This is a genomic window from Winkia sp. C0117E2, assembly GCF_056590455.1.
Genome location: NZ_JBWPWD010000001.1, coordinates 1 through 57,671 on the forward strand (window position 1 = coordinate 1; position 57,671 = coordinate 57,671).

Sequence of the window (57,671 nt, forward strand, 5' to 3'; positions counted from 1 at the left end):
TTGTCGCCGACTTCCTTGAGCCAGCGAGAGACAGTGCCCTCGGTGATGGATTCGCCCAGAGCCGGCATCTTCACATCGGTAGCCTCTTCGGCCGATGCGGTCCCAGGGACCTCCTTGGAGGAAGAACCATCGGACTGAGGGTAAGCCCACTGTACGATCGTCTCGTCTCCGTCCTTCTTCGAGGAGGAAGGAATGTCATCGGTGCTGCCGGACTGGGCAGCGTCCTGCGAGGAAGAGATGCGGGCGATGACTGTGTCTACGTCTACGGTCTCGTCTTCAGGGACAACGATCTCTACTAGGTAGCCGGATACCGGAGCAGGAACCTCGGAGTCGACCTTGTCGGTAGATACTTCGACCAGCGGTTCGTCGGCCTCAATCTTGTCGCCGACTTCCTTGAGCCAGCGAGAGACAGTGCCCTCGGTGATGGATTCGCCCAGAGCCGGCATCTTCACATCAGTCGACTCACCATCGGCATGCGAGCCTTCAGATTTCTCTTCAGACTTCGGAGCATCGGCTTGCTGGCCAGATGCATCAGGAGCAGAGGAGTCCTCTTCCTGCTCAGACGAATCACCAATGATTGCGATCTCGGTTCCCACATCGACAGTCTCGTCTTCAGGAACCAAGATTTTGAGGATGGTGCCTGCAGCCGGAGAGGGAACCTCGGAATCTACCTTGTCAGTAGATACTTCAACGATAGGCTCGTCCACCTCTACAGTGTCGCCGACTTCCTTGAGCCAGCGAGAGACAGTGCCCTCGGTGATGGATTCGCCCAGAGCGGGCATCTTCACTGATTCAGACATTTCGTTTCCTTCTTCGCTTAGTTGTGGCTGTGCAATGGCTTACCGGCAAGCGCCATTGCGGCCTCGCCAACAGCCTCGTTCTGGGTGGGGTGAGCATGGATGAGATTTGCTACATCGTCTGGGTATGCCTCCCAGTTGATGATTAGTTCGCCCTCGCCAACCTGCTCGCCAATACGGGCACCAAGGGCATGGTATCCAACAATTGGACCGTCTTCGACGCTGACCAACTTAATAAATCCTGCGGTAGCCAGCATCTGAGACTTACCGTTGCCAGCAAGGTTGAATTCAACGGCCTTTACCTTGTCTTCACCAAACTCTTCCTTTGCCTGCTTCTCGGTTAAGCCGACAGAGGCAATTTCAGGCTCACAGAAGGTGACGCGCGGGATACCTTTCTCGTCTACCGGGACAGGATCCAGGCCGGCAATATGTTCGGCCAAGAAAATACCTTGGGCGAACCCGCGGTGGGCAAGCTGCAAGCCAGGGACAATGTCCCCGGCAGCATAGATATTGCCAACCCCGGTATGCAGGTTCTGGTCTACGGTGACAAAGCCGCGCTCCAGCTTAATTCCCTGCTCCTCGTATCCGAGATCAGCAGTACGAGGTCCGCGACCAATAGCAACAAGCAATAGGTCGGCGTCGAAAGACTTGCCGTCCTGAGTCTTTACATGAACTCCCGAATCATCCTGGGTTACCGAATCAAACATGGTGTTGGTCTCGAACTTGATACCACGTTTGCGGAACTGCTTTTCGAGTCCCTTAGAAATAGCTTCGTCCTCGTTAGCGACGAGGTGGGGAAGCCCCTCAATAATGGTAACCTCGGCGCCGAAGGAAGCCCAAGCTGAGGCAAATTCGACTCCGATGACGCCACCACCCAAGACGACTGCCTTAGAAGGAACCCAATCCAATTGCAAAGCTTGTTCTGAAGTAATTACCCGTCCCTCAATTTCGAGCCCGGGAATTGTCTTCGAATAGGAACCGGAAGCCAAGATAATGTTCTTGCCGGTGATCTTCTTGCCATCTACCTCGACAGTATCCTTTGCAACCAGCTTGCCCCAGCCCTGGATCAATTCGATCTTGCGAGACTTGATCAAGCCCTGCAATCCCTTGTAAAGACGGCCGATGGTCGCATCCTTGTACTTGTGCAATGCGGCCATGTCGATGCCCTCAAAGTTCGACTTCACTCCGAACTTTGAAGACTCGCGTATATTGTCTGCAGTTTCTGCGGCGTGCAAGATTGCCTTGGTGGGGATGCAACCCCTGTGTAGACACGTGCCACCAACCTTGTCGCCTTCGACAAGTGCAACCTTCATGCCGAGCTGGGCACCGCGAAGCGCTGCTGCGTACCCTCCGCTACCTGCTCCTAGAATCACAATGTCGTACTGGGGTTCGCTCACGCTAATCTCCTTTGGCGTTGTTGAAGAGAGGCCAACGGTGGCCATTCGGGTCTATTGTCCCACTTTTATTCAAAACTCGCTGGAAAGAATAGAGCTTTTTCGCTGTTATCCGCTAGCGCAGGGTATCCTAAGGAGACTGAAACGAAAGGAAAAATAGTGAATACGGCAGGTGTGAACCGACTCGACCCAAGGACAAGATCTCTTGGGTGGGCACGCATATTAATCTTCTGTGTTGCCGCAATCACTATTTGGATCGGAGCTGTTGAAGTAGCCGAATTCGTCAAGGTTGCGCAAGCCCCCGTGCGCGTTACTGCCCTGCTGGCGAGTGTTGGATACGCTGCTGGCGCACTCGGCCTCATACACAATGGCAGAAAAATGCGCATGATTGCTTGGGTAGCTTATGTCGGGGAATTGATAGCACTACTTTGTGTGCTGGCGTTAGCACGACCTGGAGCTACTACGGTCGCTCTCGCATGGGAAAAGGCAGGGGAGTATTTCTACTACCTTCCTGCCTTATTACCCTTGATTGGAATTATCTGGTTGGCCTGGTCAGATCCTCGCCGCCTAGTGGGGCGTTAGACACCACCAGGGAAACCTAGCTGCCTCCACGCTTCGTAGAGTGCTATGGAGGCTGAGTTCGCAAGGTTCAACGACCTAATATTTTCCACCATGTGGATGCGCACTCGCTCTGTTACGCGCGGATGATCCATTGCCCATTCTGGAAGTCCGGTGGGCTCTGGGCCGAACATAAGCCCATCATCTGATTCATAGTGGACATCGGTGTACATATTGCTGGTATGCCCAGTGAAGGCGTACACATTACCGGGAACCGCGTCAAGCGCACTATCTAGATTTGGGTGCACTTTCACGTGGGCCAAATCGTGATAATCAAGGCCGGCTCGTTTCAGTTTGGTGTCGTCCATGTCGAAGCACAGGGGCTCGACCAGGTGCAGCATCGAGCCTGTGCAAGCCGATAGCCTGATTGCAGCCCCTGTGTTCCCGGGGATTCTAGGTTCAAAAAAAATTACGTGAAGCACCCTAAGATTCTAGACCTACTTGGTTTCGTGGGTTGCCATCAGCACCGCGCGAGCTAGCGTGTGCGAGTTGGCGGTGAATACAGCTGTGGTGGGCGTCGTGTCTTCATCTAATTCCAGTGAAGGCGTGTCCAGAGCGGTGATTGCGAAATAGTAACGGTGCGGTCCATCTCCGGCGGGTGGGTAAGCACCGTAATAAGAATGTTCTCCGGCATCGTTGCGTAGGTGCATCGCTGGCCCCTCCAGACGAAGATCGGATTCGCCGATACCTGCCTCGAGTGTTGTAACAGAAGCCGGGATGTCAGTTATTACCCAATGCCAGTAGCCAGAGGGAGTGGGGGCGTCTGGATCAAAACAGGTAAGAAGAAAAGACTCTGTTTCTTCTGGGAATCCTTCCCACGTTAACTGTGGAGATACGTTGCCTCCGGGAGCGCTATGCTCCGCTGGCATTGGTTCGCCCTCACGTAAATTTTTGGAAGTCAAAGTGAAGCTGGGAGTCTTGGGCATCAAGTCATAGGGGGCGGGAGCCTGAGGGCGAGTTAAATCCATTTTCTTCTCCTAAATAGTTGGCCTTCCCTCTCATGGTATGAAAGCGCTCGGGTATACGCCACAGAGCCTAAAAAGCGGTCATAGTTGCCAGGGGTAGGACTTACAATATTCGAACAAGCGTTCGAGAGGGGGAGTCGTGCCATCGCAGATAGAAAGACTGGCCAAGGCTAGAGCGGTATTGCAAGCGGTAGCTCCGACAGTTCAAGAAAGAGGATGGCAACCGCGCCTAGGTCAAGGAAGACAAAAGCTTCTGAGTAACTTAGCGAAGGCAATGGGAGAACATGCCTGGGCTGGAGTCATGGGGATTCCAGACATGGGGTGGTTAGCTGCCGAACAGGCAGGAATAGATCTGAGTCGAATTCTGGTAGTACCTTCTGGGACTGGCCTGGATGCCAAGATACTTGCAACCCTGATCGATGGTGTGGACGTAGTGGCGTTAGGAAAAATTTCATTAAGCGTTGGCCAACAGCGCTCATTGTGGGGGCGTATGCGGGCTCGTAACACCGTACTTTTGACTGATGAAAACTGGCCCAGAATGCGACAGGTCGGATGAGCCTGCGTAGATGTGTGGGGTGGCTGCCCGGCTGGCAGTTCTCCTCTTTTGCGGATTTGGAATCTACTGCTCCGGCAGCTGTAGTGAGCGCGAACAAAATAGTTACTGTTACTCCAGCAGCGGCTAGATATGGGGTGCAAAGCGGGCAAAAAATCAGATGGGCCCGGTCTCTTTGTCCGAAGCTGATAGAAGTTTCTCCTTCAAAACTACTGACACAAACATTTGAACCTGTCTTGATTGCTGCCGAAAGTGTAATGGCTGGTGTTACGCCTTGGCGGCCAGGATTATTTTTTGCTCCCGCCAGGGGGGCCGCTAAGTGGCATGGCGGAGAACAAGAACTATGCGTGGGGCTGACCGAAGCGATCGCCGAAGCTGGGGGGTGGGAATGCCGAGTAGGGATAGCAACGGGAACCCTGAGTGCAATACTGGCAGCCCGAGAACAGGTGATAGTGCCAGAAGGGGAAGAACGTGATTACTTGGCGCCCCGTCCTCTAAAAGAAGCGGTGTGGGCACGAGGGGCCGAAATAGCGAAAACCGCACAACTACTATCTAAATTCGGGATTGAAACGTTAGGGCAGTTAGCGCAGCTGCGTAGACGCGAAGTCGGAGCCCGATTTGGGATGGATGGCCTAGCTCTGCATGATTTAGCTAGCGGCAAAGACATACGAATAGAGCCTGCAGCAAGAGGGGAACAAGGGGTAAGCGTGAGCGTTCCCTGTGAAGAGCCTGCAAGTAGCTACTCTCAAGCCGCCTTTACAGTAAGGATATGCATACTGCGATTTATGCGAGCCTTGGAGCAGAAAGGCCTTACCTGTGCGCGAGTAAAGATATCCGCTGCCGCCGCTCGTGGAAAGGAGCTACAAAGAACCTGGATGCTTGACCCCGGATGGGGTGAAAAAGATTTAACAGATCGCGTCAAATGGCAGCTGGAGGCGTGGACCAGCACTGATAGCGAAACATCGGGGCCTGTACAGGGCATCACTCTAGAAGCTGTGGACTTGTTCACACTAACTGCACGACAGTCTGCGCTGTGGAGTGCTGGCGGTAAAAATACTGACTCTGCCATGGCAGCAGCGCACAGAATACAGGCCCTTTTGGGGCCGCGGGGTGCAACAATCCCGGTTCTGCAGGGAGGCTACGACCCGCGCAGCCGTGTAGCTCTAATTCCGGTCGGAGAAGAAAGGTCTCCTAAATATGCTTTGGATCGCCCCTGGCCCGGTCAGTTACAAGGGCATGCCCCTGCTTGGATTTTAGAGAAGCCTAAATTGCTTACTCTGGTGGATGAAACAGGAAGAGCGGTAGAAATAACCTCAAGGTTGGCGCTTAGCGCTAATCCCGTTGTTGCACGGTGGGAGCGAAATAGCGTGGCAATTCAAAGGGTAGAAGGGCCCTATCCCGTACTGGATAGGTGGTGGGGGCCAGCTTCGGAGCGTTCTCCACGAACTTATCTGCGTTTGCGTTCGGCAGGAATAGACATGCTGGCAGTGTGGATAGACAAAAAATGGTGGGTGGACGGTTTTTGGGAACAAAGTAAAATTGGGAGGAAGACTTAGGAGCGGGATGAGCGGAAACTTTGGGAAAGTTGCAAACGTCTCTTTTGAGCAGCTACTCGCACTTGTAGGACCGCGTATGTGGCAAAAAGCTACGGAGTTAGCGGGCAGGGTGTCACGAATAGAATGGGGCAACGGCACAGTATCGGGCAAAGTTTTCGAGAGCGGGAAGACGTATGGAGTGACTGTCTCCATACCCAAAATTAACCTTCCTAATCAGCATCTTCACTGGGACTGTGAATGTGAAGACGGAATATGGTGTGCGCACGGGGTAGCGCTGCTACTGTCCAGTCTAAGTTCAGCCAATTGGCAAGAAGAACTGGAAGCACTATCCGGCACGAGCCCGATAGGCGAAGAAGGGGACAGCCTTGCCGTCTGTTTTGACTTGAAAAATCGGCAGAAAGGACTATCACTTCGACCTCTTCGAAAGTCAGAAGAAGGATGGTCTGATCGGGCTCTGAACTGGAGACAGATTGCTTCGACGAGCCGAGCTGCCATTCCGACGGGAATGAACGAAACGCATCTTGCTGCATTGCATGAGCTGTGTCTAAAAGCGCATATGGCCCGCCCTCAAACAGGACTTAACCTCATCTCACTCGGGACAGGCGCAATCCCAGCGTTACGTGAGTTGCTGGGGAGAGGGGTGCAAATATTTGTAGGTGCGCAGGATCTACGCCCCGTGAAGTTTGTGCAGGGGGGCCATTGCGGAATCGACGTGCGCGCCCAAGAGAAGCTAACGCTGCAAGTAGGTCTCCAATTAGAGGATGAATTTTACCCAGCTCCAGAGGTGTGGCTAGGACCGGCATGCGCCCTATTACCACGAAGAGGCTTATTGGTATCTCTTTCCGGAATGACTATTGGACCGTTGCGGTGGCTAGATACGGCAAAACCCGTAACCATTCCCAAGGCACAAGTAGGGGAGTTTAGGTCTCATTGGCTACCGCAACTAAAGCTCGCCTACGAGGTTTTTTCTTCCGACCAATCCATGGCCTTGAACATCGCTGCCGAGGTATCTATTGGGCTGGCAATAGATCTTAGCGAGGACGAAGCAACGCTTTCGTGGAAGCTACGCAAAGAGTGGCCCGAGGAAACTCAAGAGGATGAGCTCTTGCACGTTCCGAGCGATCTCACCCAAACGTGGGAGCAAATAAAACAGATTGTTCCCGATATAGATAAAAAGACGCTCACCGTTCCCGAACTTGCGGCGTGGAAGCGACAGGTTATTCCGACTCTGGAAGATATTGGCATTTCAATATCGTTCAACGAGGCAGCTCAAGAGGCGCATCTAGATAACGAAAAGATACATGTGACCTTTGCGGGCACTTCAAATAAAGATTGGCTGGATCTGAAAGTTCGTGTACTCATAGGAGATGCTGAGATTCCGCTGGGGACACTTTTTGCTGCCTTGGATTCTGCTATGCCCGCGCTTCGTCTTCCAGATGGACGTTGGGTAGACCTTTCCGGTCCCGAGCTGCAGAAGTTGCGAGATTTGATCGAAGAAGCCAAGTTATTGCGTCCTGGGGAAGAAGGACTGCTGATTCCAAAAACTGATGTGCAATGGATAAAGAGGGCGCGTCAGCTTGGCGATTTCACAATGGGACAGGTTCCCTGCATTTCCGACGACATAAGGCCAGTGGAAGAAGTGCCAGGGCTGCGGGTGAAACTGCGGAATTATCAGAGTTACGGAGTAAGTTGGCTGGCCCATAGAATGCAGAATGCCATGGGCGGAATTTTGGCAGACGACATGGGGCTTGGAAAGACAGTTCAGCTCCTTTCCGCAATTAAGTTGTCTAGAACGGAAGGAACAGTGCTTGTAGTTGCCCCCACCTCTGTGGTAGCTACTTGGGTTCACGAGGCTGAACGATTCTTGCCTGATCTAAACGTGGCTTCGGTGCAGACAACTGCTCGGAGAAGAAATGAATCTTTATCGGATATGGCGCAGAGGGCAGACATTCTAGTTACGACCTATACCCTGGTTCGTCTAGAAGCGGAGCGATACGCCAAACTTGGGTGGGCTGGCTTGATTTTGGATGAAGCTCAGGCTGTAAAGAACTCTGATACTGCCACTTTTAAAGCCCTGCAGAACTTGAACGTGGGCTGGTGTTTTGCCGTTACTGGTACGCCAATTGAAAATTCCCTGTCTGACCTGCATTCTCTGACCTCCTTGGCGCTTCCTGGCCTGTTGCCATCTGCGCGGCAATTTCGTTCAAAAGTAGTATTGCCGGTTGAAAAAGATGGGGAAGAATTACCTTTGCAGGCCGTTCGAGCGCGGGTGGAGCCTCATTTCTTGCGTCGGACTAAGGAAGAAGTAGCAACTGATCTGCCTCCAAAGAGTGAACAAGTCCTAGAAGTAGAACTCGTAGATCAGCATCGGCATCTTTACGACAAACTCCTTACCCGCGAGCGGTCTAAGGCGCTTGGGTTGATAGATGATCCATCTGCAAGAGTGTCGCTGCTTTCCTCCCTCACAAAGATTCGATTGATGGCAATTGACGCTTCTTTGGTGCAGGAACAGGCGAATGTGCCATCCGCCAAGACAGAGGCGCTCATTCAGCAGCTGAGCCAGATTATTCCGTCGGGCCACAAAGCTCTGGTTTTCTCGCAATTTACCAAGTATCTAAAGAGGGTTAGGGCGCAAATTGAGGCGGCTGGCATGAAGACCTCCTACTTGGACGGAGCTACTACCAATAGGCCGAGAGCAATAGCGCAATTTTCTGAAGGGGACGCGCAAGTATTTTGTATTTCCTTGCGCGCAGGCGGAACAGGATTGACCCTCACTGAGGCTGACTATGTCTACATAATGGATCCTTGGTGGAATCCAGCGGTGGAAGAACAGGCTATCGACCGAGCGCATAGATTAGGGCAAACCAAACCGGTAAACGTCTACAGGCTGGTAGCTACTGACACTGTGGAGCAGAAGGTGATGGAGCTGAAAGAGCGAAAGCAGCAATTGCTTGGACAGGTTTTCGGAGCTAGCGGGCAGAACTTGGACACTGCAGATATTGCGCAAATTCTAGGAATCGCCAACTAGCCATTCGAACAGGTGTTCGATACTCTTGAGGGGTGTATTTTCCGTACTATGAGCTTCATGCTCACTCGGCATACTCGTTTTTAGATGGTGCTAGTTCGCCAGCAGCCCTAGTCGAAGAGGCTGCCACGCTTGGACTAGAAGGAATAGCGATCACTGATACGGATGGGCTGTATGCGGCTGTGCAGGCGAATATGGCAAGTAGGCGTGTTGGGATAAATGCTCTGTATGGTGCAGAACTAACTGTTGAAGGCGCTTGTATTCCGGTGATCGCTCGTGGGCCTAAGGGGTACAGTGCACTCAGTGAACTTATTTCTAAGGCTAATTTGGCGTTAGGTGAGCGTAAGAAAGCTCAATATACGTTGGGGCAGCTCAGTGATCAATTAGCTGATGAAGCGGTAATACTTACAGGCACCAAAAACGGATTACTAGGGAAGGGGGAGGACGTAGATCGCGCTACTTTGCGACGTCTAAAAGATCTTTTCCCCAAAGATAATATTGCTGTGGAGTGCACTCTTTATGGAGTATCCGGAGAAGCAGAGTGGGCAGATTATCTTGCGCAACTGGCAAAACAGGAGTCCTTGCGGTTGGTGGCTACTACTGCCGCCCGGTGTGCACGCATGAGAGATCGCCCTCTAGCTGACGTGTTAGCTGTTACCCGTATGAATAAAACTCTAGATGAGGCGCAGGGGTTCCTGCCGGCAGCCAGGGCTTGCTTGCGTTCTGCTAACGAGATGGGTCAGCTTCACCGGATGCATATTGAGGCAGTAGAGAATACTGCGTATTTCGGCGAGAGGTGCGCGTTTGATCTTAGGTTGGTAGCTCCTGATCTACCTCGGCCTCCGGTTCCTGAAGGGCATACTCCAGCTAGTTGGTTACGCCATTTAACGTATTTGGGAGCGCAAGAACGCTACGGTTCAAAGAGGGAAAATCCGCAGGCTTATGCGCAGTTGGATCACGAACTAGCGGTAATTGAGAAACTCGATTTTCCTGGATATTTCTTGATTGTTTGGGATATTGTCCAGTTCTGTAAACGCAAAAATATTTTGTGTCAAGGACGCGGGTCCGCAGCAAATTCCGCAGTTTGTTACGTCTTGGGTATTACTGCCGTGGACGCCGTTGCCAACAAGATGATGTTCGAGCGATTCCTCTCTCCGCTTCGTTCTGGGCCTCCCGATATAGACGTGGACATTGAAGCTGTACGGCGTGAGGAAGTTATCCAGTATGTGTATGCCACCTATGGTCGCCATCATGCTGGGCAAGTCGCTGCAATTCAAACATATCGTCCCCGTTCGGCGGTGCGTGACGCCGCCAGAGCGCTCGGCCATCCGGTGGGCAGGGCAAGCGCTTGGACAAAATATGCATTTGGGGGGAAACGGAAGAAGGTTACTCGCGCAGAAGGAATTCCTCAGGATGTGGCGCAGATGGCTGATCAGTTATTACAACTGCCTAGACATCTGGGGCTTCATTCTGGAGGGATGGTTCTTACTCGCCAGCCCTTAACCTCGGTATGTCCTGTGCAGTGGGCTGCAATGAAAGATCGGTCTGTGTTGCAGTGGGATAAGGATGATTGTGCGGATGCTGGCTTGGTTAAATTTGATCTACTTGGGCTCGGCATGCTTACTGCTTTGCGGCTAGCTTTTGACGCAATTCAAGAGGACGAGCAAAGGGAGAAACCGCTTGCGCTCCACAATATGCCTGCCGAAGATCCGCGCGTTTATGAGCTCCTGCAGCGTGCTGACACCGTGGGCGTGTTTCAAGTTGAGTCTAGAGCGCAGATGAACACCTTGCCCCGACTGAAGCCGCGCAATTTTTACGACATAGTCGTGGAGGTGGCCCTCATTCGGCCCGGACCTATTCAGGGACAGGCCGTCAATCCCTACATAAATAGGCGGAATGGTAGAGAAGAGGTGACTTACCTTCATCCTCTTTTGAAACCAGCCTTGGAAAAGACGTTGGGGGTGCCGCTATTTCAGGAGCAGTTGATGCAGATCGCGGTAGATGCTGCAGGTCTTAGTCCCGCTCGTGCTGACGAGCTGCGAAAGGCTATGGGGGCAAAAAGATCTGTAGAAAAAATGGAACTTCTGGAACCAGAACTTCTTTCGGGGATGGAACAGCGGGGCATTAGCGAGGACGTAGCTAAAAAAATTTTTTCTCAGTTACGCGGATTTGCCGAGTTTGGTTTTCCCGAATCGCATGCTTTTTCCTTTGCCTATATTGTGTATGCTTCCGCTTGGCTCAAGGTGCACTATCCAGAATACTTTTACGCTGGAATCTTGGGTGCCCAGCCAATGGGCTTTTATTCTCCGGAGTCGCTGATCTCTGATGCAAGAAGACATGGGGTAGCTGTGGGCGGGCCAGACTGCAACGTGTCTCAAACCGGTCCTACAGTGCAAAAAGGTTCTATAGGTCGTGATCTGCATACGTCACCAGTCAAACTGGATGTGCGCACAGATCGACTAGTACGCCTGGGCCTTGAAGCAGTCAAAGGGGTGGGGAGTTTCTGGGCCAACCGGATCGTGAGTGAGAGAGACCTTTTTGGTCCTTACTTATCTCTGCGGGATTTTGCTGAGCGTAGCGGAGCTCCGGCAAGTGTAATTGAGGCGTTGGGGCAGGCAGGAGCGTTGTCTTTTACGGGACTTTCTAGGCGCGAGGTTATGTGGGCCGCCGCTGCTGTGGCTAACCCAATTTCAAGGAAAGGCCAGTATCAGCCGTATTTGCCGGGAACAACTCCAGTGGTATCGGTGCCGGAGTTGAAAAGAATGGGGATTGAAGAACGCATGGTTGCAGACATGTCGACTATGGGCATTTCGCTGTCTACTCATCCCTTCAGTCCTTTGCGCCAAGAAATGACGAAGCGGGGTGTTTATCCAATTGCAGAGTTGTCGGAGCGTGCAGATGGCGATCAAGTTTGGGTTGGGGGATTGGTCACTCATCGGCAAAGACCCCATACTGCGAGAGGAACCACATTTTTATCTTTAGAAGATGAAACCGGACTTGCTAACGTGGTCTGCTCGCCAGGGCTTTGGGAAAGATATCGGCAGGTAGCGACTACTTCGCACGCTCTAGTTGTGAGGGGAGTAATAGAAAAAGGAGATGGAGTAGTAGCGGTGGTAGCGAATAAGTTGGTACAGATTTTAGATGTTGTTCCAGTCCATTCGCGGGATTTTAGGTGAGCGGATTGGTGTGAGGCGTCGAATGTGTGCTAAGTTTTTCCTTGTTGCGCGGGTGGCGGAATAGGCAGACGCGCTAGCTTGAGGTGCTAGTGACCATTTAAACGGTCGTGGGGGTTCAAGTCCCCCTCCGCGCACTAGGAATAACCCCGGTTCGCCGGGGTTTTCTTGTATTACCGGGAGAGCAGGATGCAGTCAGAGATCTTTGGCAAAATTGTTCTAAATCAGCCTAGCGAGGCAGATATTCCCCAACTTGTGCAGGTTCTTTCTGATCCTTCCATTAGTAAATGGACCACCGTGCCTGAAGGATATGGCGAGGCCGACGCCCGGTATTGGATTAACACTTACATCCCAAGGGTGTGGCAGGAGGGTGGGGCCTCCTGGGTCATTCGTGAGCATGCAGATGGCCCGATTGTGGGATCTTTCGAGTATCGAAAAACTGCCGATGGCTATGAAGCCGGCACGTGGCTAGCTAAAAGTGTACGAGGCAATGGCTACATAGATAAAGCTCTGGATCTGACATTAGATGAGATATTCGCAACTGGCGCAAGGCGCGTCGAGTGGAAGGCAGAGAAGGGGAATTGGGCATCCCGTAAAGTCGCTTGGCGTAACGGATTCACCTACGAGGGAATTCGCCGGGGAGTTGGGAAAGCGGATGGTGTATGGGTATATTCCCTACTTGCTGATGATGCACGTACCCCGGTCGCGCCCTGGAGCGGCTCCGGCGCTCAGGCTCTTCCCGATTCCAGGGATCCGGAGGCGTTGGTTCGCCAATTCCATCAGGTATACGGACTCCCAATTCAAACTGACACTCCTTCGGTGGATCGACCTTCGCGAGTGCATATGAGGATGTCCCTCATTCTGGAAGAGGCAACGGAGCTCGTTACTGCGGTTTATGGCAAGTCCGCTGGAAAAATTCTTGAAAATGCTGTGAAAGAAGCAGTAGCGGCAGACGATGGCGAGCGTGACATCATCGAGAGCGCTGATGCTTTGGCTGACTTGGTGTATGTCATCTACGGCATGGCGCTGGAATGCGGTATCAACCTCCCTGCAGTCTTAGCTGAGGTGCAGTCTTCCAACATGTCTAAGTTGGGCGAGGACGGCAAACCTATCTACCGAGAGGACGGAAAAGTACTTAAAGGGCCGGGATTTTTCGTACCAAATATCGCGCGTGGCCTGGCACAAGGACTTTCTGCCGAGCTCTAGGCACAAAAACATAGGACTTCCGGGTGCCTGTGCGGCATCTTGTTCGCTAAACTTGTAGGCGAGTTAGATACATATTTGGAGGGGTTATGGCCAAAGTTGTGGTGATTGGTGGTGGCTACGGCGGCATCACTGTTGCTGGTGGTCTTGATGACGTAGCTGACGTCACACTAATCGAGAAGAGGGATCAGTTCGTCCATCACGCGGCTGCCCTCAGGGCTGCTGTTGATTCGGGGTGGGGACATACCATCTTCATGCCGTACTCGAAGCTTGTGTCTAACGGGAATGTCGTGCACGGTACCGTGCAGCGTGTCGATGGGCATACGGTGTACGTTTCGGGTCATGAGCCGATTGAGGCGGATTATTTGGTACTGGCTACGGGTACGTCTTACCCATACCCAGCCAAATACAACGTGACTGAATCCGAGGTTGCAAAGGCGCGCCTCAGCCAGACACGCGAAAATTTGGCCCGAGCACGTCGCGTGATGCTGGTTGGCGCCGGCACCGTAGGCGTGGAATTTGCCGGGGAAATCTCGTCTAACTTCCCCGATACCGAAATCGTCATGGTAGACAAGGCTGACACGATCCTAGGCACTCCGGGCTATGTCGACGAACTCCGCGACACCATTACTGGTCAGCTGCGCGAACGTGGCGTGCGTCTGGTATTGGGATCTCCGTTGGCGTATATGCCTGGTTCTGACGTGGGTGTTCTATCGCCATTCGAGGTTGAAACCGTCGATGGCCAGAAGATCGAGGGCGACATCTGGTTCTTGTGTTACGGGGCTCGCACTAACTCCGATTACTTGGTTTCGAGCTTCGGCAATGTGATGCGACCCAATGGGCAGATCAATGTGGATAAGCACTTGCAGGTAAAAGATCATCCGGGCATTTTCGCGGTCGGTGACATTACGGATGTGAAGGAATCCAAACGTGCAGATGCTGCAAGGGCTCACGCACGGGTAGTTATTTCCAATATTCGTGATTTGATCGCTGGGCAGAACATGACTACGTCTTACGAGCCTGGCAAGGAATGGGTTATTCTGCCGTTAGGTCCTGATGGTGGTGCAAGTCAGTTGGTCACAAGGGATGGGACCATAGAAGTGGTCGGTCCCCGCGAAACGGCTGACATCAAGGGTACTGACTTGATGGTTTCTATGGTCCGTAATCAATTGCATCTGCAGTAAAACTAAGGAGTTATCATGCCCGATCCGTCATTGGAATTGGAACGCCTGATTGATGCTTTGAGGGTGCACTTCAATGCTGCCCGTGACAACGATCCCGATTCGGATCAGGTCTATGAAGCCGAGAGCGCTCTTGAAGATGCGTTTTTCCGTTACGACAACGCGCTCTTCACTGCCTACGAGGCAGAGCTGCCATTGGACATCGTTGATGATGAAGAAGACGACGATGAAGATGATGACGGCTTAGATGATGAGCTCGACGATGACGAAGAGGACGAAGAGGACTACTTCGACGACGATGAAAACGAGTTCGAAGAGTTTTCTATAGATGACTAGTGGCGTCTGCCAGGGCTTCTTCTATTTGTCTTGGCAGCGTCAAAGTGTCCGCCCGCAGATCTATCTGTAGCTGAGCGGGGGTTCGTGCCCCCACAATCGCAGATGATACCTGCGGGCGGTCGCGTACCCAGGCTAGAGCGACTTCGGCTGGCGACCTCTCTAGTCCATTTGCTGCAGTGATAACGGCATCAACTTTGCGGCGTGAAGCCTCATCTAAGTAAGGAGCGACATAACCAGCAAGATGTTTTGCAGCAGCCCGCGAATCGGGAGGGGTAGAGGTAGCATACTTGCCAGTTAATACTCCTCTTCCCAGCGGTGCCCAAGCCAGTAGGGAGGCGCCTGAGAAATCGAGCGCATCGATGGCTGCGTCCTCTATATCGCGATTGAGAAGTGAATACTCATTCTGTAGACACACAAGTGGAATTGGGCTACGGGCGGCAAGGTAGGCGAACTGCCAGGCACGTAGATTGCACCAACCGACATATCTAGCCAGCCCTGTCTGCTGGATAGTTGCGAGTGCACTTAGAGTCTCGCTAATTGGTACACAATCATCCCAAGATTGTACGAGCAACAGGTCAACATAATCGGTCTCAAGACGTTTCAGCGAAGCGCGCAACGAAGAGAAAATAGATCCGCGAGAGGCATCAACTCTCCCAGCATTTACTCCGACCTTTGTAGCAACTACTACCTCGTCCCGTTCCCCAGCTATTAACGGGGCTAATGTTTTTTCAGCAAGCCCGGCGCCGTATCCGGGTGAGGTATCGAAAAAGTTTCCCCCGGCTTCCCGGAAAAGGTCATAGCAGCTGGCAGCATCGGCGGCGTCGGTGTCTCGGCCCCAATTCAGTGTTCCGAGTCCAAGGGTGGAAACGCGCAGCCCGGATTTACCTACAAACCGATAGTCCATATCTGCAAGCTTACGCGAGATCGATACCATAGGGCCATGACACAGAAGGCGAACACCACTGAAATTGCAGGTCTGCTCTTAGACATGGACGGCACGATAGTTGATTCGGAACCCTACTGGATAGCCTCGGAACGGGAAACTATGAATGCCTATGGAAAGGTGTGGCAAGACCGCGACGGACAGCAGCTAGTTGGAAAAGCAATCCGTGTGGCCTCCCAGATAATGATCGATCAGACGGGGATTGAGGCTTCTGCCGAGGAAGTATCCAATCAGATAATTTCGAACATGGAACGACACTACGAACGCTCAGGTGCTCCATGGATCGCAGGAGTTCGCGAGAGACTCCGGGAGTTCGCTGCCGCTGGAGTGCCAATCTGTATCGTTTCGTCTAGCCCGGCTGTTTTGGTAGAGGCAGTTGCCAAGGATGCGCCGGACAAGACGATTGTTGCCACGGTGGCAGGCGATGAGGTGCAGTCTTGTAAGCCGGACCCGGAACCGTATTTGACGGCTGCAAAAAAACTAGGGATTGATATTAAGAAGTGCATCGTTGTTGAGGACTCTAATTCGGGTTTGCAGGCTGGAATTGCCTCGGGCGCGAAGGTCGTGGCTGTCAAAGGAGTCGCGAAGATCGACGACTACGAGGGGATCACATATCTAGATTCGCTAAGCAGTCTTGATCTGGACGCAGCACGAGCTTTAATCAGCAGCGCTGAGTAGGTGCGCGGTTGCGTCCTCGGGCTGAGGTGGCTCCGTTCCTCCGAAGGCGGGGCAATAATCTTTAAAAGCACACCATCTACACAGCGGTGATCTACGAGGCCGAAATGCATGTTGTCTTGCAGCTGTTTCTATCTGGTTCCAGATTCCAAGGACGCGTTCTTGCATCTGCTCGACCTGCTGAGGGGTGGGATCGATGGTAAGTACCTTGCCATCTTTTAGGAAGATTAGCTGCAACCTAGCAGGCAGTGCCCCTCGATCTGATTGCCACATCATGGCGTAGAAAAGCATCTGGAAGATCTTGTCGTCTTGGAAGCGAACAGAGGGCGATTTGCCGGTTTTGTAGTCTACAATCCGCACCTGCCCAGTGGGCGATAAATCGACACGGTCTATGAATCCGCAGACGTTAAGATTGCCAATTTTTGTGCGGATGAACTGCTCCATGGCTGCTGGCGCCAGCAATTGTGGATTTTCAATGCGGAAGTAGCTTTGTAACAGGCTTCTGGATACTTCTAGCAGTTCTTGTTCAGCTGCCTCGGTAGGCACCACTTGCCTTGCATACTCCTCCTGAGACAGTTTTTCCCATTCCGGTCCCAGTAAAGAAAACGCATGCTCCTGGGTACGCCCCTCTGGAGCCTGCTTATACATCTGCTCGAGCACTGCGTGTACCAGGGTGCCACGCAAAGCTGCTTCAGAAGGTGGATCAGGCAGCTTGTCGATTGCTCGATAGCGGAACTTCAGAGGACAAGATACGAAATCCAATGCGCGCGAAGGAGATAGGGCAAAAGAACTCATGGTCATAAATTAGCGCAGCTGTATGTCATATGGCGTTCGGGCCGCCTTAGCCCCTATAAAAAACAATATTGGGCGTTCCTAATTCGAAAGGTTTACCGACCACAGATACGATGGGGCAATGGAGTCAAAGAAGGTGCAGCACAGAGCCCGTGCACAATTTAAGGTTGGGGAACTTGTCCAGCTGACCGATCCGAAGGGTCGGCTGCACACGATTCAACTTAGTGAGAAGGGTTTCTTCAATTCCTCTCGGGGCTCCTTCCCGCATTCTGCCCTAATCGGAAAGCCTGAAGGCACAGTAGTTACGGCACGAGAGGGAACCGAATTTCTGGCCCTTCGCCCTCTATTGAAGGACTACGTTCTTTCTATGCCGCGTGGGGCTACCATCATTTATCCGAAAGATTGCGCTCAGATTGTGCAATACGCTGACATCTTTCCGGGTGCCCGCGTGCTAGAGGCCGGTGTAGGTTCGGGCGGGCTGTCAATGTCACTGTTGAGCGCCATTGGGGCTGACGGCAAGCTAACCTCTATCGAACGTCGTCAGGATTTTGCCACCATCGCGAAAGCTAATGCGGATATGTGGTTTGGTTACCGTCATCCGGCGTGGGACGTTCAAGTAGGAGATTTTGAACAGGTTGCCCCCACTTTGGGAAGTCACTGTTGGGACCGGGTCGTATTGGACATGCTGGCACCGTGGGAGTGCTTACCTGCCGCTTACGATGCGCTGGTTTTTGGCGGAGTTCTTTGTATTTACATAGCTACTGTTACACAGATGTCACGCACCATAGAAGCGATGAAGAATCAGCAGAAGTGGGTTGCGGTGCACGCTTGGGAAACGACGGAGAGGCAATGGCATGTCGAAGGGCTGTCAGTACGTCCGGAGCATTCCATGGTGGGACACACCGGTTTCCTAATTACCGCTCGCACGTTGGCGCAAGGACAGAAGCCACCACGTCGGGGACTACGGCCAGCACCAGCTGCGAAAGGACAGGGGGGCCAGTGGGACCACGTTGACACCTGGGAAGCTAAGGATCTTGGGGAACGCACCATTGCAGATAAGAAAGTCCGGAAGGTAACGCGAGACCTAATGCGCCGAGCAGAGCTGGCGGGATTGGAGGATCCGCATGAGTGAGGCTGAAAGTGATACGCATAGGCAGATCGTTTCGCTAACCGAAAAGAACGGTCGTCTTTCCAAAGCGCTACATGCTGCCAGGGGGCAGCTCGCAATGATGCGTAGCCAGCTGGAGCAGATAACGAAGCCCCCGGCTCAGATTGCGACGTTGGTGGCAATAGAATCTGATGAGTTGGAAGTGCGTTTAGGAGCAAAGCAACTGCGTGTCGGATATGCGCCCACAGTAGACCCAACGGAGCTGAGCGTGGGGATGAGAGTCCGATTGAGCGAGGATCTTATCGTGCTGGGGTCGCTTGGCTATCCAGCCGAGGGCGAAGTGGCTACGGTTCGCGAAACCTTGCCAAGCTCTCGAGTTGTGGTTGCCACAAGCACTGGGGGAGAAAAAACTCTGGTCTTGGCAGGCCGTTTGCGGCATGGAGGAATTACCTCAGGAGACTCCGTGCTCGTCGACGCGAACGCAGGTACAGTGTTCGAGAAGTTGATTCGAGAGGACGTAGAGCAGCTGCTAACTCCTTCAATTCCAGACGTTACCTACGCCGATATTGGGGGATTAGACGATCAAATTGAGCGGGTGAGAGATGCCGTCGAACTGCCTTTCAAGCATCCCCAGCTGTACACGTCTTTCGGGCTTAGGGCACCCAGAGGAATTTTGCTGTACGGTCCTCCGGGATGCGGTAAAACTCTGATCGCGAAAGCCGTGGCTAATTCACTTGGCAGTGCTAAGGAGCCAGCCTGCTTCTTGTCGGTCAAAGGTCCAGAATTGCTGAACAAGTTTGTAGGTGAAACTGAACGGCAGATCAGAGCATTGTTTGCCAGGGCTCGCTCTCTTGCGGACTCCGGTCGAGTTGTGGTGATCTTCTTTGACGAAATGGAGGCACTATTCAGAACCAGAGGTAGCGGTATCTCTTCTGACGTAGAAACTATGATCGTGCCCCAGCTGCTCGCCGAGATGGATGGGATGGAATCGCTCGATAATGTCATTATTATCGGGGCCTCGAACCGGGAAGACATGATTGATCCGGCAGTTCTACGCCCTGGTAGATTGGACGTCCATATTCGGATTGATCGACCCAGCGAGCAGGGTGCCAGCGAGATTTTGCGGATCCATCTTCCCGACTCGCTGCCATCGCAAGAGCCCGTCGCTAAGTTGCGAGAGCTCGCTATGGAACTGCTCTACGACAAGTCTGAGCGTACAGAAATATTTGCCGTGGAGACCTCGTCTGCACCTCGTAAACAGATTTATTTGGCGGATACCGTAACGGGAGCAACCATCGCTGCCGTTGTCGAAGCAGCCAAACGGTTGGCAATTAAAGACGCGTTGGCCGGTAAAGGGCAGGCAATGACCGCCGCTCACATTCGAGCAGCCGTCCAAGAGCAAGTATCTTCTGCCCGTGAGATGGGAGGAGCTGCACTAGCCGAAGAATGGATGGGTATGTTCGGTGCAAAGGTCACTAAGATAATTCCGTGGGAGGGCCAATGAGGCTAATCGGAACAGAGACCGAATATGGGGTAAGTGATCCAACGGATCCGCATGCTGGCGCCATCGCTCTTTCAGCTGCGGCCGTAAATGCTTACCGTGAGGCTTCGCGAGTTGGCGTTGATTGGGACTATGCCGGAGAAGATCCTCTAAATGACATGAGAGGAATGCGGCTAGATAGAGCTAGTGCCCACCCCTCTCAACTAACTGACGATCCGCTTCGGCCAGCTCCCAGCGGAGATTTTGAATACCTGGCACGGCCTTCAGAGGCCGAGAGGAAGTTAGTGAGGGCGCCCGCCCTCGCGATGGGAAATGGCGGAAGAATGTATGTTGACCATGCCCATCCCGAATATTCCTCCCCAGAAACTACCACTGTAAGGGAGGCGGTTCTGTATGACCGAGCAGGGGAAGCGGTAGCTCGCAAGGCCATACTCCAGGCTGAACGAGACGGACAGAACCTTGCTCTTTACAAGAACAACGTAGATGGTAAAGGTGCCTCCTATGGCTCCCATGAGAACTACTGTCTGAAACGAGAAGTCCCGTTCGAAGACGTAATTGAGGTGCTGCTACCGCATTTCTTGACGCGCCAGATCATTTGCGGTGCTGGAAGAGTGGGGATTGGGCAACGCTCTAGCAAGCCTGGTTTCCAGATCTCTCAGAGGGCAGACTACATAGAGAACGATGTTGGCTTGGAAACTACTTTTAATCGGCCGCTTATTAATACTCGTGACGAGCCACATGCTAGCGCTGATAAGTGGCGTCGCCTGCACGTAATTGTAGGAGATGCCAACATGCTGGACTACTCCATCTTGTTGAAGCTAGGAACTACCTCTCTAGTCTTGAGCTATCTTGAAAGCGGGGGAGGCGGCCTAGAGCTTGAAGCAATAGGGATCAGCGGCGACCCGGTTCCGTATGCTGCTGCAATTTCGCATAACTTGGGTTTGGACATGCGAATCCCAGTTCGGTCTGGTGCGGAGTTGACCCCGGTTGAACACCAGCTAACTCTTGCCGAACTAATAGGGGAGGCACTCTCTAAGCGCGGACTGCTGGAGGGCGAAAATAAGCAAATACACGACCTCTGGGTTGAGACCCTTGAAGATCTTCGCTCTGACCGAAAACTTGCTGGCAGACGAGTCGAATGGGTGGCCAAATACAACCTAATGGAGGCAATGCGCAAGCGCAGAAACACTGACTGGGATGATCCCGTCTTAGCGGCGATGGATTTGCAGTGGTCCGATTTGAGGCCGGGAATGTCTCTTGCCCACAAGATGAGCAAGAGAGTTGACCACCTATTCACTGAGTCGCAGATTGAAGAAGCTGCCATTAAGCCGCCGAGCGAGGGACGAGCTAGGTTGCGGGGCCATGCTGTGCGCGGCCTAGTGCAAGTTATAAAAGGATCTTGGGGCAGTCTTGTAATAGATCCCGGTGGAAAACAGCTACTGCGCATGCGGCTACCCGAACCAGATGAGCGAGACAACGAAGAAGCAGTAGAAGCTGCTCGCCGGGGTGAAGCTGAGGGATTCATTGCCAAAATGAGGAAGGAAAAATAGTTTCGATGCAAGAACAGATTTACGGTGGCAAAGACGAAAACGCAGAAGAGGGCGGACAGATTCATGTCTCCGCACAGCAAAATGACCAGGGGATCGATGATCTGCTAGACGAAATCGACTCCGTACTGGCTACTGATGCCCAGTCCTTCGTCCAGGGGTTTGTGCAAAAGGGCGGACAGTGACTCGCAGAGTTATCGGTATAGAAACCGAGTATGGCATTACTTGTGCTTCCACTGAGGGCGGCAGACCACCTCTTGACGCTGAACACGCTGCAAGAGAACTCTTCGCTCCTTTAATGGAGAAGGGCAGATCCACCAATCTGTTCTTGGAAAATGGAGGAAGACTCTACCTAGATGTAGGTGCGCATCCTGAGTATGCCACTGCTGAGTGTGATCGGTTGGCCGATCTGGTCGCTCAGGATCAAGCGGGCACTAGTATGCTGTCCGATTTGGCCGCGGCAGCGAATAAGAAATTTGCTAGCGAAGGTATCCCTGGTCGAATCCACCTGTTCAAGAACAATCTGGATTCTGAGGGCAACTCGTGTGGGTGCCACGAAAACTATATGTTGCACAGGCGCGCCGATTTTCGAGCGATGGCCGATTCGTTAGTTGCGTTTTTTGTAACCAGACAGATTCTTACCGGGGCAGGCTGGTTGAGTGCCGAGGGGCAATACGCGTTTTCGCAGAGATCAGACATCATGTGGGATGCTGTGTCATCTGCTTCTACCAGGTCTAGACCAATAATTAATACCCGTGATGAGCCTCTTGCCGATTCTGACCTATATCGACGCATGCATGTCATTGTTGGAGACTCGAATGTGTGTCAGACAACTACTTGGCTAAAAGTAGGCATGACTCACTTGCTCCTAAATGCGATTGATCAAGGGGTGAAGATTGATGCTCTCGAGATCTCTGATCCCATGCGCGCAATCAGACAGATAAACCATGACCTAACGGCAACTGAAAAGTTTGAAATGAGTACCGGTAAGGCAATGAACGCCCTCGATGTGCAGCGTTCCTTCCTTGACTATGCGGCTGCGGCGGATCAGTCTGATACCCCAGAAGCTAGGGATATTCTGACGTTATGGGACAAGGTGCTGACCTGCCTTGCAAAGTCAGATTTGGAACCTCTGCGCACCCACATAGATTGGGTAGCCAAGAAAGCACTCCTTGAGCGGGCCAGCACTCGCCACAAATTACCGTTGTCTTCACCAGTCATTGCCAGATTAGATTTGGCATACCATGACATAACTGATGCTGGAATCGGGCAGGTAATGGTGCGAAAAGGATTGCTTAGTCAGGTTGTGACTGAAGAAAAAGTGCAGGCAGCGAAGGTGGCTCCTCCGAAAACTACCCGAGCTTGTTTGCGCGGAGCCGCAATTGGAGCAGCGAAAGCGATGCGGCGAGATCTTTCAGCCGACTGGTCGCATCTTCGCCTGGATGACGGTTCACACGGCACAATTGGACTGGGTGATCCACTCAAAACTCAGGATGACCGCGTTGACCAACTAATTTGCGATATAGAAGGGTAGCAAGTGGGAGCGCACTCATCGGTTGCGACCGGAAGAAGAAGAGCCAGTTTGTCGTGGCAGAAAAGATTGCTGCGAATGTGGCCGGCATTTGCTGTAGCTGCAGTCACCATTGTCGCTATCGTCCTCGCAGTGTTTGTGTTGCCGGGTGGAGATGCTAAGCCTCGTACCCTAAAAGTCGAAGGCAGGCTTGGGGCTGCTCCGGTTGCAGAGTTTCCCATCCCGTATCCAGAGGGAAAACAGAAGGTGAGGACGACGATCCGTGGCAGTGGCCAGGTCGTAAAACCGGGCCAACCTGTACTACTAAACCTCACCGTGTTTTCTGGAGAAACTGGCGAGATCTTGTCACCGGATTCACGACCGCAGCTTATTCAGGCGAGCGCTACAACTGACGACTTAACGAGAGAAATGGCTCCTCTGGTAATAGGACGAACAGAGGGGTCACGAGTAGTTGTTTCTAGACCTGCGAAACGCTCGGGCAAAGATACGATGGAAATTGCGGTGCTAGATATTCTTCCCACCGCAATTATAGGCGAAAAACTTGATCCACCTGGGGCGCCAGCAAAAATAGCAATTGAGAACTCTTTACCACAGCTCGTTTCCCGTGTGGATAAGAGCCCAGACAGCCCCTATTTGGGAGTACTGGTTAAGGGCGAGGGAAACCAGATTTCCTCAACCGATAAGGTAGTCGTCCAATATGGGGTCTGGAATTGGTCGGATAAAAAGCAAACCGCCTACACCTGGCAGAACGGGCCACAACTGGTGGATATAGCGAAGACTTTTCCAGGTGTGAGAGAACTGGTGGCGGACCAAACATTGGGGTCGCGTTTATTGCTAGTCATCCCAGCTGACCAGGCGAGTGGAACGGATACCCTGATAGTGGTCATGGATCTTCTAGCCCAACCAGATCAGGCAAGAGCAAGACAGAAAGAGGCCAGAAAGTAAGACGGGACGAGCGGGAAAAGTAAATACCCTGTTTAATAGGTGTTTACCATCTTGGCTTTTATAGGACTGCTTCAAGCACAAAGGGGACACTATGCAGTTTGAAACTTGGCCCAGCGAAGACGAATTTTTGGAGCTGGCGAAGAATAGGCGTGTAGTTCCTGTTGTGCGAAAAATAATGGCTGACGAGTTTAGCGCGATTGGCCTTTATCGGAAACTTGGGTGTGGAGGGCCAGGCACCTTTCTTCTAGAATCAGCCGAATTCGATGGGTCATGGAACAGGTGGTCATTCATTGGCGTGCGTTCCCGCGCGATACTGAGTGCCATCGATGGGCAGGCGAGGTGGCATGGTGAGGTGCCGGAGGGGATCCCTACGACGGGACCTCTACTAGCAACCTTGCGGCAGGCTCTTTCCGTTCTGAAAACAGAGAAGATTCCTGGCTTACCCCCCTTGACCGGAGCTTTCGTGGGGTCACTGGGATGGAACACACTTACTGAATGGGAACCTGCTGGAAAGGCTGAAACGCCCTCGGAATTTCCCATCCCAGACGCGACTTTGGCCCTTGTCGGAGAGGTCTGCGCGGTTGACCACTACGATGGCTCCGTATGGCTTGTCTCTAACGCGATCAATTTCAATGGCGAGCAAAGTGGTGCCAAAGATGCCTATGAGCGCTCTCTTCAGGCCATAGAGCAGATGCAGGAGCAAATATGCGAGCCGCTGAAACCGCAGAACTGGCAGGTTGGTACAGAGAAAGGTGAAATCCGCCAGCGGGTGGGGGAAAAGGCATTCGAGGAAATGGTGGTGCGCGCCAAGGAACATATTCGCGCAGGGAATATCTTCCAAGTGGTGTTGTCCCAGAGAATCGACATGGATACGGATGCTGATCCACTCCTCGTGTACAGAATGCTCCGTCAGATAAACCCGTCCCCGTACATGTACTTGCTCAACATGCCGGGTCCCAAGGGCAGCTTTGCAGTAGTAGGATCCTCGCCCGAGACATTGATGCGACTCGAAGAGGGCATCCTGACGACCTTCCCGATTGCGGGATCGCGTCCTAGAGGGAAGACGCCGGCGGAAGATCTACAGATGGAACAGTCTCTGCTGGCAGACGCGAAAGAGCGCGCCGAACATACGATGCTTGTCGATTTATCGAGAAATGACCTATCGAAAGTATGTGACCCGGCAACGCTAACCGTCGACGACTTCATGTCTATCAAGAAGTTTTCGCACATTATGCATATTTGCTCCACGGTTAGCGCTAAGCTGCTGCCGCAGATGGGCGCGCTTGATGCCTTTACCGCCACTTTCCCCGCGGGCACCTTATCTGGTGCACCTAAGCCGCGAGCACTGCAAATCATTAGTGAATTTGAACCTGCCCAAAGAAACGTGTTCGGCGGTGTAGTTGGCAGATTGGATCTTGATGGAGACGCCGATTTAGCGATTGCGATTCGGACAGCGGTTATTTTCGACGGAACCGCTTCAGTACAGTCCGGAGCTGGCATAGTCGCCGATTCCGATCCACATACCGAATATATCGAAACTCGTAATAAGGCAGCTGCGGTTCTTCAGGCAGTCCGGCTAGCCCAAGGGGCACGGTCTTTGGACACGGATAGGGCATAACCGAAAACCTGGGTACCATTAGCTAAGACGGAAGGACTCCAACTGTGAACGTACTTGATGACTTAGTTGCAGCGGCAGTAGCTGACGCCAAAGAGCGGGAAGCCCACGTCAGCTTAGATCAGCTCAAGCAGCGTTGCTTGAAGCAGCCAGAGGCCTTAGATGGGCTTGCAGCTCTGCGAGGGGATGGGGCAGTATCAGTAATTGCAGAGGTAAAGCGATCTTCGCCCTCGAAGGGCCCCATTGCCAACATTGCTGATCCAGGCGCATTAGCTAGCCAGTACGAGGCCGGTGGAGCCTCAGTCATCTCATGCCTAACTCAGCGGTACAAATTCAATGGGTCGTTGGCAGACTTTTCAGCGGTGCGTTCGGCCGTCGATATTCCTGTCCTAAGGAAAGACTTCATTGTTACCCCTTATCAGATTCATGAAGCCAGAGCCTACGGCGCCGATTTAGTATTGCTCATCGTTGCGGCGCTCGAACAAAATGCGCTCGTGTCGCTGGTTGAAAGGGTACATTCGCTGGGAATGACAGCTTTGGTTGAGGCTCATTCTCGGCTTGAGGCCCTACGCGCCCTCGACGCTGGGGCAAAAGTGGTCGGCGTGAATGCCCGCGACCTAACCACGCTAGAGGTGAATATGGACAATTTTGCGCAGATTGTGGACATCATCCCTGAGCGGGTTGTTGCGGTGGCCGAATCCGGTGTGTCCAGCCCTTCCGATGTACGCGATTATGCTGCGGAGGGAGCTGATGCGGTGCTAATTGGTGAGGCATTGGTGAAGAGTTCCAGTCCACGAACCGCTGTAGCCGAGATGGTTGCAGCCGGCGCACACCCAGCGCTGGCTAAGTCTAGAAATAGAAGAGTAGGAAAGGATTTCTAAAATGGCGAAGGTGCTGCAGGGGCCGTTCGTAGACGGCCCGTACTTTGGCGATTTTGGTGGTCAGTACGTAGCTGAGCCACTGATGGGTTTGTTGGAAGAAGTCCAGACTGCTTGGTACAAATTTCGTGAGGATCCAGCTTTTATCGCTGAGTTAGGCGAGCTAGCTAAGAATTATACTGGTAGGCCCTCCTTATTGACCGAGGCACCTAGGTTTGCGGAGCACTGTGGACGCGTCAGGGTTTTCTTGAAACGAGAAGATCTGAATCATACCGGGGCTCATAAGATCAACAACGTACTTGGGCAGGCGCTGCTTGCCAAGCGTATGGGCAAGAGCCGTATTATCGCCGAGACCGGGGCAGGGCAACACGGTGTTGCTACCGCTACCGCTGCAGCCCTAATGGGGCTCGACTGCACCATATATATGGGAGCTGAAGACACTAGGCGACAGGCACTAAACGTTGCCCGTATGGAATTGTTAGGTGCACAGGTCGTTTCTGTGACAGCAGGATCGTGCACCCTGAAGGATGCTATCAACGAGGCTTTCAGGGACTGGGTAACCAACGTAGGTAGCACTCTGTATCTCTTTGGGACTGCTGCAGGGCCTCATCCATTCCCAACGATCGTCCGCGATCTGCAACGGATCATCGGTGATGAGGCGCGTGAACAGATCCAGCAACAAATTGGGCGTCTTCCAGATGCGGTTTGTGCTTGTCTAGGAGGAGGATCTAATGCGATTGGTATGTTCACCGCGTTCCTGGACGACAAAGATGTGGAACTTATCGGCTGTGAAGCCGGGGGAGACGGGGTTGAGACCGGGCGGCATGCCGCCTCGATCAACGGCGGCACCATTGGGGTTTTCCAGGGCTCGAGGGCGGACTTGCTGCAGAACGAGGACGGTCAGGTCATAGAGTCGCACTCTATTTCGGCTGGCTTAGACTACCCGGGCATTGGCCCCGAGCATGCCTACCTGGCGCATCAGGGACGTGAGACTTGCTATGCGATCACGGACAAAGAAGCAATGGATGCGTTCGCATTGCTGTGTCGCACTGAGGGTATCATTCCCGCTATTGAATCGGCTCATGCGCTAGCAGGCGCTATTCGATGGGGAAAGGTACAAGAAGAACAGGAAGGCGGGGAGCCTCCTGTAATAATTGTGAACCTCTCGGGTAGAGGCGACAAAGACGTAGAGACAGCCATGAGTTGGTTCGATCTTGGAAACCCGATTGAATCTGACGGATCTGGAACGGCGGCAAAGGCAGCGAAATGAAGAAAGCATCAGAAGCGATTAGGCAGGCTAACGAGCGCTCAGACGCTGCGATAATAGGGTATTTAACTACTGGATACCCAGACCTGGAGACGTCTATTGAGGCAGGAAAAGTACTTGCTCGTGCAGGTTTTGATGTCATCGAGTTAGGCCAGCCTTATTCCGATCCGTCTATGGACGGACCAACTATCCAAAAGGCGGCGGGTGCAGCGCTTGCGTCGGGAACGGTAACTGCAGATACGTTTACCGCATGTAGGGCGTTGGCTGAGGAGTCAGTAGCTGTCATGGTCATGACCTATTACAACTTGGTCTACCACATGGGGCTGTCGAATTATGCTGCTGCTCTTGCGGATGCAGGCGGATGTGGCATGATTCTGCCTGATCTGCCCCCAGAGGAGGCCGCAGACTGGGAGAAGGTAGCTGCTGCGCACGGTTTGGAAACGACGTTCCTCGCTGCTCCGTCCTCGCCAGAGCACAGGTTGAAAAAGATAGCCCAGTCCTCAACGGGGTGGGTATATGCTGCCTCGACGATGGGGGTGACTGGTGCACGTACCGATATTGACGCCTCTGCTCGGGGACTGGTCGATAGATGCCGGAAAGCTGGTGCGGAACTTGTAAATGTCGGGTTCGGAGTATCAAATGGCGCACAGGCTCGCAAGATTGGCCAATATGCAAACGGCGTGATTGTAGGTTCAGCTCTAATCAAGACACTCATGGATAAGCCTAAAGAACAGGGATTGAAAGATCTTGAGGCACTAGCTAACGACCTTGTGGCGGGCGTAAAGGGGGCGCGCGCTTGAGGGCAGCAATTCCTTCACCGTCTCAGGGCGTATGGCATCTGGGCCCGCTGCCAATTCGCGCTTACGCCCTCGCAATTCTTACCGGTGTTGTAGTAGCTATTTTGGTTGGACGAGTGCGGTACAAGAAACGTGGTGGGAACGATGAGCTTGTACTGGATACTGCCCTGTGGGCAGTCATTTTTGGGATCATAGGTGCTAGGGCATATCACGTTATTACTGACTGGCAGCTCTACTTTTCCGAGGGCGCGAATCCCTTAGATGCATTGAAAATTTGGAATGGCGGCCTAGGTATCTGGGGTGGTGTAGGAGCAGGAACACTTGCGGGAGCACTTTACCTTCGCAAAAGGGGAGTGGCTCTTGGCCCGTTTGCCGATTCTATTGCTCCAGGGATTCTACTTGCCCAGGCCATAGGCAGGTTGGGTAACTATTTTAATCAGGAACTGTTCGGCGGGCCTACAACTTTGCCATGGGGCCTGCAAATAGATCCCGTTCACCTGCCAGCGGGGTACGCTCCGGGAACCACATTCCACCCAACGTTCTTATATGAAATGTTGTGGAACCTTGGCGCGGCGGCATTACTTTTCTGGCTGGACCGAAAGAAGAAGTTTGCTGGTGGGCAAGTTTTTGCCCTGTATGTTGTGTTTTATGCCCTAGGGCGTGTCTGGGTGGAGATGCTCAGAATTGACAAAGCGCACATAATCCTTGGCTTGCGCTTGAATGTGTGGACTACCGCAGCAATAGCAATGGCCGGCATTGTTGCGTATATAATTTTGGGGCGTAAAGCGGCGGCTACTACAGTCCAACCTGAAGTAAGCGCCGCTCCTCAAAATGCTGGCGCAATTGCGCACGCGAAGGATATGACACGTTCTACCCAAATAGAGGAGGATAGGGATACGGTTGAGCAGCGTCTGCAGATAAATCAGACAGACAAGCTCGAAAACCGATAACCTTAGAACATGCGAAGAGCGAAAATTGTTTGCACACTTGGTCCGGCTACCGATTCGCCGGAAGAGGTTCAAGCGCTGGTAGACGCTGGCATGGACGTTGCCCGCATCAATCGGTCGCATGGTACTGCTGAAGAGCACGAAAAAGTCATTTCTAGCGTCCGAGCTGCTGCGAAGTCATCTGGCAGGTCGGTAGCTGTTCTTGTTGACCTACAGGGGCCGAAAATCCGCCTTGGCACCTTCAAGAACGGTAAGGAATTACTACACAAGGGCGACACCTTTACCATTACCACTCGAGACGTCGAGGGCACGGCCACTGAGGTCGGCACCACCTTTAAAGGGCTTCCCGGCGATTGCCGCCCTGGCGATGTCCTACTAATCGACGACGGAAACGTCTCGGTTCGCGTAACTGATGTAACTGAAACTGACGTTGTTACCTCGGTCGATGTTCCAGGCCACGTCTCGGACCACAAGGGACTGAATCTTCCGGGCGTTGCCGTATCGGTCCCCGCACTTTCTGAAAAAGATCGTGAGGACCTGCGTTGGGGCCTGCGAATTGGTGCCGATATCATCGCACTATCGTTCGTGCGTAGCGCTGATGACATCAAGGACGTGCACCAGATTATGGACGAGGAGAACGTCCATGTGCCTGTAATTGCGAAGATCGAAAAGCCTCAGGCAGTCGAGAACCTAATCGAGATCGTAAATGCGTTTGATGGCATTATGGTTGCTCGAGGTGACTTGGGGGTCGAGATGCCTCTGGAAGCTGTACCGCTTGTCCAGAAACGAGCGATCGAATTGGCACGTAGGAACGCCAAACCGGTTATTGTTGCCACTCAGGTATTTGACTCGATGATCCACAATCCGCGTCCTACTCGTGCAGAAGCCTCTGACTGCGCAAATGCCATCCTCGACGGTGCTGATGCGGTTATGCTATCCGGCGAGACTTCGATTGGTGCGTACCCAATCGAGGCTGTTCGGACTATGGCAAGAATTATCGAGAACGTGGAAGAACACGGTGGGGAGCGTATTGCTCCTCTAGGTTCTTACCCTCACACCCGCGGGGGCGTGATTACGAAGGCAGCTGCTGATATCGGAGAGTTGATGGACGTGAAGTTCATGGTTACGTTCACCCAATCCGGTGACACAGCACGCCGCCTATCCCGGCTGCGCAGCCCCATCCCTATGCTAGCCTTCACGCCTCTCGAATCTACTCGGGCACAGCTAGCAGTGTCGTGGGGATTGCAGACCTATCGCACGCCTGAAGTTCGCCACACTGACGATATGGTGCGCCAGGTCGATCAGCTACTGAAGGAATCGCATTTGGCAGATCCTGGCGACGATATTGTGATCGTTGCTGGCATGCCACCAGGAACCCCTGGATCTACTAATTCCATCCGCGTCCACACCATCTCTGAGGATTAGCGGTATACAGAAAAAGGACCAGCCTGATAGGTTGGTCCTTTTTCTATGCAAATCCACAGTTTTATAGGGGGCCACAAGGCTGTCGGGGGGCGCGGTTGAAGGAGCGAGGTCACCTTCTAAGAGGCCTAGAGGCTGCCGTAGCTTCTAGATTGTTGGGGGTACGCGCTTCTGTATACGTTAGGACCAGAACAGATAGGGTCAGTCCTTTGGAGCGCTCAATGAATGCCCCGGTGTCGGTAGAGGCGAATGGAGGCCAGTCCACCTGGCATTTGTTGGCATATTCTTCAAACTAATGCGTTTATTAAGCAAGAGATGCAGGTGCTTTCGCACCCGCATCCCTCAATATAGATGACTACTTACTAGCCGCAGCAAGAACCGTCGTTCTCGTGACCATAGGAGGAGTCCCCGTACATATCAATCAGTGCGCGCTCATTCTCAACGTCGCTGTTCGCCTTATCAAGCTTCTTCTGAAGCTCTGCAACATCCGCAGAAGCTGCATCTGCATTCTGCTTAGCGGTAGCTACTTCTGCCTCGAGCTGCTTGGCGTCGGCCTCAAGTTTGGCGTTGTCTGCCTTGGCCTTGCGGTAGATCGGTCCGTGGTGGGGGCAATCTACCATGTTGATGGACTCGATGTACTTGATCGTCTTTTCATTCTTGGCGATCTGTTCCTTCACACCGTCTAGCTTAGCTTGCGCATCGGCCTGCTTCTGCTGCGACGCTGCAAGAGCTGCATTAGCTGCGTCTAGCTGGTTCTTGATCTCATTGCGAGTATCGACTAGCTTATCCAGCTTAGATCGGGCGTCGACAGGAGACGGGGCGGGCCTAGCCGGTTCGGCCTTCTTGGGCTCTTCCTTCTTATCCGCCGGTGCGGGCTTGGCTGCAGAAGGCTTTTTTACAACCTTCTGAGGCTTGTGTGCTGCGGCAAGCTTTGCATCTGCTGCCTTGATCAGCTTTTGCAACTTGGCTTTCTTGGCAGCGAGCCTGGCGTTGTCTGCCTTGGCCTTGCGGTAGATCGGCCCGTGGTGGGGGCAATCTACCATGTTGATGGACTCGATGTACTTGATTGTCTTATTATTCTTAGCAATCTGCGCTTCGATCTTGCGCAGTGCCTCTGCTGCCGTCTGATGGCCAGGCGTACCGGCGTGCTTCGCGGTATGGGCTGCGGGGACTGAGTGACCAGAGTGTCCCGGCTGAGCGGAGCTGTGGTGCGGAGCCGCAGCATGATGCGTGGTGGCTGCTGGGGCTCCACCGTGACGTGCGGGCCGTGCGGCCGCGGCATGATGTACCGGGGACCCACCTACGCGGCCATTGCTAGCTCCAGCATGCGCCTTGCTTGCTGCACGTGATGGAGCCTTCTTGCCTTCGCAGCAGGATTTCTTCTTACCGGATGCGGTCGAAGCAGTGTGCCGTCCCGAAGTGGCCGCACCGCTATTCTTTCCGGAAGAAGATGCGTGGCGCTTGCCTTCGCAGCAAGACCTCTTCTTTCCGGCTGTGGATGCTCCTGCCTTCTTTGCGGCAGCAGACGCATGGCCCTTGCCTTCGCAGCAGGATTTCTTCTTACCGGTTTTGTTAGCGGATGAGGCTGATTTCACGGCCTCTTTCTTGTCCTTCTTCCCATCGCAGCAAGATTTCTTCTTCTTAGAAGAGGACGAGTCGGAAGCAGCTGCGGCAGAGCCCTTCTTATCTGTCTTCTGAGCGTCCTTAGTTGACTCTTTGTTGGTCTTGCCTTTGTCATAAGGCGCAGACGGGGTAGAGGCATCAGAGCTGGAATCGGTCTGTGCCTGCGCTGCAGAGGCCCCCTGATCCGAAGAAGAGGAAGGTGATGAAGAGACTGAGCAGCCGGTCAATGACATCAAAGAAATTAAGGCCATCGTCGCAGTAGACATTAACAAACAGCGACTATTTTTCATGGGGTAGTCTTTCTGTATTGAGATAGGTTAGAAGAACGTCTCGGAATCGCCATAGTGAGTCTATGTAATTCCGAAATATTCCACTTGTGAAAATCAGCAGCTACAGGATTACCACAGCTAAAGGGGATTTTCCAGATGCGACTACTAAAAATGCAACAAAGAATAAAATGCTTAAATGAATGAAATATTCAGGCCGAATAAAACGGTACGCGCAGTTGCCTTATTTAGTCCTAGGTCGTACTAAGTCTACTATTACTTAAAACATGCTTAGGGGGTTAAAAATGAAAAATTGCGCTGTAATGTAGCAGGTGTGGAAGAGGGGGTGGGAGGGAGCGCTTTTGTTGGGCAGCCGCAGAGAATAAAAGGCGTGGGGCTTATGTAGCCTGCCCCACGCCTATTTTTATTATTCTCCGACTTGGTCAATAACCGCGTCTGCGACTTCACGCATCGACAAGCGACGGTCCATTGAGGTCTTTTGGATCCATCTAAAGGATTCTGGCTCTGTCATTCCCATGCGGTCCATTAGTAGGCCCTTGGCGCGGTCGACGGCCTTCCGGGTCTCGAAACGCTCCGTCATGTCCGCTATCTCTTCTTCTAGGGAGATAAGCTCAGCGTGTCTAGAGAAGGCGATTTCAACGGCAGGTAATAGCTCGGCTGGCGTGAACGGCTTCACGACGTAAGCCATAGCTCCAGCGTCGCGAGCTCTTTCAACTAGTTCTGTCTGAGAAAAAGCTGTGAGCATTACCACTGCGCAGCTAAGTTCTGTCATGATCTTCTCTGCAGCTGTTATGCCGTCCATCTTAGGCATCTTGACGTCCATGACACATAGGTCAGGCTCTAGCTCAAGTGCCTTCTGAACTGCTTCTTCACCGTCTGCGGCCTCGCCTACAACCTCGTAGCCGGCGTCCACCAATGTTTCGACAATGTCCAGTCGGATGAGCGCTTCGTCCTCAACTACCAAGACCTTACGGCCGTTGGATTTGCTGGATTCCGATTTCAATTTAGATTCAGTCACCCTTATACTCTAATATGTTCCAAGGAAGTTTTCTTCCATGGCTCAGTGGCCCAACTGGCAGAGGCGGTCGACTCAAAATCGGCATGTTGTGGGTTCGAATCCCACCTGAGCTACCAACAAGGACCAATTGGCTCCTCGGGTGCAATGATTGAGTAGCGTATTGCTAGCTATATTTGCCAACCCGCGTCCGGTTTGTGAGTAAGCTCCTGATTTTACGTTGACGTAGGTTCTCAGCATGTGGGATGTGTTCTTGAGGGAGAAATTATGGATTCGAGAACGGCTCACGGCAAGTCAATGTAGTTGACGAGTCTTGATTTTCTCCTTTTGGTTGGTGAGCTATCGCCATGGTGTCCGCGGATAGTTAGCGGGGTGCTGAGTTCTCTGGCATATCGAGGCCGGCCGCGAGCGTGCGAAGAGGATTTGTACTTAGGTGGGCGGTGTGAGCCCGACTGTGTCTGCCGAATCTTTGCAACCTATTAATCTCTCGTCATCTTTTTCCTGTGACGGCCGGTGAATTTGTCTATGTGGGACAGCTTGCCGGAAGGCGTAGTGTCATATTGAGGGCGACAGGCATCGATTTATCTTAGTTTCTATATTCGACACTTACTGCATAAGTAACTGCTTTCTAAAATAGGTAAATTGCCAAGATGCATTCAGAATCTAAAAGGCTAAGTCTCGTGGCAGCAGCTGCACTGGTTGTCGTATCAGCGGTATGGGGGTCTACTTTTTTCATCATTAAGGACCTGGTAAGTATTATTCCGCCGTTAGATTTCCTAGGTGTGCGATTTTTCCTGGCAGGAGCCATAATAGCGATTTTTAGAATCGGCTCGCTCCTAAGGGTGAACTGGCGAGTTTGGCGAAGGGGAATGATTCTAGGCTTGATTTACGGCCTTGCACAGGTTTGTCAGACTATCGGATTGGGCTATACCCATGCCTCTGTATCAGGCTTTATCTCTGCAACTTACGTAGTGCTAACGCCCGTGGTTCTTTTCGCACTCTTCCGCACTCGCATACCACCGATTACCTGGCTGGCTGTCTTTCTTGCAACCGTTGCTTTGGGAGTGCTTAGCTTACAAGGCCTGTCCGCCGGTACAGGGGAAGGGATCACCTTTATTGGAGCTCTGTTCTACGCGTTGCACATTGCTTTGATGGGGTACTGGGCACCCAAGGGGAACCAGGTTGAGCTAGGCACGATACAGCTAATAACCCTCGGCATCTTCTGCACAATTTGCGCCTCTGGCGGTGGCATTGTGCTTCCCAGCGGAGGCAAGCAATGGTGCCAAATGCTGTATATGGTCATTTTTGCCGCGGTGCTGGCAATCGTCACTCAAACCTGGGCGCAGTCACATATCAGCGCCACGGCTACAGCCTTGATTCTGACTACGGAACCGTTCTTTGCGGCTGCATTCGCCATAGCTTTCGGGGGTGAAAGGTTCACCTTCCGTCTTGCTCTGGGAGGAGCGCTGATGATCATAGCTATGGTAGTTTCAGAAATTGGCCCAAAGTGCAGTTATTCGTGGAATAAGTGGCGTAATTCGAAGGCTGCAGCGAAGCAATCGGTGTAGGCGGGTAGCGCCCGGACCTACCCAGTGCTGACTGGATGAAAAGGAGCTTGGGGCTAAGCGGTCTGAATATGCGTGCAGCCTCCGCCGCTTAGCCTCTCACTTTTCATCTATCGGGATAAAATGTCCGGTCATACGCCCGCAGGCTGTCAGTTGGTCATCTTCGTCATAGATCTTTACGGCATAAACTGCCTGGCTTCTACCAATGCGAAGAGCGCTCGCTACCGCTTTCACCTTATTTGTGGTTGCGGGGCGAAGATGCGATACCGATAGCTCTGAGCCGACCGCTGCCATTCCCTTGGGAGCGGCATAGGCAGCTGCCAAAGAGGCGGCGGTTTCGACTAGGACTGCATTAGCTCCACCATGCAAGATCCCCATCGGCTGTGTGTTTCCGGCTATATCCATCTCTACTTCGGCACGCTCGGCGCTGTAGCTAACAGCTTTTATTCCCATCCGCTCCATGAGCGTTCCGTCCCAGTTGGGTTCGTCTAATTCCTTCATAGCTAATAGGCTTTCATATGTGAGCAAGCAACGCCTACTTCTTCTAGATGGTCATTCGGTGGCCTTTCGCGCCTTTTTCGCCCTCCCCGCAGAGAATTTCCAGACTGCGACGGGCCAGTACACTAACGCGATTTACGGTTTTACTTCGATGCTAGTGAGAATGCTGCAGGAGGAGCAGCCCGATTACGTCGCCGTAGCTTTTGACGTATCCAGGAGGTCGTTCCGGACGCGGGTTTATGAGGATTACAAGGCCGGCAGAGCTGAGACGCCGGCTGAGTTCAAGAATCAGATTCCCCTGATAAAAGAGGTCCTAGAGGCAATTGGGATCCGTTGGTTTGAGAAGGAAGACTACGAGGCTGACGACATAATTGCGACATTCGCGCGGATGGGGCGCGAAGACGGACTAGAGGTACTTATCTCTTCAGGAGATAGAGATGCCTTCCAGCTGATCACTGATCAGGTAACTGTGCTCTATCCGGGCAAATCGATGTCGGATCTTAGGCGAATGACTCCCGCAGCTGTGGAGGAAAAATACGGGCTACCGCCTGAGCGCTACCCACACCTTGCCGCGTTGGTGGGCGAAAGTGCAGACCATCTTCCAGGAGTACCTGGGGTAGGTCCGAAGACGGCTGCGGGGTGGATCAATAAATATGACGGTCTTGAGGGCGTTTTGGAAAATGCTGACAAGATTGGAGGGAAACGTGGGCAAGCGTTGCGTGAGCACGTTGCCGATGTCAGGCGAAATAGGCAGCTGAACCGGCTCGTTGATGATCTGGATCTTGGGGTAGGTATTTCAGATCTGAAAATGGCGCCCGCCGATGCGAAAGAGATTACTCGTCTTTTCGACACGCTAGAGTTCAACAGATTGCGCTTGAAAGTCCTTGATGCAATAGGCGAGGGCGCTGAGGTTGAAGAGGCGAAGCCGCTTAGTGAATTGGAGATAGTCCTTTCTTCTGACTTGCAAGGGGGGATTAAGAAGTGGCTTACAAATTTGTCCCCTGGCATTCCTGTTGGCATCGCCGTGACGGGAACTCGTCAACCCGGTAGAGGCGAGGTAGATAAGCTTGCGCTCTGCCAAGGAGAGAAGGCTGTCCAGGTCGATATTGCTGATCTATCAGAGGCTGAATTTGCCGTTCTGAGGGATTGGTTCAAACACCCGACTGAGCCTCTCGTTGCCTCTGATGGTAAGGGGCTGGCACACGCGCTGAAGGGGAGTGGCATCAAGCTTGGTCCCCTCAGCTCGGATGTGCAGCTTGCGGCGTATCTTTGCAAGCCGGACGCTCGTTCATATGAGACCGCGCTTCTAGCTAGTTTGTACCTGAAGCGTGAAATAGAAGCTGCTCCAAGGCAGGAGGGACTGCTTCAGATTCCTGGCGAAATCGACGATGCCCTAGCCGAGGAAGCACGGACAATCGGCGACCTCTACGCGCCCCTAAACGATCAGTTGCGTTCCCGAGATGCTGTTGATCTGATGAACAATCTGGAGTTGCCGATTCAGCGCCTGTTGGGGCAGATGGAAGATGTCGGCATCGCGATGGATCTTGATGAGCTCGCAACTCAATACGATTCGCTTAGTGCTGAGGTAGACCAGTTGGCGGAAGATGCCTTCGCGGCGATTGGTCATAAAGTTAATCTTTCCAGTCCTAAGCAATTGCAGGTTGTCTTATTCGACGAATTAGACATGCCTAAGACTCGTAAGACAAAGACGGGCTACACCACTAACGCAGAAGCTTTGGCAGAACTATTTGCGAAGACTCATCACCCATTCTTAGAGGCGCTTCTTGCGCATCGCGATCGCATAAAGCTTCGTCAGACCGTGGAGGGGCTGCGGAAAGCGGTCCAGGAAGATGGGCGCATTCACACGACGTTCCAGCAAACAGTCGCTGCTACCGGTCGCCTGTCGTCGACAGAGCCTAACTTGCAGAATGTTCCTGCCCGTACGCCTATGGGGATGGCTATCAGAGGCGCGTTTATTCCGGGAACCGGATATGAGTCACTCTTGACTGCGGATTACTCGCAGATTGAGATGCGACTAATGGCGCATATGTCAGGTGATGCGGCACTGTTGGAAGCTTTTGCGGAGGGCGAGGATATCCACCGCACCATGGCGGCGATGGTTTTCGGAACTGCTGCTGAGGACGTAACTCCGGCCCAGCGCTCCCAAGTTAAGGCAACTTCCTATGGTCTCGCGTACGGACTATCTGCATATGGCCTATCCAGACAATTGGGAATCGACGTGCCCGCGGCGTCCGCACTAAGGGATAGGTATTTCGAACGTTTTGGTGGCATACACGAATACCTAGAGTCGTTGGTTCGTGCTGCCCGCAAGGATGGGTACACGCAAACCATTCTTGGTCGCCGCCGGTATCTGCCGGATTTAACTTCGAGTAACAGGCAGCGGCGGGAAATGGCAGAGCGGGCGGCCTTAAACGCTCCCATTCAGGGATCGGCAGCAGACATTATCAAGCTGGCCATGTTAAAGGTACATGAAGCCTTGGAACAGCAATCTCTTCGCTCGAGGGTACTGCTACAGGTACATGACGAACTAGTGGTAGAAGTTTTCCCTGGTGAAGGAGAGAAGGTAGCGGAATTGATCAGGCAGGCGATGGCTGAACCTATCAAGCTTGACGTTGCTCTTGAAGTCTCGGAAGGGAGAGGGCCAACCTGGCGAGATGCAGCTCACTAACGGCTTCAATTGACGAAATGGCGGGCATTCATGCTAATCTGAACAGCGGTGTGTTTTAGCACCATGTCCATATTGTCAATCTGTCCATTTCGGAGTCTATAAACCATATGACTACCCCTAGCAAGCCGCAGATCGAGCAGGTCGCGGTAAACGACATCGGGTCTGAAGAAGACCTACTCGCCGCAATCGACGAGACGATCAAGTACTTCAACGATGGCGACATCGTCGAAGGCACTGTTGTAAAGGTCGACCGAGACGAGGTTCTCCTCGATATCGGTTACAAGACTGAAGGCGTAATTCTTACGCGCGAACTATCAATCAAGCATGACGTTGATCCCGATGACGTTGTTGCAGTAGGGGACCAGATTGAGGCCCTTGTTCTTCAGAAGGAAGACAAGGAAGGCCGCCTGCTTCTATCCAAGAAGCGCGCCCAGTACGAGCGCGCTTGGGGCTCCATCGAGAAGATCAAGCAGGAAGATGGCGTCGTCACTGGTACTGTCATCGAGGTTGTCAAGGGCGGCCTGATTGTAGACATCGGTCTGCGCGGCTTCCTCCCGGCCTCTTTGGTAGAGATGCGTCGTGTGCGTGACCTGCAGCCTTACGTAGGTCGCGAGATCGAGGCTAAGATCATTGAACTAGACAAGAACCGCAACAATGTCGTCCTGTCTCGCCGCGCATGGCTTGAGCAGACCCAGTCTGAGGTTCGCTCTTCCTTCCTGCAGACTTTGCAGAAGGGCCAGATTCGCAACGGCGTCGTCTCCTCTATCGTCAACTTCGGTGCGTTCGTCGATCTGGGCGGCGTAGACGGCCTGGTCCACGTGTCGGAGCTGTCTTGGAAGCACATCGATCACCCGTCCGAGGTCGTCGAGGTTGGCCAGCCTGTAACCGTCGAGGTGCTGGATGTCGACATGGATCGCGAACGCGTGTCCCTGTCCCTGAAGGCTACTCAGGAAGATCCGTGGCAGGCATTTGCCCGCACCCACGCCATTGGCCAGGTCGTTCCGGGCAAGGTCACCAAGCTTGTTCCCTTCGGTGCGTTTGTCCGCGTCGAAGATGGCATCGAGGGTCTTGTGCACATTTCCGAGCTGGCGGTGCGCCATGTTGACCTACCCGATCAGGTCGTCAAGGTTGGCGAGGAGATCTTCGTCAAGGTAATTGACATTGATCTAGACCGTCGTCGCATCTCGCTGTCGCTGAAGCAGGCCAACGAGGGTGTGGATCCGAACTCTGAAGATTTCGATCCGTCGCTGTACGGTATGGCTGCCGAATACGACGAAGAGGGTAACTACAAGTACCCCGAGGGCTTCGATCCTGAGACTAACGAGTGGCTTGAGGGCTACGAGGCTCAGCGCGAAGCCTGGGAGAATGAGTACGCCGCGGCACAGTCCCGCTGGGAGGCTCACAAGGCTCAGGTCGCTAAGGCTCTCGAAGCCGATCGCGAAGCTGCCGCTGAGGCTCCGATCGAGGAAACCGCTTCTTATTCCTCCAGCGCTGATGACGCAGCGCCGGCGGACAACGGCGGTACTCTAGCTTCCGACGAGGCGCTTGCTGCGCTCCGCGAGAAGCTGACTAACAACTAGTCTTAGATAGAAGGCCCCGGACTTACGGTCCGGGGCCTTTTTGTATGTATTCCAAACCTTGAGATATACAAGAATGATTTTCTAATCAGAAATAGGCTACTGGATTCTAGGGCGCATGTTTACTTCCGATGGAGGGAAAGTGGTGCAAATATGCGAATTCTCTACGATGGATGCGGCAAAGATTTTGGGTAATCATATGAATGGTTTACCCGAATGTAGGGCGCATTAAGGGATTTGCCTGCTATGGGTATGTGTAAACTAATGGAAAAGTAAACGGCATGTAAATATCGTTACTTTTTGTGCGGATGTATTCCGATTTTTTGTCCCCTATTTGATTGGACCACACATGAGCAGAATGAGCTCCCACAGGGCACTCCGGATGATGACCGGTACTATGGCGGTTATGTCGGTGTCCCTTCTTGGAATCGGGGCGGCGACTCCGACTTTTGCTGCGGACCAGCCTGTTATTGCTGCTGATCAGAAAACCGACAGGGTTATGAATTATGCGGTCAACCTGAACCGCGATGCGTCACGCGCACAACTAGATGAAGCAGTTAACCGAGCAAATGGGCTAGGTAAGGTTCTGGCTCAGTATCCAGAAATCAATACTTTCTTTGTGCAGGCATCGGCAAAGGATTTTGCAGCGAAGTATGCGAAAGAGCTTACTGCTGCCGGAATAGGCCTGCACTCCGTAGGACCTACTCGAACGAAGGAGGTTTCTGGCAAGGAGGTAGTGGTTCCGAAGCCAAATGGCGCAACTGGTGATCGAGCGGCTTCCTACGCAGCCGAGTCGGAAAGCCAATTCGTTGCAGAACGAAATTTTCAGTCTGATCCGGATACTCCTAAAGCGTGGGGTATAGCGGCGACTGGCGCGGATGAAGCTGCGAAGGTAGATGTAAAACTAGCCCCTGTTACAGTCGGGGTCATCGACTCGGGCATTGAAGGCGGCCACAAGGACCTGAAGGATCAGATCGATGCCTCTAAGTCCGTCGGTTGCAGCACGAATGGTGTCGCCGATACCAGTTACGAGGCATGGCAGCCTGATGATACTCCCGGATCAGACCACGGTACCCACGTTGCTGGCACCATTGGGGCAGCGACAAACGGAGTAGGGGTCGAGGGCGTAGCACCTAAGGCTCGTCTAGCTGCGGTCAAGGTCGTGAACCGCGATGGCTCTATCTATCCCGAATATGCCTCGTGTGGCTTTATGTGGGCCGGCCATCAGGGATTCGACGTAACAAATAACTCCTACTACGTTGACCCGTGGGAATACTGGGTTCCTTCCGAAGGAAATCAGGCGGCAGGCCTTGAAGCGGTAACTAGGGCGGTGAAGTTCTCGCAGACACAGGGAGTACTAAATATTGCTGCTGCGGGTAACTCCAATGCAGATCTAGACAATGTGAAAGTCGATAACGGCTCGCCAAACGATAATGGTGACGAGAACATCATTGAGAATCGAAATGTTGAAGGCGGTTTGGATATCCCGGCCATGTTGCCCGGAGTCGTCACCGTTTCGGCAGTTGGTTTGGAGCCTGAACCGGGCAAGCGGAAGGCAGATCTGTCGAAGGTTGATCCGAAAACCGCCAAGCTACGCAGGGCTTATTTCTCGAACTATGGTGCGACAAATGTTGATGTGGCTGCCCCCGGCGTAGACATTTACTCCACGGTTTCTAAGGCGGCCTCCGGTGGGAAAGAATACGATACCTTCTCCGGAACCTCGATGGCTTCGCCACATACGGCAGGTGTAGCTGCTCTATTGCGGGCAGTGAACCCAACCCTAACTGCCGACGAGGCGGCAGGGCTCTTGAAGAAGCACGCTAAGAAGGCCTACAACCGTCTAGAGACTCCTGCAGAAGAACTCGCGCGTGTGTCTGCTCGAAATAGAGGAGCCGTCACGCTCTCTGAAGTGGGACAGACTCCTGCAGAGAAGGAATACCGTGGCAACGGGTTTATTAGCGCACTGTCTGCTGTACTGGACGACCAGCCGGCCCCAACTATCAATGAGGTTGAGTACTCCACAGACGGGACCCATTGGGCTCCACTTGCCGGTGCCAAGATCGATAAGGACTTCAAGATTCGTGTACATGTGACCGGCCCAGCTACCGAGATAAACGCTTCTGTTTCCGGGACCAAGTTCGCATTCTCTAAGAGCGCTGACGGTGCGTTTGATGGCGATTACTGGGTTGAATCCGATCAGTATCAAGCGAAGGATTTCGCCAAAGATGCTTCTTTGAAGATCACCGCCAACGGTAGAAATAACGATGAGAGGGCAAATGACGACGCCTCGGGTGAAGTTACCTTCTCGGTAGAGGTTCCCTCCCCCAAGGCTGAACCAACTAAACCTGCCACGCCAGCGGAACCTGCCGTGCCTGGCAAGGGCGGGAAGGAAGACACCGCCAAAGAAGGTGCCTCCAGGAAAGACAAAGAAGGTGCCTCCAGGAAAGACAAGGTAGAAAACCGTACGCAGGTTGTCCATAAGACTCGTCAGTCGTTGAGCGCTACGGGTGTAGCCGGTGACGCGTTGGGAATTCTTTCGGTTGGACTTCTCGCTTTGGGATCGACGTTAGCTCTTCGTCGTACCAGCAAGAAGTAGAACTTCAACTAATCTGGTGTGGCGCTCCACTTAGGTGGGGCGCCACGCTCCTTTAAAAGTGTGGTTAGTTGAGTGAAAGGCGAAACGTTAGAAGCATTGAGCTAGCCGTGGTAATTTCGAGGGTGGCTTTACTTCCAACAAATGCTCCCGCGCTCAGAAGGCGCACTGGCAATCAGAAAGTAGGATACATGCGCCTAGTTGCATTCGATCTGGATGATACTTTGGCTCCTTCCAAGTCACCTTTGTCCCCCAAGATGGCTGAGGTATTAGAGCGACTATTAGAGCGTGTAGAGGTTGCGGTCATTTCTGGCGGTCGTTTTGAACAATTTGATAGCCAGTTGATCTCTAACCTGGGTTCGGGATGCGACCTTAGGAAGTTGCATCTATTGCCTACGTGTGGGACCCGCTACTACCGCTACAACGGTGAATGGGAGCTCATTTATGCTTTTGATCTTTCGGAGGACGCCAGGGATAAAGCTGTTGCTTCCATTGAGGACAATGCCAAGAGACTCGGCCTGTGGGAGGGCCGCACCTGGGGGCCTCGAATTGAAGATAGAGGTTCCCAGATCACTTTCTCCGCTCTTGGGCAGAATGCGCCAATTGCAGAAAAGCGGGCGTGGGACCCGACTGGAGAGAAGAAGGCAAAATTAGCAGCAGCTTTGGCCCCGATACTTAGTGAGTTAGAAGTTCGTTCGGGAGGATCCACCAGCGTTGACATCACGCTAAAAGGAGTCGACAAAGCATACGGAATGAATAAGCTCATTGAGCATACGGGTATTCCTAAAGAGGAGATGGTTTTCGTAGGGGACCGGCTTGATGAAGGCGGAAATGATTACCCGGTGATTTCCACGGGTATTAAATGCGTAAGTGTGACTGGTCCTGAGGATACCTGTCGTTGGATTGACCGTTTTATTACAACCTGCGACGCAGCGCCCACATGCTGACCGCGGCGGCCGCTGCGACATTGAGCGAGTCTACATCATGACCCATAGGTATTTTGCAGACTGTGTCCGCGGCATCTATAGCCTTTTGCGTCAGCCCGGTGCCCTCTGTTCCCAGCATGATCGCTAGTCTTGAAGTGGGATTTCTGACGAGCTCACTGTTTTCTAAGGTATCTAGAGACACGGCATTATCACTCAACGCCATAGCGATCAGATGAAAGCCTAGTTTCTTGAGCTCAGATACATCTGGAAACGATGCCCACCTGGTCCAAGGAACCTGGAAAACGGTTCCCATTGAGACTCGAACGCTCCTGCGGTAGTAGGGATCTGCGCAGGAGGGAGTCACCAAGATGGCGTCCACGTTAAGTGCCGCAGCGGATCGGAACGCGGCACCGACATTTGTGTGGTCTACGAGGTTTTCGAGAATCGCGACGCGGTGGGCACAGCGCAATGTCTGTGTCAAAGACTGGAGCTTAGGCCTCTGCATAGCCGCGAGTGCACCTCGGTGTAGGCGGAATCCAGTCAGCCTCCTAGAGGTATCTTCATCAGCTAAGAAAACTGGTATATCTCCGCCATCTGCAGCACCGGTTGCGGCTGTAATTACGGGTGCCATCGACTCCAGCCATTTTCGGGCCATTAGGAATGAACGCGGCTTGTGCCCGGTTTCAACTGCTCGTTCAATAACGTTTTTCGACTCGGCCATGAAGAGGCCACGTTCGGGTTCGATCTTTCTGCGCAACGCCACGTCCGTCATGTTCGTATAGTCGTTCAGCCGCGGGTCTTCTATGTTGTCAACCGGAATTAGCACGCTACAAGTGTGCCACTTATCCACAAATACTCCTATTCCCGTACTCCACAGGCGTGGCATATTCGACTGGTACCGGTGGAACTGAAATGGCAGCCTGAAGAGGCGCTCACCGGAAAGGCAACAATGACTTCACCAATCATTAATGAGGAATCGCGACTCTACGGAGAACGCGGGTGGACACAGGGAAGAGTAAAAGAGCTGATCCTTTCTGGAGCTAGGGTGCGTCCCTTCTGTGTTGGTTCCGACGACTACTTACCGTTTTTTGACATGGAGGCTGACACAGCGTTTGAGCTAGCGTTAGCAGTGCCCAAGAGCCAATTTGCGGATCGTCAGAACTTTTCGCCAACCTTCCTACAGATGGTTACTGCCGCTGGCGCCCATCCTGACCAGGTCCGTCTAGACGGGTACATGATAGGTCCGGAACGACCCGATGAGCGGGTAACAATTGAGGCATTAACGTGGAATCTTAGTCCCTCGGATCCACCCGTAAAACCCCACGTCTCACCTTGGGAATGGCTGAAGGAGGAGCTTTTTGGTGACGAGGAGGTATCTCCGCCAGACGAGATAGCGCCAGTATGTGGACATAATGGGTTGGGTGGGTGGTGGCTTTGGTGGGACTAGCCTAATAAGCTATAGGGGTGCTATACGAACTCCTATATGACACTGTCCTGAAGCGGACAAATCCCGAGAAAATCCACGATCTGACCATAACTGCCCTGAAATACGCTGGCACATTCGGTCCAACCCGAGCGCTTCTGTCAGTTTTCGGCAGAGGGCGAAAAGCAGCTTCCAAGAGCTTTTTGCCTAGGCCGATTCCCGGAGTTCTGGGACTTGCTGCGGGCATGGACAAAGATGCCGAAGCGGTGTTGGGCATGTGTGCGGTAGGGTTCGGATTCGTTGAAATTGGAACAATTACTCCGAAACCGCAGCCTGGAAATGATGCGCCTAGGCTCTGGCGAGTGCTAGAGTCTAGGGCCATCAGAAATAGGATGGGGTTCAATAATCAAGGGGCTGTGGCTGCAGCAAAACGCCTGGCTAAATTGCGCTCCACCCCCGAGGGCAGAGCCTGTGTGGTCGGAGCCAATATTGGCAAGAACAAGTGGACTCCGTTAGAGCAGGCACCAGAGGACTATCGTTACTGTGCTTCCAAACTGGCCCCTTATGCAGATTTTTTGGTGGTAAACGTGTCCTCTCCTAACACTCCAGGGCTACGGTCGTTGCAGGCAGTGGAATCACTTGGGCCAATCCTTGCTGCAACCCGAGAAGGGGCAAAGCAAACTGATCCTAGAGATATTCCGATTTTTGTGAAGATAGCTCCCGATTTGGTTGACGAGGATGTAGATGCGGTCGCGCAACTGGTGCGGGAACAATCGCTTGCCGGGGTAGTGGCTACAAACACCACTATCAACCATGATTTGGGCGAGGGGGGCCTGTCGGGTCCTCTAGTGAGGCAGCGAGCACTGGAAGTTGTAGCTCGTCTCCGAGAAGGATTGGGGACTGAGTTCACCATTATTGGTTGCGGCGGTATATCGTCAGTTGCCGATGCCGAGCAGATGCTTGCCGCTGGTGCGGATTTTCTGGAAGGCTTCACCGCTCTAATCTATGGCGGTCCTGCCTGGCCAGGGCGCATCAATAGAGCGCTTGGCCAGTAGATGAAGAAAAGCCCCGGCCTAAGCCGGGGATTTTTCTAGCGAATTGATTCGCCGCGTTTTATACCGGGTTTCGGTTGGCGCCAAGGGCGCAGTTGCATCATCCTTGACGCAACATACATGCCCTGTCCCGCTGGAATCGGCCTGCCCGGGAACAACTCTGCCAATTTCGATTTGATCTGCCTGTTGGTTATGAACATTTCGAGCATGGCGCTGAAGAAGATAGCGTAAATAATTCCCAGTGGAATGAAAGCCAGCTTCCCGCCCCGGGGCAGGAAGAAGGTGGCAATAAATGCAACGAACATGATCGGCACTAGGAACTCAGATAGTGTCCACCGGGTATCGATCATGTCGCGGGTCGCCTTTCGCAGGGGACCCTGGTCTCGCTCGGGAAGGTAGCGCTCGGGTGCCTTTCCGTCCATGGCCAACCGCTGCTTATTTAGGACTTCGTTACGCTTTTTCTTGCGCTCTGCCTTTTCCTCTTTAGTTAGCTTCCTGTTACCCACCACCAGAGGGCGCTCATTTCGCTTTTGTGCGTCGCGCCGCTTAGGGGTCGGCTTACTCTTTTGCCGAGCTTCTCGATTCTTTGTGGAACCGTGCTCCTGGTCGTTGTTATTAATTGGCTCACTCACATAGTGAAGACTATAGGAGGACGCCTTAGAACCAAAAAGCATTCTCGCGCTAAGCTTGTTCTATGATCGAAACATCTGAAGCACGAGCCCGCGTTGACAAGCTTTTCCCGGAGCTCGTGGAGACACTTAAAACCATTATTTCCATCCCTTCGGTGAGCTCTGACCTGGAGAATCAGGATCAGATTTTACGGAGCGCCACATTCGTGAAGGAACAGCTTGAGGCTGCGGGACTGGATGCCGAGATCTGCTACGCAAATTACGATGACGGCACCCAGGGCAGACCAGCAGTGCTGGCGCACAAGCAGGTTGATTCTGAGGCCCCGACTGTGCTGCTGTACGCTCATCACGACGTGCAGCCGGTAGGCGAGATCGATAGGTGGTCTACAGATCCATTCCAGGCGGTTCAGAAGGGGGACCGCCTATACGGACGCGGTTCGGCTGATGACGGCGCTGGCATCATCGCTCATCTTGGCGCTCTTCGCACACTAGGCGGGGATCTGCCTGTGAACGTGACCGTGTATGTGGAGGGCGAAGAAGAGGTAGGTTCCGGATCGTTCCGCAATTTCCTCGAGAAGTACAAGGATAGGCTAGCGGCGGACCGGATCATTGTCGCCGATTCTGGTAACTGGAAGGTGGGCACGCCGGCGGTGACCTCGACTCTGCGTGGGGTAGTTCAGTCGGATGTAACTATTTCGGTTGCAAAGCATGCGTCGCACTCCGGTCAGTTCGGTGGACCACTGTTAGATGCTGTTACGGTGGCTTCGATACTGATTGCGTCGTTGTTCGATGAGAATGGTGATGTAGCCGTTCAGGGTCTTGGCGGTTCGGACAAGGCTGACGTTACATATGAAGAAGAGGATTTCCGTGCTGACGCCGGTCTTCTGGACGGTGTTGAACTTGCTGGAACAGGAGATCTGGCTGCCCGTTTGTGGACGAAGCCTGCAATTTCCATTATCGGGTGGGATGTACGCCCTCTAGAAACTGCCTCCAATACTTTGGCTCCCACGACGACCTTCCGGATCTCTATGAGAACTGCTCCGGGAGTAGATTCAAAGACCGCAAATGAGGCGCTCGAAAAGCACCTGCGTGAACATGTACCTTTTGGTGCGCACATCGAAATTACTAACAACGAGATGGGGCCGTCGTACAAGGCTGCGGATTCGCAGGCAATTAAGGACTTACACTGGGCTTTGGATGAAGCTTGGCAGACTGAGTCCGTGAACATCGGCCAGGGTGGTTCCATTCCGTTTATCGCCGATTTTGCTTCTGTTTTCCCGGAAGCTGACGTGCTGGTAACCGGTGTTGAGGATCCTGAATCCCACGCTCACTCCGAGGACGAGTCCGTCCACCTGGGTGATCTGCACAATGCTGTCTTGGCCGAGGCACTGTTGCTTGTAAAAACAGCCAAGTGAAAGTAGCAGTATTTTCTTCTAACATCGAAGGCGGCGATCCGCGTAAAGTTTGCGCGGACGCCGTCTTTGGGTGGAAGCAGGCTGCCCCTGGCGACGAGGTAGTCCCTTTCGTCGGGGGACCAAGAGGGACACAGATTGCTTTGGGACTGCAGGCACTGGGATGGGAAGAAGGCCCAGCATTTGCTGTCGAGGACTGTATGGGTAACCTCGTCTCCGTACCGAGTCTGCGAAGCGGAAGAAAGATCTACATTGACTGCGCCGGTGTAGCTAATCCTCGTTCTGCCGGTCACGAGGAGGCTTTTCGGTCTGGTCCGGGTTCGAAGGGGATAGGCCTTGCGTTAGTTCACGCTCTGGAGTTAACTCCGGAGCAGCTATACGTGGCTTTGGGTCCGGCGTGCGCTGTTGATCTAGGGAGAGCTGCTTTTGAAGAGCTCGCTAAAGCGGGGTATGAACGACTCCCGGTACCTGTAACCGTACTTACTGAGGATGGTAGGCCACTGCTGGGCCTGTCCGGTACCGCAAGTGATTTCCGCGGGGAGCACCGCTCCGAGGCACTCCGCCTGCAAAAGCGAGTAAAGGAGGGCGCAGCCTTCCTTCGCTCACTGGAGGAACATAGCTTGCAACAGGCCGTCCTGATCTCGGCGGTTGGCACAGCAGAAGGATCGGGAAGCGGGGCAGGAGCCGCTGAGGTGCTTCGCCTGATGGGAGCTAAGCTAGCGCGAGCCACCTCTTGGCTCGCAAATCTGCAGGATATTCCCACGGTCCTAAATGGTTGCGACCTGGCAGTAGTATTCGAGGACGAAATTCATTCACAAGTATTGGCTTCCTCACTTAGTGCCTACGTGGGGCAAGCCGGCCAAGAGGCAGCTATCCCAACTGTAATGGTCCCGCAGAAATGTTCTTTGTCTAGGCCAGAGGTCGCCCACTTTGGAATAAATGCAATCTTTAGCCACCCTGAGCTCAGTGCTAGTGAGGTTGGCCTACGCTTAGCGCGTACCTGGTCACATCCATAGCGACACTTTGGGCTAAAAGCCATAGGGTATTGGGGTAAGAGTGCATCCGCACATGTCTAACGTGGAGGAAAGTATGACTCAGAGCGCAACTGAGGCTCCCACTCATGAGGTAACTCTAACTGAGGCTGCTGCCCAGAAGGTCCGTTCTCTACTAGAACAGGAAGGCCGCGATGACCTCCGTCTTCGCGTCGCCGTTCAGCCGGGCGGCTGTTCAGGGCTGATCTACCAGCTATTTTTCGATGAGCGTCTCCTCGACGGAGACGCAGTCAGGAACTTCGACGGCGTTGAGGTAGTCGTGGACAAGATGTCGGTTCCATATTTGGCTGGAGCCACTATCGACTTCGCAGACACTATCGAACGCCAAGGGTTTACCATCGACAACCCGAACGCGGCAAATTCCTGCGCGTGCGGGCAGTCCTTCCACTAACTCAACAAAGACTAGGAAATATGCGCAACAGAACCGTTGCCGGAATCAACCGGCTACTGGCGATCCTCGCCGTTTTTTCGATCATTGCTATAGTCCTTACCTCCTGTTCTTCCGGTGACGGCTCTCAAGCTGAAAAGGGCTTTCCGGCTGTCACCGGGAAAGCTGGCCAGAAACCGTCAATTGCTAAGGGAACAGGGCAGCCTCCTAAAGAGTTGAAGACCCGTGTACTGCATAAGGGCGATGGGCATGAGGTGGGCAAGAAAGATACAGTGCTTGCCTCTTACACCGGCCAGCTGTGGAACGGCAAGGTCTTCGATTCTACTTGGGAGAACAACAGAGGGCCTGCATCCTTTGGGCTGGACCAGGTGATACCCGGGTGGAAAGAAGGACTAGCAGGAAAACACGTGGGGGACCGCGTACAGCTGGTGATCCCGCCTGATAAAGGGTATGGCGACAAAGAAAATGGTCCAATTCCTGCCGGATCTACACTGGTATTTGTCGTAGACATCAAAGACTCGGCGAATATGACTGACACTTCAGCACTAGCTAGTGCCAAGCCTTTAAACCCGGAACTGGGGAAGGGACTGTCTGTAGCTGGCAAACCAGGAACAAAGCCGGAACTCAAGATCAGCAAAGAGTTTAAGGCACCCACTGAATTCCAGGTCACGGTTCTGAATGAGGGCAAGGGAGAACCGATCCAGGCTGACGATATTGTCGGCTACCACATCACTGCCCAACTTGTTGGCAAGGATGGCCCCAAGGATTCCCCACAATCCTCATGGGAAATGGGGGGTATCCAAAATACTCAGCAGTCGATCGGTACCAATCCGAACATGATGAAGCTATTCCTAGGCCAGAAAATTGGCTCAAGGGTTCTAGTGCAAATGCCTGCTGCCAAAGGAGCCGGGGGAGCTACCCAGGATGCGCGCGTCGTGATCCTGGACCTAACTGGTAAATTGGCTACAAAGTGACGTCGCTAGATAGATAAAGTTTTGGGAGGCACTAAGTGCCTCCCAAAACTTTATGCGGTAGGTCTACACCTTACAGGTTGACCAGGCAATCAAATTTCGTCTTAGCCGATTCGAAGCGCTGTGCCACGTTCTGCCAGTTGACGATATTCCAGAAGGCCTTCACGTAGTCTCCCTTGACATTCTGGTAGTCAAGGTAGAAGGCGTGCTCCCACATGTCCAGCATCAATAGTGGAACGGTTGCAACGGGAACGTTGCCCTGCTGATCGTATAGCTGGAAGGTGACTAGGCGCTGGCCGATGGTGTCCCACGCCAGGATTGCCCATCCGGAGCCCTGGATGCCAGTGGCTGCGGCAGTGAACTGTGCCTTGAATTTTTCGAACGAACCAAAGAACTCGTCGATGGCAGCAGCTAGCTCGCCCTCGGGCTTATCCCCACCATCCGGAGAGAGATTAGTCCAGAAGATGGAGTGGTTGGTGTGTCCGCCAAGATTGAACGCCAGGTCCTTTTCGAACTGATTGATCGCGGCCAAATCTTCCTTGTCGCGAGCGTCAGCCAGCTTCTCTAGCGCGGTATTAGCACCCTTCACATAAGTGGCGTGGTGCTTGTGGTGGTGTAGTTCCATGATCTTGCCAGAGATATGCGGCTCTAGGGCTGCATAGTCATAGGGAAGATCGGGCAGAGTGTATTCGGCCATTCTTGCCTCCTATTCGTTGTGAAGTTCCGGAATGAACCGGTGGGCCAAAAGGCCCGGTACATTCAACCTTATCTGTGAACAGGATATTTTTCTCGCACAGTCACTAAACATTAGACAGTTAAGCAGGGTCAGCAAGTTTCCTACTAAGATGTTCTTTACGGGCACAGTCCGTCACAGTCGTATGCGAGAGGAAGAAAATGGCTAGCGAACAGAATCCGGTGGAGCTGCTGGTTTACTCTGATGACAAAGAAACCCGTGAAACCATCATTACGGCAGTTGGACACAGGCCAGGCAAAGGCCTTCCCCCGGTACGTTGGCATGAGGTAGCTACCCCCGTAGCCGCTCTTGAGGCTGTAGAAGAAAAAGTATTCCCCGTAGCCGTACTAGACGGTGAAACAGCCAAAACCTCTGGATTGGTGCTGGCAAAGACAATTGCAGACACGATTGACGAAGACCACATCCCGGCGTTTATTTTTACAATCGCCCGTCCCCAGGACCAGTGGTTAGCTAACTTTTCCAAAGCTGCGGCATGCGTGCCCCTACCTATTGATCCAAAACAGATGCAAGAAGCAGTAGCAGAAGTACTAAGACAGAAACAATGAACGAATTGAAGTGGCCAGAGATTCTGGCAACAACGGTCGCCGGTAAGGACCTAACTTACGAACAAGCAAACTCGGTAATGGACCAGGTAATGACCGGCGAAGCCGGAGACGCCCGACTTGCGGGTTTCCTAACGGCGCTAGCCGCCAAGGGAGCCACGGTAGAGGAAATCCGTGGCTTGGCTGACTCGATGCAATCCCATGCAGTGGCACTCGATGTGCCAACTAACGTTTTAGACATTGTCGGCACCGGTGGCGACCAGGCACATACCGTAAATATCTCAACTATGGCATCCCTGGTCATCGCCGCAGCCGGAGTACCGCTGGTAAAGCACGGAAACCGAGCGTCGACCTCTTCATGTGGCGCTGCTGATGTGATCGAAGCGCTGGGTGTCAATCTGAACCTGAACCCGAAGCAAGTGGCTGAGGTATTCAAGAAGATCGGAATTACGTTCTGCTTCGCCAACCTATTCCACCCGTCCATGCGTTTCGCTGCCCCTGTCCGAAAGATGCTTGGTATTCCAACGGCTTTCAACGTACTGGGCCCCCTTACTAATCCGGCAGCACCAGAGGCATGCGCGGTGGGAGTAGCGAGCGAAAAGAATGCCCCGCTTGTAGCAGGCGTATTTGCAGCCAGGGGAATGCGTGGACTGGTCTTCCGTGGCATCAACCGGGGCCTGGATGAGCTTTCCGCAATTGAGCCAAACCAGATCTGGGATATCCGAGACGGCAAGGTCGAATATTCCGAGGTTGACGCTACGACGCAGCTGGGACTCCAACAGGCTAGTTTAGAAGACCTACGCGGCGGCGATCCTGCCCACAACGCCAAGGTCTTCCATCAGATCATGGACGGCCAGGAAGGTCCGATCCAAGACGCGGTGTTACTGAATGCCGCAGGTGGAATCGTTGCTTATGGTCTGAATGAACAGGTCAGCCAGGGTGATCTGGTCGATAGATTGAAGGCAGGCCTGCAAATTGCTAGGCAGACGTTGGAATCTGGCAAGCCGGCTGAGCTTTTGGAAAAGTGGATTGAACTTACGAAGTAGCCAGCTTAAGTTTTTTGTACAAACCTAAGTATTTTCCGACCCCGTCAACATCCCAGGAGGCGGGGTCGGAGTCTTTTCCTTGCCAAGAAATTATTCTGGTTCCCTCCCGCAGAATCCACTTAGAGTTTGCCAATAGCTCCTCACGGGAAAACGAAGTTTTCGCTTCATCTTCCTTTGCAGGCCACATGTTTGTTAGCGAGTCGAGGACGGGTAGGGGAGAAGTGCTGGGTGCGCTTAATGCTTTCGCTATCAGGCTTCCGTGCGAAAACCCTAAGATTTCCCAGCCTCCTTGCGGCCTCCTACGAGCGGCAATGATCTTAGGGGAGCGGCGCACCGATTTCGTCCAAAGATTTGCAAAAGCACCATCCAGAAGCGATTTTAGGTCGTCGCGGACCATAGCGGCATCCTCATATTGCTCGGCGGCTGAAAAATCTCCGATAGTTTCTATGAAAGAGCTAACGAGTGTCGAAAGATGCCCCTCCAAGAGATTGGCCGCATCAACGATTGCCTCTTCATCTTTCTTTGAGAATCCGTGGCAGGGTGCTGTGCAACCGGCAGTCTCAGCCAGGTAGCAATCCTTGGCATAGGGATGGGCTACTCGCCGCAAAGGGGAGGTGCACTGCCGTAGTCGCGACGCTCTAGAGAGTATCAAAGACGCTGCTTGCGCTCGCTTTCTGGACGAGAAGGGTCCCATTCGCTTCCCTTTAGGAACACGGGTGACTTTGAGCCTGGGCACTTCTTCCACTGTGAGCTCGACCCACCAATGCCGCATCTGATTGCGTGAGGCCCGGTTGTATGGAGGCGAAAGTCTGGCGATCTCTTGTAGTTCCAGGATTCGTGCCTGATGTTCCGAAGGCGTCCGCGTATAGGTGACTGAGGCGGCTATATCCAGCATTTCACGAATTCGACCACGGTTTTCCCCTGCAGTGAAATATGAGCGGGTCCTAGAATGCAGGTTCTTAGAAGAACCGACGTAAAGGACATCGCCTATCTGCGAACGAAAGTAGTACACCCCTGGGCAGGCGGGAATATTCTGTACCAGCGCTACCTTGCGCCTGCGTTTCAAAGGGACGGGCTTTGAAATAGTACGGACATCTTCTAGATGTGTAAGGCCTAGAGGAGCGGCCTTTTCAAGCAGTCCGTACAGCACGTCAACGGTTGCTCGGGCATCTGACAGTGCCCGGTGATCAGGAATTGTAGAGGTCGAAAATAGCCCGGCCAAGGTGCCTAACTTATGATTGCGCACCTGTGGGCGGGGCAGTACCAACCTGGCTAAAGCGAGGGTGTCCAGCACTGTCGGAGAAGGCCAGGGGTAGGCGAGGCGAGATGCCGCCCTCTTTAGAAACCCGACGTCAAAGGCAGCGTTGTGTGCAACTAGGACAGTCTGGTCCGAGAAGTAGGCGAATTCTAAGAAGGTGGGAAACACCGATGCTATGACTGGTGCCCTGCTGACAGCAGCATTTGTGATACCGGTGAGAGCGGTGATCTTGGGGGGAATGTATTGCTCTGGGTTTACTAGCGTCGAAAACTCGCCCAGAACTTCGCCGCCCCGCACTTTCACCGCCCCAATTTCTGTGATTGCCGCACCAGCGCCCATGCCTGTAGTCTCCAGGTCAACTACTACGAACGTAACCTGTTGGAGCGGGGTGCCCATCTGTTCAAAAGAGGACTGAACTCCACTGGTGGAATCTAGGGAGCGCAGTTTCGCTAGTTCTGTCGATAGCCTGGCTGTCATTACCTTCGCCTGGAGCGCAGCGCAATAGTAAGCGGGATCGGCGTAGCGAGCGCAATAACTATGAGGACACCACCTAAGAAAGCAGGCATGGTCCTTCCCATAAAGAAGAATATTGTGGCTGTGATAATAACCATAGCCCACATGGCGATGAAGATGATTACAGGCAGAGAGAGGCTAATTTTCCCCTGGGGCCTTGGAGGTGTAAAACGCTCTTCCTCGAGGCTGTAATCACGAGGTCCGCGCATTGCCATTGCCCCAGGAGAGGGCGCTTTCTTGCCCATCTGTACTCCCATGCCGGGGGCATCGGAAATATCTATTTGTTCCACAATGTCGCGGAAGCGTCGATTTAATTCCTTTTTTGACATGTCTTCCGGCCCGCCGTGCCCCAAGTTTTGCTTTCCCGTCATACGATGAAGACTAGCGCTTGCCACCCACAGGTGAAAGCTGGCAGATGCGAACTTGAAGGGAAAGACGTGTTTTATCGACTGCTGAAGGCGATTTTAGGCCCGATACTAAAGATTGTCTATAAACCTTGGATAGAGGGCGCCGAGAACATTCCCTCTGAGGGGCCCGCCATTTTGGCCTCCAATCACCTGGCCGTAATTGATTCGTTCTTTCTGCCTTTGATGATTGAACGGGAAGTTGTGTTTATGGGAAAGGCCGACTACTTCACCGGGAAAGGCGTCAAAGGCAAGCTTGTGGCTCGCTTCATGCGGGCCGTTGGCACTATTCCTGTAGATCGAACAGGTGGCAAGAAGTCGCAGGCTGCTTTGCGTACCGGGCTTCGCCGACTAGACGAGGGCGGCCTGTTCGGTATCTACCCAGAGGGTACCCGTAGCCCCGATGGGCGGCTTTACCGCGGTAAAACAGGGGTTGCCCGAATGGCACTGGAATCGGGAGCTCCGGTAGTGCCGGTAGCAATGATTGGCACCAACGTGGCCCAGCCTATTGGTACTGTGATTCCTCGCCCTCACAGGGTTGGCATCAAAGTCGGTCCGGCGTTGGACTTTAGCCGGTACCGGGGGCTAGAAAACGACCGCTTCGTGTTGCGTGCAATCACAGACGAGATTATGTATTCGCTAATGAGTCTTTCCGGGCAAGAATATGTGGACAAGTACGCAGCTGATGTAAAGCGCAAGCTCTCTGAAGAGGGTAAATTTGCCGGTCCCGTGCCTGGTGGAAAGCAGAAGTAGTAAAAATGGGCGGTGTGCGCCCAGTAACGTAAAACCTTTACAATAGACCGTGACACAGATTAAATTTCTTGGAAGGAATTGATGACTATGCGTCGCGTAGCCCTGCTAACTGCCGGTGGTTTCGCTCCCTGTCTGTCAGCTGCCGTTGGGTACCTGATCGATAACTACACTAAGCAAAATCCAGATGTTGAAATCATTGCTTACCAGAATGGCTACCACGGCTTGCTAACTGGGAACTACATTGTGGTCGACGATGAGGCTCGTAAGAACGCCTTGCATCTGACTGAGTTTGGCGGATCGCCTATTGGTAACTCGCGTGTGAAGCTCACTAACAAGGAAGACCTCCTAAAGCGAGGGCTTATTCCCGAGGGCGTAGAGCCGCTTGGGTATGCCGCCGAAAAGCTTAAGGATGATGGCGTTGACGTACTGCACACCATTGGTGGCGACGACACTAACACCACTGCTGCTGATCTTGCGGAGTATCTGCACGAGCACGATTATGAGCTGACAGTTGTCGGGCTGCCGAAGACTATCGATAACGACGTATATCCGATCCGACAGTCGCTCGGTGCTTGGACTGCAGCTGAGCAGGGGGCAACTTTCGCCGCTAATATCATCGGCGAACATCGAGTCAGCCCGCGTATGCTCATTGTTCATGAGGTCATGGGCCGTAACTGTGGTTACCTGACTGCCCAGACCGCCAAGGTTTACCGCGAGCGCTTGGATCAGCGCAACTGGGTGCCATCGATTGGCCTGTCTAAGGAACGCTGGGACATTCATGCTGTTTACGTCCCAGAGGAATCGATCGACATTGATGCGGAGTCGAAACGTCTGAAGGGCATCATGGACGAGCTCGGAAACGTGAACATTTTCCTGTCGGAGGGTGCTGGTGTAGATGACATCGTCCGCGAATTGGAAGAGGCCGGCGAAGAGGTACAGCGAGACGCCTTCGGGCACGTAAAGCTGGACACTATCAATCCGGGCAATTGGTTCGCCAAGCAGTTTGCAAAGCGGATTGGCGCTGAAAAGGTGATGGTGCAGAAGTCTGGTTACTTCTCTCGCTCGGCTGCTGCAAATAAGGAAGACCTGGATCTAATCAAGTCCATGTGCGACTTGGCAGTGGAGTGCGCTAAGGAAGGCAAACCTGGCGTTATCGGTCATGATGAAGACAATGACGACAAGCTGTCAGTCATCGACTTCGCCCGCATCAAGGGCGGCAAGCCCTTCAATGTGGACGTTGACTGGTACGTGGATCTGCTAGAGCAGATTGGCCAGCCCCGAGGCAAGAAACTAGCAAAGTAGTTTTACTCACGTGCGCCCGTCTGTCGGAACACTCCGATAAGGCGGGCGTTTGCGCTCTATCATGTGTTGCATGCTTACCGAAGATCCTAAACAGTCCTGGAGGGCTTTTCCTGCCCTGCAGCAACCGGCCTATCCGGATGAAGAAGCCCTACGAGCAGTATTGGCAGATTTGGAGCTTCGGCCCCCACTAGTTTTTGCTGGCGAGGTAGATAAGCTAAAGACCCAGATGGGGCAGGCAGGCGCAGGTGAAGCGTTTGTATTGATGGGCGGAGATTGCGCCGAGACATTCGCTGAATCTACCGCTGACCACGTCCGCCTGAAGATGCAGACAATCCTGCAGATGGCAATCGTGCTCACATACGCGGGAGGTATCCCCGTCATCAAAGTAGGCAGGATGGCCGGTCAGTACGCAAAACCGCGTAGTAGCGACTTTGAGGAACGCGACGGGGTTACATTGCCGTCTTACCGCGGCGACTCTGTCAACTCGCACGAGTTTACGAAAGAAGCACGCACCCCGGATCCGGCCAGGCTGCTGGGAGCTTACACGCATTCCGGTACCACGTTTAACCTGATTAGGGCATTCACGCAGGGTGGCTATGCAGATCTGCGGGAAGTGCATGCATGGAACCG

At 53.1% G+C, this 57,671-nt stretch carries 51 protein-coding genes and 2 tRNA genes (1 of these 53 running past the window's edge); 39 read left to right on the forward strand and 14 right to left on the reverse strand.

The features are described 5' to 3' along the window. Together AC1EKG_RS00005 and lpdA are read right to left on the reverse strand one after the other, a co-directional pair. Nucleotides 1-800, reverse strand: an 800-nt coding sequence (locus AC1EKG_RS00005; protein ID WP_285463682.1) for a biotin/lipoyl-containing protein, incomplete at its 3' end; no start/stop codon positions are given. A gap of 17 nt (nt 801-817) precedes the next feature. Then, on the reverse strand, nt 818-2,194 hold the full coding sequence (gene lpdA / locus AC1EKG_RS00010; protein ID WP_004805427.1) for a dihydrolipoyl dehydrogenase: 1,377 nt from the start codon (nt 2,192-2,194) through the stop codon (nt 818-820). Nucleotides 2,195-2,350: 156 nt separating this feature from the next. Between lpdA and AC1EKG_RS00015 the strand changes: the two genes are divergently transcribed. Then, on the forward strand, nt 2,351-2,773 hold the full coding sequence (locus tag AC1EKG_RS00015) for a hypothetical protein (protein WP_004805424.1): 423 nt from the start codon (nt 2,351-2,353) through the stop codon (nt 2,771-2,773). On the opposite strand, the gene AC1EKG_RS00020 is transcribed toward AC1EKG_RS00015, so the two are convergent. Next, entirely contained in the window at nt 2,770-3,231 is a 462-nt protein-coding gene (locus AC1EKG_RS00020; RefSeq protein ID WP_040314687.1) for a tRNA (cytidine(34)-2'-O)-methyltransferase, read from the reverse strand. The two genes, AC1EKG_RS00015 and AC1EKG_RS00020, sit on opposite strands and share 4 nt — an antisense overlap. A 15-nt stretch (nt 3,232-3,246) precedes the next feature. Then, nucleotides 3,247-3,777 (reverse strand): YbhB/YbcL family Raf kinase inhibitor-like protein, encoded by a 531-nt coding sequence (locus AC1EKG_RS00025; RefSeq protein WP_004805421.1) that lies wholly within the window; start codon nt 3,775-3,777, stop codon nt 3,247-3,249. 271 nt (nt 3,778-4,048) lie between these two features. Between AC1EKG_RS00025 and AC1EKG_RS00030 the strand changes: the two genes are divergently transcribed. From AC1EKG_RS00030 to AC1EKG_RS00065, 8 genes are all read left to right on the forward strand, one after another. Continuing rightward, nucleotides 4,049-4,330: a hypothetical protein gene (locus AC1EKG_RS00030; protein WP_048707295.1), complete on the forward strand. Its 282-nt coding sequence runs from the start codon at nt 4,049-4,051 to the stop codon at nt 4,328-4,330. After that, nucleotides 4,327-5,883 (forward strand): DNA polymerase Y family protein, encoded by a 1,557-nt coding sequence (locus AC1EKG_RS00035; protein ID WP_004805417.1) that lies wholly within the window; start codon nt 4,327-4,329, stop codon nt 5,881-5,883. Before AC1EKG_RS00030 ends, AC1EKG_RS00035 begins: the two co-directional genes overlap by 4 nt. An 847-nt stretch (nt 5,884-6,730) precedes the next feature. Further along, on the forward strand, nt 6,731-8,911 hold the full coding sequence (locus AC1EKG_RS00040) for a DEAD/DEAH box helicase (protein ID WP_040314685.1): 2,181 nt from the start codon (nt 6,731-6,733) through the stop codon (nt 8,909-8,911). A 32-nt stretch (nt 8,912-8,943) separates the two neighbouring features. Continuing rightward, entirely contained in the window at nt 8,944-12,084 is a 3,141-nt protein-coding gene (locus AC1EKG_RS00045) for an error-prone DNA polymerase (RefSeq protein WP_481067697.1), read from the forward strand. A 46-nt stretch (nt 12,085-12,130) separates the two neighbouring features. After that, nucleotides 12,131-12,218: transfer RNA gene (locus tag AC1EKG_RS00050), tRNA-Leu, on the forward strand. Nucleotides 12,219-12,270: 52 nt separating this feature from the next. Continuing rightward, nucleotides 12,271-13,287: a GNAT family N-acetyltransferase gene (locus AC1EKG_RS00055; protein ID WP_004805412.1), complete on the forward strand. Its 1,017-nt coding sequence runs from the start codon at nt 12,271-12,273 to the stop codon at nt 13,285-13,287. Between the two features lie 86 nt (nt 13,288-13,373). Continuing rightward, a complete protein-coding gene (locus tag AC1EKG_RS00060; protein WP_004805410.1) occupies nt 13,374-14,468 on the forward strand; it encodes an FAD-dependent oxidoreductase in 1,095 nt (364 codons plus the stop codon). Nucleotides 14,469-14,483: 15 nt separating this feature from the next. Then, nucleotides 14,484-14,801, forward strand: a complete 318-nt coding sequence (locus tag AC1EKG_RS00065) for a hypothetical protein (protein WP_004805408.1) — start codon at nt 14,484-14,486, stop codon at nt 14,799-14,801. On the opposite strand, the gene AC1EKG_RS00070 is transcribed toward AC1EKG_RS00065, so the two are convergent. Continuing rightward, nucleotides 14,788-15,705, reverse strand: a complete 918-nt coding sequence (locus AC1EKG_RS00070; protein WP_040314831.1) for an aldo/keto reductase — start codon at nt 15,703-15,705, stop codon at nt 14,788-14,790. The genes AC1EKG_RS00065 and AC1EKG_RS00070 overlap by 14 nt on opposite strands. Before the next feature lie 36 nt (nt 15,706-15,741). On the opposite strand from AC1EKG_RS00070, the gene AC1EKG_RS00075 reads away from it, so the two are divergent. Then, nucleotides 15,742-16,422 (forward strand): HAD family hydrolase, encoded by a 681-nt coding sequence (locus tag AC1EKG_RS00075; RefSeq protein WP_004805403.1) that lies wholly within the window; start codon nt 15,742-15,744, stop codon nt 16,420-16,422. Here the strand turns inward: AC1EKG_RS00075 and AC1EKG_RS00080 are convergent. After that, nucleotides 16,402-17,214, reverse strand: a complete 813-nt coding sequence (locus AC1EKG_RS00080) for a RecB family exonuclease (RefSeq protein WP_160309230.1) — start codon at nt 17,212-17,214, stop codon at nt 16,402-16,404. The genes AC1EKG_RS00075 and AC1EKG_RS00080 overlap by 21 nt on opposite strands. Before the next feature lie 118 nt (nt 17,215-17,332). Here AC1EKG_RS00080 and AC1EKG_RS00085 point away from each other — a divergent pair, with 118 nt between their 5' ends. The 12 genes from AC1EKG_RS00085 to pyk all read left to right on the forward strand — a co-directional run bounded on the left by AC1EKG_RS00085 (nt 17,333) and on the right by pyk (nt 30,772). Further along, complete coding sequence (locus AC1EKG_RS00085; protein WP_048707296.1) at nt 17,333-18,343, forward strand: tRNA (adenine-N1)-methyltransferase; 1,011 nt, start codon at nt 17,333-17,335, stop codon at nt 18,341-18,343. Then, nucleotides 18,336-19,823: a proteasome ATPase gene (gene arc, locus AC1EKG_RS00090; protein WP_004805397.1), complete on the forward strand. Its 1,488-nt coding sequence runs from the start codon at nt 18,336-18,338 to the stop codon at nt 19,821-19,823. Before AC1EKG_RS00085 ends, arc begins: the two co-directional genes overlap by 8 nt. Further along, a complete protein-coding gene (gene dop / locus AC1EKG_RS00095) occupies nt 19,820-21,370 on the forward strand; it encodes a depupylase/deamidase Dop (protein WP_004805395.1) in 1,551 nt (516 codons plus the stop codon). The genes arc and dop overlap by 4 nt, the downstream gene beginning before the upstream one ends. A 5-nt stretch (nt 21,371-21,375) precedes the next feature. Further along, on the forward strand, nt 21,376-21,552 hold the full coding sequence (locus AC1EKG_RS00100) for a ubiquitin-like protein Pup (RefSeq protein WP_004805393.1): 177 nt from the start codon (nt 21,376-21,378) through the stop codon (nt 21,550-21,552). After that, nucleotides 21,549-22,901 carry a Pup--protein ligase gene (gene pafA, locus AC1EKG_RS00105; RefSeq protein ID WP_481067698.1) on the forward strand — a complete coding sequence of 451 codons (1,353 nt, stop codon included), beginning with the start codon at nt 21,549-21,551 and terminating at the stop codon, nt 22,899-22,901. Before AC1EKG_RS00100 ends, pafA begins: the two co-directional genes overlap by 4 nt. Before the next feature lie 3 nt (nt 22,902-22,904). Beyond that, nucleotides 22,905-23,843 (forward strand): FKBP-type peptidyl-prolyl cis-trans isomerase, encoded by a 939-nt coding sequence (locus tag AC1EKG_RS00110; RefSeq protein ID WP_004805389.1) that lies wholly within the window; start codon nt 22,905-22,907, stop codon nt 23,841-23,843. Nucleotides 23,844-23,934: 91 nt separating this feature from the next. After that, entirely contained in the window at nt 23,935-25,461 is a 1,527-nt protein-coding gene (locus AC1EKG_RS00115) for a chorismate-binding protein (RefSeq protein WP_004805388.1), read from the forward strand. 44 nt (nt 25,462-25,505) lie between these two features. Then, nucleotides 25,506-26,339 (forward strand): indole-3-glycerol phosphate synthase TrpC, encoded by an 834-nt coding sequence (trpC, locus tag AC1EKG_RS00120; RefSeq protein ID WP_004805386.1) that lies wholly within the window; start codon nt 25,506-25,508, stop codon nt 26,337-26,339. 1 nt (nt 26,340) lies between these two features. Then, nucleotides 26,341-27,606: a tryptophan synthase subunit beta gene (gene trpB, locus AC1EKG_RS00125; RefSeq protein WP_004805384.1), complete on the forward strand. Its 1,266-nt coding sequence runs from the start codon at nt 26,341-26,343 to the stop codon at nt 27,604-27,606. Continuing rightward, entirely contained in the window at nt 27,603-28,403 is an 801-nt protein-coding gene (gene trpA / locus AC1EKG_RS00130) for a tryptophan synthase subunit alpha (RefSeq protein WP_004805382.1), read from the forward strand. Before trpB ends, trpA begins: the two co-directional genes overlap by 4 nt. After that, nucleotides 28,400-29,350 (forward strand): prolipoprotein diacylglyceryl transferase, encoded by a 951-nt coding sequence (lgt, locus tag AC1EKG_RS00135; protein ID WP_004805380.1) that lies wholly within the window; start codon nt 28,400-28,402, stop codon nt 29,348-29,350. The genes trpA and lgt overlap by 4 nt, the downstream gene beginning before the upstream one ends. Nucleotides 29,351-29,359: 9 nt before the next feature. Beyond that, complete coding sequence (gene pyk, locus AC1EKG_RS00140) at nt 29,360-30,772, forward strand: pyruvate kinase (RefSeq protein ID WP_004805379.1); 1,413 nt, start codon at nt 29,360-29,362, stop codon at nt 30,770-30,772. A gap of 359 nt (nt 30,773-31,131) precedes the next feature. On the opposite strand, the gene AC1EKG_RS00145 is transcribed toward pyk, so the two are convergent. Then, entirely contained in the window at nt 31,132-32,658 is a 1,527-nt protein-coding gene (locus AC1EKG_RS00145) for a hypothetical protein (protein ID WP_004805377.1), read from the reverse strand. Between the two features lie 427 nt (nt 32,659-33,085). Then, nucleotides 33,086-33,697 (reverse strand): ANTAR domain-containing response regulator, encoded by a 612-nt coding sequence (locus AC1EKG_RS00150; protein ID WP_004805374.1) that lies wholly within the window; start codon nt 33,695-33,697, stop codon nt 33,086-33,088. A 39-nt stretch (nt 33,698-33,736) separates the two neighbouring features. On the opposite strand from AC1EKG_RS00150, the gene AC1EKG_RS00155 reads away from it, so the two are divergent. Beyond that, a tRNA-Leu gene (locus tag AC1EKG_RS00155) sits at nt 33,737-33,813 on the forward strand. 531 nt (nt 33,814-34,344) lie between these two features. After that, nucleotides 34,345-35,262 (forward strand): DMT family transporter, encoded by a 918-nt coding sequence (locus AC1EKG_RS00160; protein WP_004805371.1) that lies wholly within the window; start codon nt 34,345-34,347, stop codon nt 35,260-35,262. 96 nt (nt 35,263-35,358) lie between these two features. Here the strand turns inward: AC1EKG_RS00160 and AC1EKG_RS00165 are convergent, their stop codons facing one another. Continuing rightward, a complete protein-coding gene (locus tag AC1EKG_RS00165; protein ID WP_004805370.1) occupies nt 35,359-35,760 on the reverse strand; it encodes a PaaI family thioesterase in 402 nt (133 codons plus the stop codon). 19 nt (nt 35,761-35,779) lie between these two features. On the opposite strand from AC1EKG_RS00165, the gene polA reads away from it, so the two are divergent. The 4 genes from polA (at nt 35,780) to AC1EKG_RS00185 (ending at nt 43,563) form a co-directional block, all read left to right on the forward strand. Continuing rightward, a complete protein-coding gene (gene polA / locus AC1EKG_RS00170; protein ID WP_004805368.1) occupies nt 35,780-38,446 on the forward strand; it encodes a DNA polymerase I in 2,667 nt (888 codons plus the stop codon). Between the two features lie 107 nt (nt 38,447-38,553). Next, entirely contained in the window at nt 38,554-40,026 is a 1,473-nt protein-coding gene (rpsA, locus tag AC1EKG_RS00175) for a 30S ribosomal protein S1 (RefSeq protein ID WP_004805365.1), read from the forward strand. Nucleotides 40,027-40,381: 355 nt separating this feature from the next. Beyond that, nucleotides 40,382-42,619 (forward strand): S8 family serine peptidase, encoded by a 2,238-nt coding sequence (locus AC1EKG_RS00180; RefSeq protein WP_176744638.1) that lies wholly within the window; start codon nt 40,382-40,384, stop codon nt 42,617-42,619. A gap of 188 nt (nt 42,620-42,807) precedes the next feature. Further along, nucleotides 42,808-43,563: an HAD-IIB family hydrolase gene (locus AC1EKG_RS00185; RefSeq protein WP_004805361.1), complete on the forward strand. Its 756-nt coding sequence runs from the start codon at nt 42,808-42,810 to the stop codon at nt 43,561-43,563. Here AC1EKG_RS00185 and AC1EKG_RS00190 read toward each other — a convergent pair. Then, on the reverse strand, nt 43,532-44,368 hold the full coding sequence (locus tag AC1EKG_RS00190) for a TrmH family RNA methyltransferase (RefSeq protein WP_040314826.1): 837 nt from the start codon (nt 44,366-44,368) through the stop codon (nt 43,532-43,534). The genes AC1EKG_RS00185 and AC1EKG_RS00190 overlap by 32 nt on opposite strands. 75 nt (nt 44,369-44,443) lie before the next feature. Here AC1EKG_RS00190 and AC1EKG_RS00195 point away from each other — a divergent pair, with 75 nt between their 5' ends. Then, the gene (locus AC1EKG_RS00195; protein ID WP_051004213.1) at nt 44,444-44,989 is read left to right on the forward strand and encodes a hypothetical protein; all 546 of its coding nucleotides are present in this window, start codon (nt 44,444-44,446) and stop codon (nt 44,987-44,989) included. Nucleotides 44,990-45,006: 17 nt separating this feature from the next. Beyond that, nucleotides 45,007-46,020 (forward strand): quinone-dependent dihydroorotate dehydrogenase, encoded by a 1,014-nt coding sequence (locus tag AC1EKG_RS00200; RefSeq protein WP_004805355.1) that lies wholly within the window; start codon nt 45,007-45,009, stop codon nt 46,018-46,020. 35 nt (nt 46,021-46,055) lie between these two features. Here AC1EKG_RS00200 and AC1EKG_RS00205 read toward each other — a convergent pair whose 3' ends face one another. Further along, nucleotides 46,056-46,649: a DUF3043 domain-containing protein gene (locus tag AC1EKG_RS00205; RefSeq protein ID WP_048707298.1), complete on the reverse strand. Its 594-nt coding sequence runs from the start codon at nt 46,647-46,649 to the stop codon at nt 46,056-46,058. Between the two features lie 62 nt (nt 46,650-46,711). On the opposite strand from AC1EKG_RS00205, the gene AC1EKG_RS00210 reads away from it, so the two are divergent. From AC1EKG_RS00210 to AC1EKG_RS00225, 4 genes are all read left to right on the forward strand, one after another. Continuing rightward, the gene (locus tag AC1EKG_RS00210) at nt 46,712-48,061 is read left to right on the forward strand and encodes a dipeptidase (RefSeq protein WP_004805352.1); all 1,350 of its coding nucleotides are present in this window, start codon (nt 46,712-46,714) and stop codon (nt 48,059-48,061) included. Next, nucleotides 48,058-49,074, forward strand: a complete 1,017-nt coding sequence (locus AC1EKG_RS00215; protein WP_048707299.1) for a glycerate kinase — start codon at nt 48,058-48,060, stop codon at nt 49,072-49,074. The genes AC1EKG_RS00210 and AC1EKG_RS00215 overlap by 4 nt, the downstream gene beginning before the upstream one ends. A 73-nt stretch (nt 49,075-49,147) precedes the next feature. After that, complete coding sequence (gene erpA / locus AC1EKG_RS00220; RefSeq protein WP_004805348.1) at nt 49,148-49,501, forward strand: iron-sulfur cluster insertion protein ErpA; 354 nt, start codon at nt 49,148-49,150, stop codon at nt 49,499-49,501. Nucleotides 49,502-49,521: 20 nt separating this feature from the next. Further along, on the forward strand, nt 49,522-50,472 hold the full coding sequence (locus tag AC1EKG_RS00225) for an FKBP-type peptidyl-prolyl cis-trans isomerase (RefSeq protein ID WP_004805345.1): 951 nt from the start codon (nt 49,522-49,524) through the stop codon (nt 50,470-50,472). Nucleotides 50,473-50,542: 70 nt separating this feature from the next. Here AC1EKG_RS00225 and AC1EKG_RS00230 read toward each other — a convergent pair whose 3' ends face one another. Further along, on the reverse strand, nt 50,543-51,166 hold the full coding sequence (locus tag AC1EKG_RS00230) for a superoxide dismutase (RefSeq protein ID WP_004805344.1): 624 nt from the start codon (nt 51,164-51,166) through the stop codon (nt 50,543-50,545). 197 nt (nt 51,167-51,363) lie between these two features. Between AC1EKG_RS00230 and AC1EKG_RS00235 the strand changes: the two genes are divergently transcribed. Both AC1EKG_RS00235 and trpD read left to right on the forward strand, forming a co-directional pair. Then, on the forward strand, nt 51,364-51,768 hold the full coding sequence (locus tag AC1EKG_RS00235) for a response regulator (RefSeq protein ID WP_004805341.1): 405 nt from the start codon (nt 51,364-51,366) through the stop codon (nt 51,766-51,768). Further along, nucleotides 51,765-52,811, forward strand: a complete 1,047-nt coding sequence (gene trpD / locus AC1EKG_RS00240; RefSeq protein ID WP_048707301.1) for an anthranilate phosphoribosyltransferase — start codon at nt 51,765-51,767, stop codon at nt 52,809-52,811. Before AC1EKG_RS00235 ends, trpD begins: the two co-directional genes overlap by 4 nt. On the opposite strand, the gene AC1EKG_RS00245 is transcribed toward trpD, so the two are convergent. Together AC1EKG_RS00245 and AC1EKG_RS00250 are read right to left on the reverse strand one after the other, a co-directional pair. Then, nucleotides 52,801-54,546 (reverse strand): DEDD exonuclease domain-containing protein, encoded by a 1,746-nt coding sequence (locus AC1EKG_RS00245; protein WP_481067699.1) that lies wholly within the window; start codon nt 54,544-54,546, stop codon nt 52,801-52,803. The two genes, trpD and AC1EKG_RS00245, sit on opposite strands and share 11 nt — an antisense overlap. Next, complete coding sequence (locus tag AC1EKG_RS00250; protein WP_004805333.1) at nt 54,546-54,953, reverse strand: hypothetical protein; 408 nt, start codon at nt 54,951-54,953, stop codon at nt 54,546-54,548. The genes AC1EKG_RS00245 and AC1EKG_RS00250 overlap by 1 nt, the downstream gene beginning before the upstream one ends. A 3-nt stretch (nt 54,954-54,956) precedes the next feature. Here AC1EKG_RS00250 and AC1EKG_RS00255 point away from each other — a divergent pair, with 3 nt between their 5' ends. The 3 genes from AC1EKG_RS00255 to AC1EKG_RS00265 all read left to right on the forward strand — a co-directional run. Next, a complete protein-coding gene (locus AC1EKG_RS00255; RefSeq protein WP_081499147.1) occupies nt 54,957-55,739 on the forward strand; it encodes a lysophospholipid acyltransferase family protein in 783 nt (260 codons plus the stop codon). An 81-nt stretch (nt 55,740-55,820) separates the two neighbouring features. Continuing rightward, entirely contained in the window at nt 55,821-57,041 is a 1,221-nt protein-coding gene (locus AC1EKG_RS00260) for a pyrophosphate--fructose-6-phosphate 1-phosphotransferase (RefSeq protein ID WP_040314676.1), read from the forward strand. Between the two features lie 61 nt (nt 57,042-57,102). Continuing rightward, nucleotides 57,103-57,671, forward strand: partial view of a class II 3-deoxy-7-phosphoheptulonate synthase gene (locus AC1EKG_RS00265; RefSeq protein ID WP_004805329.1) — the 5' portion only. It continues 769 nt past the right edge of the window; 569 of the gene's 1,338 nt are visible here — the first part of the coding sequence; it begins with the start codon at nt 57,103-57,105; the stop codon falls past the right edge of the window.

What these genes read in the sequence shown, in the direction of transcription:
- pyk (WP_004805379.1), top strand. Translation starts at nt 29,360, where the DNA reads ATGCGAAGAGCGAAAATTGTTTGCACACTTGGTCCGGCTACCGATTCG.
- AC1EKG_RS00075 (WP_004805403.1), top strand. Translation starts at nt 15,742, where the DNA reads ATGACACAGAAGGCGAACACCACTGAAATTGCAGGTCTGCTCTTAGAC.
- rpsA (WP_004805365.1), top strand. Translation starts at nt 38,554, where the DNA reads ATGACTACCCCTAGCAAGCCGCAGATCGAGCAGGTCGCGGTAAACGAC.
- AC1EKG_RS00085 (WP_048707296.1), top strand. Translation starts at nt 17,333, where the DNA reads ATGGAGTCAAAGAAGGTGCAGCACAGAGCCCGTGCACAATTTAAGGTT.
- AC1EKG_RS00035 (WP_004805417.1), top strand. Translation starts at nt 4,327, where the DNA reads ATGAGCCTGCGTAGATGTGTGGGGTGGCTGCCCGGCTGGCAGTTCTCC.
- AC1EKG_RS00025 (WP_004805421.1), bottom strand. Translation starts at nt 3,777, where the DNA reads ATGGATTTAACTCGCCCTCAGGCTCCCGCCCCCTATGACTTGATGCCC.
- AC1EKG_RS00225 (WP_004805345.1), top strand. Translation starts at nt 49,522, where the DNA reads ATGCGCAACAGAACCGTTGCCGGAATCAACCGGCTACTGGCGATCCTC.
- AC1EKG_RS00180 (WP_176744638.1), top strand. Translation starts at nt 40,382, where the DNA reads ATGAGCTCCCACAGGGCACTCCGGATGATGACCGGTACTATGGCGGTT.
- AC1EKG_RS00055 (WP_004805412.1), top strand. Translation starts at nt 12,271, where the DNA reads ATGCAGTCAGAGATCTTTGGCAAAATTGTTCTAAATCAGCCTAGCGAG.
- trpB (WP_004805384.1), top strand. Translation starts at nt 26,341, where the DNA reads ATGGCGAAGGTGCTGCAGGGGCCGTTCGTAGACGGCCCGTACTTTGGC.
- AC1EKG_RS00235 (WP_004805341.1), top strand. Translation starts at nt 51,364, where the DNA reads ATGGCTAGCGAACAGAATCCGGTGGAGCTGCTGGTTTACTCTGATGAC.
- AC1EKG_RS00165 (WP_004805370.1), bottom strand. Translation starts at nt 35,760, where the DNA reads ATGAAGGAATTAGACGAACCCAACTGGGACGGAACGCTCATGGAGCGG.
- AC1EKG_RS00145 (WP_004805377.1), bottom strand. Translation starts at nt 32,658, where the DNA reads ATGTCTACTGCGACGATGGCCTTAATTTCTTTGATGTCATTGACCGGC.
- AC1EKG_RS00210 (WP_004805352.1), top strand. Translation starts at nt 46,712, where the DNA reads ATGATCGAAACATCTGAAGCACGAGCCCGCGTTGACAAGCTTTTCCCG.
- arc (WP_004805397.1), top strand. Translation starts at nt 18,336, where the DNA reads ATGAGTGAGGCTGAAAGTGATACGCATAGGCAGATCGTTTCGCTAACC.
- AC1EKG_RS00115 (WP_004805388.1), top strand. Translation starts at nt 23,935, where the DNA reads ATGCAGTTTGAAACTTGGCCCAGCGAAGACGAATTTTTGGAGCTGGCG.
- AC1EKG_RS00250 (WP_004805333.1), bottom strand. Translation starts at nt 54,953, where the DNA reads ATGACGGGAAAGCAAAACTTGGGGCACGGCGGGCCGGAAGACATGTCA.
- erpA (WP_004805348.1), top strand. Translation starts at nt 49,148, where the DNA reads ATGACTCAGAGCGCAACTGAGGCTCCCACTCATGAGGTAACTCTAACT.
- AC1EKG_RS00185 (WP_004805361.1), top strand. Translation starts at nt 42,808, where the DNA reads ATGCGCCTAGTTGCATTCGATCTGGATGATACTTTGGCTCCTTCCAAG.
- AC1EKG_RS00230 (WP_004805344.1), bottom strand. Translation starts at nt 51,166, where the DNA reads ATGGCCGAATACACTCTGCCCGATCTTCCCTATGACTATGCAGCCCTA.
- AC1EKG_RS00255 (WP_081499147.1), top strand. Translation starts at nt 54,957, where the DNA reads ATGAAGACTAGCGCTTGCCACCCACAGGTGAAAGCTGGCAGATGCGAA.
- AC1EKG_RS00100 (WP_004805393.1), top strand. Translation starts at nt 21,376, where the DNA reads ATGCAAGAACAGATTTACGGTGGCAAAGACGAAAACGCAGAAGAGGGC.
- AC1EKG_RS00260 (WP_040314676.1), top strand. Translation starts at nt 55,821, where the DNA reads ATGACTATGCGTCGCGTAGCCCTGCTAACTGCCGGTGGTTTCGCTCCC.
- AC1EKG_RS00070 (WP_040314831.1), bottom strand. Translation starts at nt 15,705, where the DNA reads ATGGACTATCGGTTTGTAGGTAAATCCGGGCTGCGCGTTTCCACCCTT.
- dop (WP_004805395.1), top strand. Translation starts at nt 19,820, where the DNA reads ATGAGGCTAATCGGAACAGAGACCGAATATGGGGTAAGTGATCCAACG.
- AC1EKG_RS00060 (WP_004805410.1), top strand. Translation starts at nt 13,374, where the DNA reads ATGGCCAAAGTTGTGGTGATTGGTGGTGGCTACGGCGGCATCACTGTT.
- AC1EKG_RS00080 (WP_160309230.1), bottom strand. Translation starts at nt 17,214, where the DNA reads ATGAGTTCTTTTGCCCTATCTCCTTCGCGCGCATTGGATTTCGTATCT.
- AC1EKG_RS00245 (WP_481067699.1), bottom strand. Translation starts at nt 54,546, where the DNA reads ATGACAGCCAGGCTATCGACAGAACTAGCGAAACTGCGCTCCCTAGAT.
- trpD (WP_048707301.1), top strand. Translation starts at nt 51,765, where the DNA reads ATGAACGAATTGAAGTGGCCAGAGATTCTGGCAACAACGGTCGCCGGT.
- AC1EKG_RS00040 (WP_040314685.1), top strand. Translation starts at nt 6,731, where the DNA reads ATGACTATTGGACCGTTGCGGTGGCTAGATACGGCAAAACCCGTAACC.
- AC1EKG_RS00160 (WP_004805371.1), top strand. Translation starts at nt 34,345, where the DNA reads ATGCATTCAGAATCTAAAAGGCTAAGTCTCGTGGCAGCAGCTGCACTG.
- trpA (WP_004805382.1), top strand. Translation starts at nt 27,603, where the DNA reads ATGAAGAAAGCATCAGAAGCGATTAGGCAGGCTAACGAGCGCTCAGAC.
- AC1EKG_RS00030 (WP_048707295.1), top strand. Translation starts at nt 4,049, where the DNA reads ATGGGAGAACATGCCTGGGCTGGAGTCATGGGGATTCCAGACATGGGG.
- AC1EKG_RS00065 (WP_004805408.1), top strand. Translation starts at nt 14,484, where the DNA reads ATGCCCGATCCGTCATTGGAATTGGAACGCCTGATTGATGCTTTGAGG.